The sequence below is a fragment of the Streptomyces sp. NPDC029296 genome, from assembly GCF_055569255.1.
Genome location: NZ_JBVHXT010000013.1, coordinates 23304 through 71584, shown reverse-complemented (window position 1 = coordinate 71584; position 48281 = coordinate 23304). Strand labels below are relative to the sequence as shown.

Genomic DNA, 48281 nt, shown 5'->3' with positions numbered 1-48281 from the left:
CACCGGGGGGGGGGGAGGGCCCCCCCCCCCCCCCCCCCCCCCCCCCCCCCCCCCCCCCCCCCCCCCCCGCCGGCCGGCCGGGCGCCGCCGAGGCGCCCGGTGCCGCCGGTGCGTCCGGTCCCTCCCGCGCCAACGCGTCCCGCCCGGGCGGCGCACCGGGCAGCCCGGGCGCCCCCGGCACGCGCCAGGCACCCCCCGCTCCCCCGTCCCCCGCCTCCGGCACCGCCCTCCCCCCCTCCCCCGACCCGGCCGCCGCCCTGCGCCGCATGTACGTCGACACCAGCCCGTTCAGCGCGGCGCACCTGAGTCTGAACGCGGAGGTGCTGGGCCCGGAGCGGATGCTGTTCGGCACCGACTCGCCGCCGATGGCCGCGCCGTTGGGGGACTTCGTCCGCATGATCGAGAAGCTGCCGCTCGACAAGGCGTCCCAGCAGCTCGTCCTCGGCGGAAACGCCCAAGCCGTCTTCGACCTCAGGAGCCGTCCGTGACCACCACGCAGGAGGCCGTCGCCGCGGCCGAGCGCTGCACCCCCGAGTTCCGCCGCGACCCGCACGCCGTCTACGCCCGGCTGCGCGCACAGGCACCGGTCTGCGCCGTAAGACCGCCGCACGGCAACGAGACGTACCTGATCACCCGCTACGAGGACGCGCGGGCCGCGCTGTCGGACCCGCGGCTGAGCAAGGACATGTACGGGGCGATGGACGCCTACCGGCGGATCTTCGGCGACTCGTCCATCGCGCTGGACGACAACATGCTCAACTCCGACGCGCCCAAGCACACCCGGCTGCGCAGGCTGGTCAACTCGGCTTTCACCCCGCGGCGGGTGCAGGCGCTGCGGCCGCGCATCGAGGAGATCGTCCGCGAACTGCTCGACGCGTGCCCGCCCCGGGAACCCGTCGACCTGCTGCCGGTGTTCGCGTTCCCGCTGCCGATCATCGTGATCTGCGATCTGCTCGGCGTGCCGGCCGAGGACCGGTCGAGGATGCAGCGGCTGTCCACCACGGTGGCGCAGACCGGATTCGGCGAGGACTTCAAGCGGGCCCAGCAGCGGGCGGAGGAGGACCTGCACGCGTACTTCACCGAGCTGATCGCCGCCAAGCGGGAACGCCCGGGTGACGACCTGCTGAGCGCGCTCATCGCGGTGCGGGACGGCGAGGACGGCTCGCTCACCCAGAACGAGCTGGTCTCCACGGCCTTCCTGCTGATGTTCGCCGGGCACAAGACGACGGCGTACCTGATCGGCAACGCCGTGCACCATCTGCTCGCGCACCCCGGGCAGCTGGCCGCCGTACGGGAGAACCCGGAGCTGATCCGCGCGGCGGTCGAGGAACTGGTGCGCTACGACGGCTCGGTGGAGACCGCGACGTTCCGCTACGCGACCGAGGACGTGGAGTACGGCGGGACCCTGATCCCCAAGGGGGCCCTGGTCCAGATCGCGCTCAGCTCGGCCAACCGCGACGCGGAGAAGTTCGACTCCCCCGACGAGCTGAACGTGACCCGGCCGGGCAACGCGCAGGACGCCCATCTGGGTTTCGGGCACGGCAGCCACTACTGCCTGGGCGCCCCGCTGGCCCGGCTGGAGACCCAGTCGGCCCTCACGCTGCTGTTCGACCGGTTCCCCCGGATGGCCCTGGCCGACCCGGCCGCCGGCCCGCGGTGGCTGGAGGTGCCGTTCCCCGCCTTCCGCGGCCTGGCGGAACTGCCGGTCGTCCTGGACCCCGCCGGGTAGGCGCGGCGGGTCCGGGCGGCGGACCGGAGGCGGCCGGCGTATGGCGGCCGGGGCGCGCGCTCCCTACTGTGTGCCGCGTCGCCTCGTCGGGGACCGCCCGTTCGGAAGGGGCCGCCCGTGCCATCCGTACGCCGTATCGCCCACGAGTTCCTGGAGCGTCAGGGACTCACCACGGTCTTCGGCACCGCCGGCCGCTCCGCCTGGACCGTGGTCCTGTGCTGGATCACCGTCCTGCTGGAGGGCTACGACCTCGTCGTCCTCGGCGCCGTCATCCCGACCCTGTTGAAGACCCGGCACCTCGGCATGACGGCGGGCGACGCGACCACGGTCGCCACGCTGTCGCTCGTCGGTGTCGCCGTCGGCGCGCTGCTGGTCGGCCCGCTGGCCGACCGGCTCGGCCGGCGGCTGCTGCTCATCGCCTCGGTGGTGGTGTTCTCGGTGTTCACCCTCCTGGTCCCGCTGGCCGGTTCCGTGGCGGTGTTCGCCGCGTTGCGGCTCGCGGCCGGGGTGGGGCTCGGCGCGTGCATGCCCGTGTCGCTGACGATGACGGCCGAGCGCCTGCCGGCCGGGTGGCGGGCGCGCGCCGGCACGCTGACCATGACCGGGTATCACACCGGTGCCGTGATCACCTCGCTGCTGGCGCTCCGGGTCGCCGGGAACTGGCAGGTGCTCTTCTACGTCCTCGGCGTCGCCGGACTGCTGGTCGCGGTGGTGCAGTGGTTCCGGCTGCCGGAGTCGGCGGCGTTCGTCCGTGCCCGGGAGGCGGCCGGGCCGTCGCGGGTGCCGTTCACCGAGCTGCTGAGGCCGGCGTATCTGCGTGCGGGCGTCGGGATCTGGGCCGCCTCGTTCATGGGGCTGCTGCTGGTCTACGGCCTGAACACCTGGCTGCCGAAGCTGATGAACGACGCCGGGTATCCCGTGCCGACGGCCGTGACGCAGCTGCTCGTGCTCAACGCGGGCGGGGTGGCCGGGCTGGTGCTGGGCGGTTTCGTGGCCGACCGGCGCGGCATCAAGCCGACCGCGCTGGGCTGGTTCGCCGTCTCGGCGGTCATGCTGGCCTGCCTCGGCGTCCGGATGCGCAGCGACCTGCTGCTCGGCACGGTCGTCTTCCTGACCGGGGTGTTCGTCTTCTCGGCGCAGGTGCTCGTCTACGCGTACGTCACGCACTACTACCCGGCCGCCGTCCGGGGCACCGCCCTCGGCTCCGCGTCCGGCATCGGCCGGGTCGGCTCCATCGTCGGCCCGTCGGTCACGGGCGCCCTGGTGACCGCCGGGGTCGGGCACCCCTGGGGCTTCTGGTTCTTCGCCGCCGTGGCCGTGTGCGCCGTCCTGGCCGTGCTCACCCTGCCGGGCCGGCCCCCAGGGGCCGCACATGGGCGATGAGGAGGGCGACGTCGTCGTGGTCGGCGGGGTCCCGCAGCAGGCGCAGCAGCCGGTCGCAGGTCTCCTCCGTGGAGCGGTCCGGCGGTTCCAGCAGGCGCAGCAGCGCCTCCAGGCGCTCGTCGATGGGGTCGTCGCGGGTCTCCACCAGCCCGTCGGTGTACAGCACGAGGCGGTCGCCGGGCCCGAGCCCGACGGTGGTGGTCTCGAAGGGCACCCCGCCGACCCCGAGCGGGGTGCCGGTGGGCAGGTCCAGCAGCCGCGGCCGCTCGCCGGCGCGCACGAGGGCCGGGGGCAGATGGCCGGCGGACGCCACGTGCAGCCGGGCGCGGTGGGGGTCGTAGACGGCGTACAGGCAGGTGGCGATGTAGGGGTCCAGCTCGCGGGTGATCTTGTCGAGGTGGGTGAGGATGCGGGCCGGTTCGAGGTCGAGGTCGGCGAGGGTGGCCATCGCGGTGCGCAGCCGGCCCATGGTGGTGGCGGCCGGGATGCCGCTGCCCATGACGTCGCCCACCGCTAGGGCGGTGCGGTCGCCGTCGAGCGGGATCACGTCGTACCAGTCGCCGCCGACCTCGTCGCGGGCCTGGGCGGGGCGGTAGCGGACGGCGACCTCCAGGCCGGGGCGGCGGGGCGGGGGCTGCGGCAGCAGGCTGCGCTGGAGGGTCTCGGCGGCGCTGCGGATGTGCTGGTGCAGGACGGCGTTGTCGATGCTCAGGGCGGCGGAGGAGGCCAGCTCGCAGGCGAGGGTGAGGTCGTCCTCGTCGAACGGGGCCGGGTTGCGGGCCCGGGCCAGGCCCATGACGCCGAGGATCTTCTCCCGGGCGATGAGCGGGACGGCCATGTCGGTGTGGACGCCGGCCCGGGCGAGCAGGGAGGCGGCCTCGGGGTCGGCGGCGATGCGGGAGTGGTCGCCGCCGCGCACATGGGTGATCAGCAGGGGGCGGCGGGTGCGCAGGCACTGCGACGCGGGGTGGTCGGCGTGGTAGGTGGTGAGCCGTCCGGGGGGCACCATGGCCCGGCCGGCGTCGGTGGGGTAGGCCGTCTTCACCGCCACGGCGCGGAACAGCGCGGGGCCGTCGCCGAGGTCGGTGCGGCCCGTCTGCAGGACCGAGTCGAGGAGGTCCACGGCGACCATGTCGGCGAGGCCGGGCACCAGGACGTCGGCCAGTTCCCGCGCGGTGCGCTCCACCTCCAGGGTGGTGCCGATCCGGGCCGAGCCGTCGGCGATCAGGCGCAGCCGCCGCTGGGCCTGGTCGGCCTTCTGCGCCGCGCGGTACCGGTCGGTGACGTCGACCACCACGTTGGCGATGCCGAGGGCCCGGCCGCGGTGGTCCTCCAGCCGGTAGACGGACACCGCCCAGGCGTGGTCCTCCTCGGGGTCGGCGGACGTACGGCCCACCACCTGCTGCTCCACCAGGGGGTTACCGGTCTCCAGGACGCCCCGCATCAGTGCCTCGGCGCCCTCGAAGGTCGGGTCGGACAGGATCTCGCGGAACCCGCGGCCGACGTGGTCGGCCTCGGAGACGCCGTGCATGGCGGCGAGGGCGGGGTTGACAGCCAGGTAGCGCAGCTCGGTGTCCAGGACGGCCAGCCCGATCGGCGCCTGGCTGACCAGCCGGTTGGACAGGGCCAGCTTGCGTTCCATCTGGCGCAGGGCGACGCGGTCGACGGCGAGCCCCAGGGCGTAGTGGTCGCCGAGGCTGTCCGTCAGCCGGACGTTGCGGAACTCGATCATCCGGACGGTGCCGTCCTTGTGCCGGACGGGGAAGGCGCCGGCCCAGCGCCGGCCGGTCTCCATGACCTGGGCGAAAAGGGTGAGCGCCGCGTCCTGGTGTTCGGGCTGGAGGAGCAGCGATGCCGCGTACCGCCCGACCGCCTCGCCGCGGGTGTAGCCGAAGAGTTCCTCGGCCTGGGGGCTCCACATGTCGATCTTGCCGTCGGCCTCCAGCAGCACCGCGGCGACGCCCAGCAGGTCCAGCAGTCCGCTGGGGTCGGCCGCGGCGCCCGCCAGATGGTCGGCCGGCTCCGGACGCCGTGTGTCTCGTCTCATCGCACCGCGCTCCTTCCCTCGGCCGGCGCCACCCCCGCAGATCAGCAGCCCTCTCCACGATGCGGCACGGGGCCGCGGACGGCCACGGCGGAGGGCCGGGGCGGGTGCCGCGGCCGGGTGCGGCACCCGCTCCCCCGCCGCCCCGGCCCGCGCCGCCGACGCTCCGGCCGGGTCGCCCCGTCCGGGCCGGTACAAGGCTCATCAAGCCGATCGTCACTGGTGGGGGTGGCGGGCATGCCCCGGGGACGACCCTGCACCGCATGCCCGACGACCCCGCCCGCGCGCGACGTGACGACCGGCCCGCGGAGTCCCGGCGGGCGCGGCTGGGCCGGACGTTCGACGAGGACGCGGAGCTGTACGACCGGGCCAGGCCCGGGTATCCGTCCCGGCTCTACGACGACCTCGCGGAACTGGCGGGCGTCCGCCGCGGCAGCCGGGTGCTGGAGGTGGGCTGCGGGACCGGGCAGGCGAGGGTGCCGCCGGCCGCGCGGGGCTGCCGGATCACGGCGCTGGTCGCGGGGCCGCGCAGGGCCGCCGTCGCCCGCCGCAAGCCGGACGCGTTCGCGGCGGTGGAGGTGGTGACGGCGGAGTCCGAGCGCCGGCCGCTGCCGGCGGAGCCGTCCGACGCGGTGGTCTCGGCGACGGCGTTCCACTGGATCGACCCGGCGGTGCGGATGGCCGGGGCCGCCGACGCGCTGCGCCCGGGCGGGGCACTCGCCGTGGTGCGCACCCAGCATGTGCGGGGCGGCACCGAGGAGTTCTTCGCCGAGGTCCAGCGCTGGTACGAACGCTTCGACCCGGACACCCGGCCCGGGCCGCTGCCTGTCGAGGCCGCCGCGATCGACGGCTCGGACCACGCGGCGGAGGTGGAGCGCAGCGGCCGGTTCGGGCCCACCGTCTTCCGCCGCCACGAGCGGGACATCACCTACACCACGGCGGAGTACCTGGACGTACTGCGCACCTACTCCGGTCACCGGGCGCTGCCGGAGACCGCCCGGAGGGGGCTGCTCGGCTGTGTCGCGGCTCTGGCCGACGGGCGGTACGGCGGCCGGGTGACCAAGCGGTACCTCACCGAACTTGCCGTGTCCTACCGGCGGTGACGGCGGGCCAGGGCCTCCGGGTTGGCGCAGTGGGCCGGTGGTTCGCCGCGCAGGAAGCGGGCGGCCTCGGCGGCGACGATCCGGGCCGCCTTGTGGGCGACCTCGCGGCTGGCGCCGGCGATGTGCGGGGTGAGGACGATCCCCGGGGTGGACAGCAGACGGGAGCCGGCCGGTACCGGCTCGGTGGGGAACACGTCGAACCCGGCGGCGGCGAGGTGTCCCGACTCGAGCGCGTCGCACACCGCGTCGTAGTCGGCCAGGGCGCCCCGGGCGCAGTTGACGAGGACCGCGCCGCGGGGCATGGCGCCGATGCGGTCCCGGTCGATCATGCCGCGGGTCTCGTCGGTCACGCGGGCGTGCAGGGAGACGATCCGGGAGCGGCTCAGCAGTTCGTCCAGGGGCACCAGCCGGGCGATGTCCCCCACCGCCTCCGGGCGCACGTAGGGGTCGTGGACGAGGACCGTGGCACCCATGGCGTGCAGGACCCGGGCGACGCGCGAGCCGATGGCGCCGAAGCCGACCAGGCCCACGACCGAGCCGTCGATCTCCACGCCGCAGCGCATGTAGTCGTAGTGGTCGCCGCGCCACACGCCCCGTTTGAGGTCGGTGTGCGCGTCGGCGATGCCCCGGGCGGCGGCCAGGATCAGCGCGAGGGCGTGCTCGGCGGTGGCGACGGCGTTGCGGCCGGGGGCGTAGCAGACGGCGACGCCGTGCCGGGTGGCGGCCTCCAGGTTGGCGTTGACCGGCCCGCCCCGGCTGACGCAGAACAGCTCCAGGTCGGGGCAGGCGGCCAGTACGCGGCCGGTGAGCGGGCCCATCTGGGTGACGCAGATCCGGGCGCCGCGCAGCGCCTCGATCATCTCCTCCTCGCTGCCGGAGGCCTCGTCGACCTCGGCGACCTTGCCGAACGGTGTGTGCGGCCACGGCAGCCGGTGCCGGCGGACGTCCAGTGCGGTGCCGGGCGGCGCGGCGGCGCGCAGTTCCTGTTCCAGCAGGCGGGGCAGGACGAAGTGGTCGCCCGCGGCGAGGACGGTGGTGGGCACGGAGGTTCTCCCGGAGGGGGTGAGGGTTCAGCGGACGGGGGCGTTGAGGCGGAGCAGCGCGGCCTGGCCGTCGCGCAGCCGCAGTTCGGTGAGCGCGCCGTTGCGCAGGACGGGGAAGACCCGGCGGTAGCGGGCGAGGGGGATGCCGAGGAGCGCGCACAGCACCAGGCGCAGCAGGGTGGAGTGGGCCACGACGAGGACACGGCCGTCGGGGAGTTTGTGCGCGGTCTCCTCCAGGCAGCCGATCGCGCGGCCGGCCGCGGCGGCGGGGTCCTCGCCGCCGGGCAGGTGGTGGGCGACCGGGTCGGTGAGGAAGGCGGCGAGTTCCTCGGGGAACGCGTCGGCCATCTCCGCGCGGGTGAGCCCGTCGCCGCGGCCGAAGTCCACCTCGTACAGGCGCTCGTCCACCCAGGGGGTGAGGCCGAGGGCGGTCGCGGCGGGTTCGGCGGTGAGCCGGGCCCGGGTGAGCGGTGAGCACAGTACGGCGTCCAGGTGCTGCCCGGCGGCCCAGGCGCCCAGTTCGGCGGCCTGCCGGCGGCCCAGTTCGGTGAGCGGGACGTCGGTGCGGCCGGCGTAGCGGTTGTCGGCGTGCCACACGGTCTCCCCGTGGCGCACGAGCAGGAAGTCGGTCACGGCCGGGCCTTTCCGCGCGCGTGGCCGGCCACGGCCGGCGGCAGCCAGCCGCGGCGGGCCAGCGCGTCCACGAAATCGAGGTAGACGGGGAGCAGACGGGCGGTGCGCGCGGGGTCGGGGCGGACCTCCGTGCCCGGCCGCACCATGCTGCCCGCGGCGTCCTGGAGCGTGGCGCCGGAGGCGGTGGCGGCGAGCACCGCCATGCCGAGAGCGCTCTCGGCGTGCTCGGGGAGGCGGACGGGGCGGCCGAGGACGTCGGCGCGCAGCCGGGTCCAGTAGCGGTTGCGGGTGCCGCCGCCGGTGAAGGTGAGCGGGCCGGTGACGGGGGCGCCGAGGTGGTCGAGGTAGTCGAGGCAGAGCCGTTCGACCAGGGCCACGCCGAGCAGGCAGGCGTGGAACTCCTCGGCGTCGCCGCGGGGCCGGCCGAGGGTGAAGGGGACGGCGTCGGGGGCGCGGAAGGGGAAGCGTTCGCCGCCCGGGCCGGCCAGCGGGTAGACGACGGCGGTGGAGCCGGTCGCGGCGGCCCGTGCGGTGAGCGCGTCGAGGTCGGAGGGGCGGGCGCCGGGAAAGCGCCGGGCGAGGACGCCGGCGCCGCTGCCGGAGGCTCCGCCGGGCAGCCAGGTGCCGTCGGGGCCGCGGTGGCAGTAGACGACGCCGCCGGGGTCGCGGACGAGGTGCGGGCTGGTCCCTTTGAGGACCAGGGTGGTGCCCAGTACGGAGTTCCAGGCGCCCGGGGCGAGCGTGCCGGCGCCGATCTGCGCGGCGCAGCCGTCGGTCATGCCCGCGGTGATCGGCGTGCCGGCGGGGATGCCGGTGGTCTCGGCCGCGGCGGCGCACACGGTGCCGATGACGGTGCCGGGCCGCACGACGTCGGGCAGCAGGCCGGCCGGGACGCCGAGGGCGTCGAGTTCGGCCTCGGGCCAGCGTTCGGCGATCAGGTCGTAGCCGGTCTTCAGGGCGTGGCTGGCGTCGCTCGGGACCTGGTGCCCGGCCAGCCGCCAGGTGACGAAGTCGGCCTGGTGCAGCAGCCGCGCGCCCGCCGGCCGGTCCGTGTCGTCCAGCAGCCACAGCAGCTTGGGCAGCGCCCAGGAGGGCTGCATGGCGCGGTAGCCGAGCCGGTCCCACACGGGTCCGCCGAGGGTGTTGACGCGGTCGGTGTACGCGTCGGCCCGGCGGTCGTCGTACATCAGCCCCGGGGTGAGCGGGACGCCCGCCGGGTCGGTCAGCAGCACGGTGCCGGAGGTGGCGTCCACGGCCAGGCCGCGTACCCGGCGCGGGTCGATCCCGGTGAGCGCCTCGCGGCAGGCGGCGGCGAGCGCGGACCACCACAGCCCGGGGTCCTGTTCGTGGCGTACGCCGGTGCGGCGGCCGGTCAGCGGGCGAAAGGCGGCGCCCAGCAGCCGGCCGGTGCCGTCCACGGCGACCGCGCGGGCGCTCTGGGTGCCGAGGTCGAGTCCGAGGTGGACGGCGTCGGGGGACAGTGCGTCAGACATGCGGCAGCTCCGGGGCGGGGACGGCGGCGGGCACCGGCGTGGTGGCGGGCGCGGGCGCGGGTGCGGACGTGGGGGCCCAGCCGAGGGAGCGGGCGGCGGCGCGCCAGGTGAGGCAGGTGTCGTGGAGGCCGTCGTAGAAGGCGGCGCGGGCCGGGTCGGGTGTCCAGCCGGCGCCCATGCGGACGTACTTGGCGGCGGCCTCGCGGACGCCGCGCTCCGCCCCGGTGCGGACGAGCCCGGTCAAAAACGCGCCCTTGGCGCCGAGTTCGGTGTCGGTGGAGCGGGCCGTCGGCACTCCGGTGACGTCCGCGATGAGCCGGCACCAGCCGTCGCTGGCGGCGCCGCCGCCGCACAGGCGCAGTTCGTGGACGTCGGTCCCGCAGGCGGCGAGGCAGTCGCGCACGACGAGGGACAGGCCCTCGAAGACGGCACGGGCGACGTGGGCGGGCGTGTGGTCGAGGGAGAGGCCGAAGAACACGCCGCGGGCCCGGGGGTCGAGGAAGGGCGCGCGTTCGCCGGCGGGCGAGAGGTACGGCAGGAACGCCAGCCCGCCCGCGCCGGGTTCGCCGCCGAAGGCGAGCCGGCCGAGGCGGGCGGGGTCGGGGACGGCCAGGGTGCGGCAGGCCCAGTCGAGGACCTCGGTGCCGGCGAGGGTGGGGAAGGCGCGCAGGATCCGTTCGCCGTCGTAGGCGATGGTGACGCCGCACGGTTCGCCGCCGGTTTCGGGTGCGCGGGTGACGATCTCGGTGCACAGGGTGGTGCCGAGGATGACGCACGCCTGGCCGGGTTCGACGGCCCCGGCGCCGCGCGCGGTGGCGGCGATGTCGTAGGGGGCCATGACGACGGGCAGGTCGGCGGGCAGTCCGAGTTCGTCGGCGGCGCGGCGGGTGATCCCGGCGACCCGCTCGTGTTCGCCGAGGACGCGGGGCAGCAGCGGCTCGGCCCAGGCCAGGCCGAACAGGTCGAGGAGCACCGGGTCGTAGGCCCCGGTGGTGTGGTCGAGGAAGGGCGCGGAGGCGTCGGAGGCGTCCACGGCGGTGACGCCGGTGAACTTCAGGAACAGCCAGCCGGCCGCCGTCAGCGCGGTGCGGGAGCGCCGCAGCCGCTCCGGGTCGTGCCGGGCGAGCCAGCCGAGCACCGCGTTGGGCATGCCGCTGCACGTGAGGGAGCCGTTGCGGCGGAAGGCGCGGTCCAGGACGCCGTCGGCCTGCCAGCGGGTGAGCAGGTCGCCGGCGCGTCCGTCGGACCACAGGATCGCCGGTCCGGTGGGGCGGCCCGCGCCGTCCACGAGCCAGCAGCCGTCGCCCTGGGCGGTGAAGCTCACCAGCCGCACCGGGCCCCGGCCGGGGGCGGGCCGGGACAGGGCGTCGCGCACCGTGCGCACCACCCCGTGCCACACGGCGTCCATGTCCTGCTCCGCCCAGCCGGGGCGGGGCCGCAGCACCTCGCTGACGGTGCGGGAGACCGCCAGCTCCCGGCCCTGGTCGTCGAACACGACGGATTTGATGACCGAGGTTCCGACGTCGATGGTGAGAACCGCCATGACCGCGAATACCCGCCCTTTCGCAAAAGGCCGCGCCCACGGACCAGGTCCGCCGGACCAGGGGGTCCGGCCGTGTGCGGCTCGCGGAAATCAGGTAAACGCGGCCTCGGAGCGGCCGTCAATCGGCCCCGGGGTTTATCCCGCGGCCGGACGCGGACACCGTGTGACATCCCCCGCCCGTCCGGGCGGGGGCCCGGCCGGTGCGCCGCTCGCGCGGACACCGGCCGGGTCACCGGCCGCCCGCACCGTGTTACGTTCGTGTGGGATTCTCATGAGCCACTTCGCGCCCACGCCGTCGGCGGGGGGCCCGGGCCCGGGAGAGGAGCGGCTGCCATGGCCGGTGTGGACGCCCGTACGGACGCCCGGGAGGAACGCCGCGGCCGGCTGCGCGCCCTCGTCACGGACCGCGGGTTCGTGCGGACCGCCGATCTCGCGGCCGAGTTCGGGGTGAGCGTGATGACCGTCCACCGCGACCTGGACGCCCTCCAGGCGCAGGGCTGGCTGCGCAAGGTGCGCGGCGGGGCGAGCTGTCTGCCCTCGACGCAGTTCCACGGCAGTACCGGGGAGCGCCTGACGACGATGGTGCGGGCGAAGCAGTCCCTGGCGCGGGCCGCCGCCGGGGAGCTGGCGCCCGGGCAGGTCGTGATGATCGACGACTCCACGACCTGTCTGCACCTGGTGCGGCACCTGCCGGAGCACACCCCCGTCACGGTGATCAGCAACTCGCTGCCGGTGGTCTCCGCGCTGGCCCACGAGCCCGGCGTGGCCCTGATCGCCCTGGGCGGCACCTACTTCCCGGCCTACGACGCGTTCATGGGCGCGCACACGGCGCAGAGCGTGCAGGCGTTCCGCGCGGATGTGCTGTTCATGTCCACCACGGCGGTCACCGGGGGCCGCTGCTATCACATGTCGCCCGAGACGGTGCAGGTCAAGCAGGCGATGATGGCGGTCGCCGCGCGCCGCGTCCTGATCATCGACCACACCAAGTTCGCCCACCAGGGGCTGTACGCGCTCGCGCCGCTCACCGACTTCGACCTGGTGCTCGTCGACGACGCGGCCCCGGCGGCGGAGATACGGCGGCTGCGGGACGACGGGGTGCAGGTCCGCACGGTCGGCCAGGCCCCCGAACCGCCCGGCCCGCACGACGCCGCGTGAACATCACACGGCCCTCACTCGGCGCGCTCCGGCGCACCCGACCGCGCACGCGCACGTGACCTGGGCCGACGGTCTCGTCACCGGGTCGCCCGCACCACGACCTCACACCGGCCGTCACATGGCCCGCGTGGTGTTCTCCCCGACGGATTGACCCCGTCTTCGAGCGGACCTTTCATCGGTGCCACGCCGTACGGCACTCCGCTCCCCCCTTTTCCGAGAGGTGGCGTCCGTGACCGTCCTCCCGAATCCCCCGGCCGTTCCCGGGGAAACCGCTCCCCGTGGAATCCTGGACCGTGTCGGCATTCCGAAGGCCCTTTCCTGGGGATTTCTCGGTGTCCTGATCTTCATGATCGGTGACGGAGTCGAATCGGGTTTCCTCTCGCCCTATCTGCTGGACGAGGGACTCTCCAAGGACCGCGTGGCGCTGCTGTTCACCGTCTACGGCGTCACGGCCAGCGTGTCGGCGTGGTTCTCCGGGGCCCTGTCCGACCTGTGGGGGCCGCGCCGGGTGATGCTGCTGGGCCTCGGGGTCTGGGCCGCGCTCCAGGTGGCCTTCCTGGGCCTCGCGGTCCCCACGCACCACTACGTCCTGCTGGTCGTCACCTACGGCCTGCGCGGCTTCGGCTATCCGCTGTTCGCCTACGGCTTCCTGGTGTGGGTGACGGCGGTGACGCCCCGGCACCGGCTGGGCTCGGCCGTGGGCTGGTTCTGGTTCGCCTTCACCGGCGGGCTGCCCACCCTCGGCTCGCTCGTCGCCAGCTTCACGGTGCCGTGGCTGGGCACCTACCGCACGCTGTGGTTCGCGCTGGTGCTGGTCGTCGCGGGCGGGCTGGTCGCGCTGCTCCTGGTGCGCGAGCCGACGGGCGGGCAGCGGCTGGCGCCGCCCGGCGAGCGTCCGGTGGCCACGCTGCTCGGCTCGCTCTCCATCGTCTGGCGCGAGCCGCGCATCGGTGCCGGCGCGGTGGTCCGCACCGTCAACACCGCCGCGCAGTTCGGTTTCCTGGTCTTCCTGCCGGTGTTCTTCACCGACACGCTGGGCTTCTCCCTGACCGAGTGGCTGCGGCTGCTCGCGGTCATGTTCGCCACCAACATCTTCTTCAACCTGCTCTTCGGCCTCGTCGGCGACCGCATCGGCTGGCAGCGCACCGTCGCCTGGTTCGGCGGGGTGGGCTGCGCGGTGACCACGCTCCTGCTCTACTACGGCACCGCGGCCGCCGGTGACGACTTCCCGCCGGCCATGGTGCTGGTGGGCCTCTTCGGCGCCACCCTCGCGGGCTATGTGCCGCTGTCCGCGCTCATGCCCTCGCTGGCGCCGGACCACAAGGGCCAGGCGATGTCCGCGCTCAACCTCGGCGCGGGCGCCAGCACGTTCGTCGGCCCGGCCGTGGTCGGGCTCTTCCTCGGGCCGCTCGGCGTCGAGGGCGTGATGTGGATCTTCGCCGGGCTGTATCTGGCGAGCGCCGGCCTGACCGCCTTCCTCACCCTGCCCGGCCGGACCACCGCGCCCGGCACCCGCGTCGTACCGGCCGCGCCCGGAGCGGGGAAGGCGTAGCCGCCCGGCACCCGGCGGGGACCCGCGCCGACCGCCCGGCGCCCGCCCGACCGCCCGGCGCACCCCAGCCCCCGGCGCTCGCCCGGCCCCCGCGACGGCCGCCGGTCACCGGCGCGGGCGCCGAGCCTTCGCGGTCCGGCACGCCGCTTCAGGGGCGCCCGCGCCGCCCCAAAGGCGGCACGACGTGTGCCGCGGGCCGGTTCCCGCCGCCACCCCGGGCACCGGGACCCCGCACCGTGACCCTTTGCCCCGGTTTGCCGACCGGCCCGGCGGGAACCCCGCAGCGGAGTACGCCCGGCCGACACGGGGAGGGGAGCCCATGGACTGGTATCCGCTGCGCCTGACGACGCCGGTCAAGCAGCACGTGTTCGGCGGGCACGTGCTCGCCGGACGGTGGGGACGCGCGGGGCTGCCCCCGGGCCCGGTCGCCGAGACCTGGGAGGTCAGCGACGTGGACGGCGAGGGGGCGGTGGTGACCGGGGGGCCGCTGGCCGGGGCCGGGCTGCGCGCTCTGGTACGGGAGCACCCCGAGGACCTGCTCGGACGCGGCCGGCGCGGCGACCGGTTCCCCGTGCTGACGAAGTTCATCGACGCCACCGGGCCGCTCCCGGTCCATCTGCACGCCGACGACGAGACCGCCCGCCGGGTCGAGGGCGCACCCAACGGCAAGACCGAGGCGTGGCACATCCTGGAAGCGGCCCCCGGGGCCACCGCCCTGGCCGGTGTCCGGCGCGGCGTCGACCGCGACCGGCTCCACCGGGCGCTGCTGGCGCAGGACTTCGACGCCGTCCTGCGCCGCCTGCCGGTGCGCGCCGGGCAGACCCTCTACGTGCCCGGCGGCACCCTGCACAGCTTCGGTCCCGGCACGCTGGTCTACGAGATCGAGCAGACCTCCGACATCCAGCAGCACGCCATGCGCCACCGGATGGAGGACGGCTCCCCCGTCCCGGACCGCGAGTGGCACGCCAACCTCGAACGGCTCCTCGAGGAGTGGCGGCCCGAGCCGCGCCCCGACTTCCGGTCCGGGCTGAGCGTGCCGGTGGACGACGGGGTGTAACGCACCGTGCTGTGCGCCGGACGCCACTTCGCGCTGGAGCGGTGGCGGGCCGGCACCGCGGCACCCCTGGTGCACGCGTTCTCCACCGCGATGGTCCTCAGCAACGCCGGGGCACCCGTCACCGTCACCACCCCCGGGGGCCGGGAGCGGCTGGGCCGGGCCGAGACCCTGCTGCTGCCCGCCGCGCTGGGCCGGCTGCGGATCGAGGGCCCGGCGGATGTCCTGCTCGGCTACCTCCCCGACCTCGACACCGACATCCGCGCACCCTTGCTGGCGGCCGGCCACGGCCCGGGCGCGATCGACGCGCTCGGCGCGTGACGGAACCGCCCGGCGGGGCGGAGGATGGGGACCGCGAGTCCCCCCGCCGCCGCGCCCGACCGCCGGAAGACGAGGAACCCCCGATGCCCCGGTCCCCCGACCGGGACCTGTACGTCGTGACGGGTGTCTCCGCCGGCGGCAAGCCGACCGTGTCCCGGCTGCTCGCCGACCGGCTCTCCCCCAGCGCGCTGGTCGAGGGGGACGTCCTGCGGGGGATGGTGCGAAACGGGCGCCGGGAGATGACGGCCGAGCGCACCGCGGGCGCGCTGGCCCAGCTGCGGCTGCGCCACCGGCACGCCGCCCTGCCGGCCGCGTCCTGTCTGCGGGAGGGCTTCCACACGGTGGTCGAGGACGTGATCCTCGGCGACCACCTCGAAGGGTTCCTGCCGTTTCCGCCGGAGCGGACGGTACGGCTCGTGGTCCCGGCCCCCGACGCGGAGGCCGTGCGCCGGCGCGAGTCCGCACGGGGCAAGGTCGCCTACGGCTCCCGCCGGACACCCGCCCAGCTCGACACCGTGCTGCGCGAGGAGACCCCGCGCATCGGTCTGTGGCGGGACAGCACCGGCCTGAGCGCGGACCGGACCGTGGACGAGATCCCGCGCCGCCGGGACGAGGCGGTGCTCCCCGCCCGGCGGCACACCGGAGCTTCCTGAGACGGCGGGCCGTCAGCTGCCGGCGGGGATCTCGCCGGCGAAGGCCGCGGCCAGGCGCAGCCAGGGCGCGGCCTCCTGGTGCCGGCCCTGGCGTTCCAGGGTGCGGCCCAGCATCAGGTGGGCGTAGTGCTCCACCGGGTCCCGGTCGACGACCAGCCGCAGCTGCTCCTCGGCCCGCCGCAGCTGTGCCGAGTGGTAGTAGGCGCGGGCCAGCAGCAGCCGGGGCGCGGTCTGCCCGGGGGCCTCCTCGACCACGGCGGGGAGCAGCCTGGCCGCCCCGATGTAGTCCTTGGCGTCGAACAGCAGCCGGGCCCGCTCCCAGCGCTCCGCCGTCGTCTTCTCGTGCGGGACGCCGGGTCCCCGGTCGAACAGGTGCAGGGCGCTCGCCCAGCGGTCCGGCGCGATCCCGCCCGTCGCCGGGTAGTCGTGGAAGGTGTCGCTCATGGGTCCTCCCTCGGGTGAGCGGGCGACGCGCTTTCTGTTGACGCATCAACCAGCAGCGCCAACCGTCACCCCTGCGCCGGTATTCCCGGGGTACGCCGCCCGGCTGGGTCCTCCTCGTCCGGCTTCCCGAGCACGCGCGCGACGGCCTCTGCCAGGGTCCGCGGCTCCGCCGGGGTGACATGGTCGGGGAACAGCGAGCACACCGCGCGGACGCGCGGCGGGGGCGGGACCAGGACCTCGTAGCCAGTGATCGACGCGTCACCGGTCCGGCCGGAAGGCGCGGGCCGTCCGCCGGGCGCACCGGCCGCGCCTCAGCCCCCGTACGGCTCGTAGTCGAACCAGTCGAAGTGGACCGTGCCCGTCGAGGCGTACAGGCCGAGCACGCGGCCGGTGAAGCCGCCGGCGACCTCGGTGGAGAGGTAGCGGCCGTCCAGCCGGGCGAGTTCGGTGAAGGCGCCGTCCGCCTCCCGCACGCCGAACGCGACGGTGTCGGGCCCCTCGCGCGGGTCGGTGACCTCCTCGGCGGGGATCGTCTCGACGCCGAGCACCACCGGGCCGCCGGCCGACGGGCGGGACGCCACGACCGAACGCAGGGGACCGATCCGGGCGACGACCCGTACCTCGGTCGCCGTGGCCTCGATCTCGTAGTGGTGCCGCTCGTCCAGGCGGACGGCGAGCCCGCCGCTGCCCTCCGCCGGGTCGACCAGGGTCCGTGCCCGGCAGGACAGGTGCTGCTGGCGGCGGCCGACGAAGGTGACGTCGGTGTCGTCCAGCGACTGCCCCCGGGCCCGCAGGCTCAGCCAGCCGGCGCGTTGCCCGGTGGTGCAGTCCTCCTCGTGCCGGAAGCGGGGCGAGATCCAGCCCGGGGCGAGGCCGCCGCCGTCGAAGTCGTCCCGGACCGGCGCGGCGGCGGGCGTATCGAGCGGCCAGGGTGGCGGGGCGAGGGCGGACGCCACCTCGCCGACGACCGGCCAGTCGTCGACCCAGGTCACCGGGGCCAGGAAGGTCTCCCGGCCGAGCACGTGCCAGCCGGGCGAGCCGCCGCGCGGCCTGACGCCGAGGAACACCAGCCACCAGGAGCCGTCGGGTCCCCGCACCAGGTCCCCGTGGCCGGTGTTCTGGACGGGGTGGCCGGTGCCGCGATGGGTCAGCACCGGGTTGGCCGGGCAGGGCTCGAACGGGCCGTCGGGGGTGCGGGACCGGGCGACCGAGACACCGTGGCAGCGCTCGGTGCCGCCCTCGGCGATGAGCAGGTACCAGTACGCGCCGACGCGGTACAGGTGCGGTGCCTCCGGGGCCTTGGCGCCGGGCGTCCCGGACCACAGCCGCCGCGGCTCGCCGAGGGTCTCTCCGGTGCGGGGGTCGATGCGGACCTGGCTGACGCCCGCGACGGTGCACCAGCAGGTGCCCTCCTCGTCCCAGGCCAGGTCCGGGTCGATGCCCCGCACCCCGGGCAGCCGGACCGGGTCGGACCAGGGGCCGGCCGGGTCGTTGGCGGTGAAGAGGAGGTTCCCGTCGCCGCTCACGTTCGTCACGATCAGCCAGAAGCGGCCGTCGTGGTACCGCAGCGTCGGGGCGTAGAGGCCGCCGGAGGAGGGCGCGCCGGGCGGCAGCCGCAACTGGCCGGGCCGGTCGAGGGCGTTGCCGATCCGGGTCCAGTGCACCAGGTCGCGACTGTGGAAGACCGGGATGCCGGGGTAGTACTCGAAGCTGGAGCAGACCAGGTAGTAGTCCTCGCCGGCCCGGCAGACGCTCGGATCGGGGTGGAAGCCCGGGATCACGGGAGTGCTGCCGCCGTCGGGCACGCTCGGCACATCGAGTCCTTTCCGGCAAGGCCCGCGCCTGCGGCGTGGAGCGAAAGTTTCGGTGATACGTTCGAAACGATGTCCGGGCGAGGCTATCGACAGCCGGTTCGGCGGTCAACGCCCGCTTCCCACGGGCCCGGTGCACCCGTCGAGGAGCCGGCGGGCGCACACGAGACGGTTCCCGGCATCCCGCCGCTAGGATGCCGCGCGTGGTCACAGCCCCGCACGCGGTCCTCGATCTCCTTGCCCGCCACCACCCGCGGGGTCCCGCCGAACGCGCGGACGTGGAGCGGGTGCGCGCCCTCGTCGCGGCGGGCGATCCGTGGCGGCGGTCGAACCCGCTGCACATCACCGGGTCCGCGCTGGTCGTGCACGAGGAGAGCGGCCGGGTCCTGCTGCGCTGGCACCAGCGGCACCGGTCCTGGCTGCTGGTCGGCGGGCACGCCGACCCGGACGAGTGCGACCCGCTCGCCATCGCCCTGCGGGAGGGACGCGAGGAGACGGGCCTTACCGACCTCGCGCCCTGGCCGGACGCCGGGGTGCGGCACCTGGTGATCGTTCCGGTGCCGGCGCATGGCCGGGAGGCGGCGCACGAACACGCCGACATCCGCTTCGTGCTGGCCACCCGTTCCCCCGGGGCGGCCCGCCCGGAGAACCCGCGGGCACCGCTGCGCTGGCTGACACCGCGGGAGGCACGCCGTGTGATCACCGAGGAGAACGTCCGGGAGACCCTGTCCCGCGTGGAACCACTGCTCACGGGCCGACCCGGCCGCGAGGGCCCGTAGGCACGCGGTCGTCCGAGGACCGATGACCCGGGGGTCCGTACCGCCGGACCGGCTCCGGCCGCGCTATCCGGTCCGTTCGGCCGCGGCGCGGATCCGGTCCGCGTCGTTCGTCCGGAGACTGGTGAAGCAGGCGCGCCTCAGAGCGTCGTACGACCGGATCTCGATGCCGGTGGCCTCCCGGACCAGGGACAGCGCGCCGCCCTGCTTCCGCGCGGGCGGCGCGTCGTCGCCGGTGCGGCGGATCCAGGTGTAGGCCACCGACAGCACGTCCTTGACGGGGTAGACCCCGGAGTCCACCAGGGCCTTGGCGAAGGCGGTGAAGTACCGCCGGTGCCGCGCCCCGTCCTCCGCGACGGCGTGGAGGACGTCGCGGAGGAGGGGATCCTCGCCGGTGCGGGCCGCGTCCTCGTACGCCCCGCGGGCGTCGGCCGCCGCGCAGGCCCGAAGGGCGCAGAACCGGGCGTAGTTGCGGGTGGGGAAGGTGCCGGGGGCCTCGCCGGCGCCGGGGTGACCGATGCCGGCCATCTCCCCCAGGCGGCCGAGGGCGGCCGCGTGCCGGGCCTCCTCCACTGGCCAGTGGCGGGCCGTCCAGGCGGCGGCGATGCGCAGCACGTCGGCGCCGAGCGGGTTGGTCCCGCCGATCTCGTCGGCGAGCCGCGCGCCGTCGACGGCCGGGCGGGGGCCGTACGGGCGGGCCGTGAACGCCGGGTGCCGGAGCAGGACGGTCCGCGTGCGCTCCCCCGGGCCGGACAGGCGGCGGCCGGCGAAGAGGGCGTCGGGCGACCAGCGGTGCCGTTCGTGGTCGCTCCGCTGGGCGCGCAGCACGTCGGCGACGGTGGCCCCGGAGCGGAGTTCCCGGACGATGTCGGTCGTGATCGGCATGTGCCTCGCCTTCCGCCTTCCGTTCGGGGAGCGTCCGCTGGAGGAACGCCGGTTCAGACCGAGTCGGCCGCCGCCGCGGACCAGTCGGGGGACCTGCCGAGCGACGTCAGGACGAGGTCGAGGGGGCCCGCGCCGGACGCGGTGGGCAGGGCGGGCCGGAACAACGGGTCGGGTCCGAGCCTGCGTTCGTCGTTCGGCACCCGCAGCGCGACGGCGAGGGCGGCCTCGACCACCTCCTCGTCCAGGTCCAGGGGCAGGCCGAGGGTGCGGGCCACGTCCCAGCCGTGGACGACGTAGTCCAGGAGGTGGAAGCCGATGGCGGTCGAGGCCGGGAAGTGCCTGCTGGTGCTGATCTCGGGGAGGGCGAACTCCCGGGTGAGCACGTCGGGCCGGGCGAATCCGTCGATGGCGGCCCAGGCCGCGTCCCGGTACGCCGCCGCCGGGTCGTCGCCGAGCGCGCCCGGCTGCCATGCGGCGAGGTCCGCACCGCCTCCCGAGGCCGCCGCGGCGAAGCCGCGGTGCTGGCCCGCCATGTGGGAGACGAGCTGATGGAGCGTCCAGCCGGCGCAGGGCGTGGGCAGAGCCCAGTCCTGCGGGTGGGCCTGCCGCACCAGGCGTACGGTCTCCAGCACAGCCGTCCGGTCGAGCTTCCGGATATCCATGCGGGCCCTTTCGCGAGGGGGTGTGCGGGCTGAGCCAGACATTAGCACGATCGTGCGTTTAGTTTTAGAGGGCGGAGCGGATCCGGGGCCCGGCGGGGTGTCCGGCCGGGCCCCGGATCCCCGCGGCCGATGGGCCGGTGGGCGCGTGCGCCCCGGACCCGCACCGCCGCCTCAGTCCCGCCCGGCCGCCTCGCGCGCCGCCGACTCGATGAACAGGGCCAGCCGGCGCACGCCCTCCACGATCTCCTCCGGTGTCAGGGAGCTGCAGGAGAGCCTGAGGCGGTGGTCGCCGCCGCCGTCCGCGTAGAAGTCGCTCATGGGCGTCCACAGGACCCCGAAGGCACGGGCGGAGTGTTCGAGGGCCTTGGTGTCGGCGACGAACGGGACGTCGACGACGAGGAAGAAGCCTCCCGTCGGCTCGTTCCAGCGCACGCCCAGCTCGCGGCGGCGCTCCTCGGGGAAGTGCCGCTCCAGTTCGCCGAGCAGGGTGGCCAGGTTGGCGCCGTAGGAGGCGATGGCCTCGGCGTTGGCCTCTCGGAGCCGGCAGTCGCACTCCACCAGCAGCCCGCCGATCACGGCCTGGCCGACGGCCGAGGTGTTGACCGTCGTCATGCTCTTGATCTTGGACAGCTCGTCGGCCAGCAGGGAACGCCGGCCGCCGGGGCCGATGACCTCCTGGTCGGCGACGACGTATCCGACGCGGGCGCCGGGCAGCGCCGTCTTGGCGAAGGATCCGAGGTGGAGCACCCTGCGGGCGCGGTCCATCGCCTTCAGGGTGGGGCGGGCGGATCCGGCCCGGACGAAGAACCCGTAGGGGTCGTCCTCCAGGATCAGCAGGTCCTCCTCCGCCGCGACCCGCAGCAGCCGTTCGCGCGCGGCCACGGTCATGCTGGTGCCCGACGGGTTGGCGAAGTCCGGCACCACGTACAGGGCGCGGGGCCGTCCGCCCGCCGCGCGCACCTGCCGGGCCGCGTCCCGGAAGGCGTCGGGGTCGGGGCCGTCGGCGCCCTCCGGGACGGGATGGGTCCGGATGTCCAGCAGCCGGGCGGCACCGGTGACGCCGACGTAGCAGGGCGAGCTGACCAGGAGTGTGTCCTCGGGCCCGGCGAACAGGGCCCGCAGGGTGAGCAGCATCGCCTCCTGGCAGCCGGTGGTCACGACGATCGCCTCCGGGGCGACGTGGATCCCCTCGTCGTTGGCCAGGGTGCGGGCGACGAGTTCGTGGATGAGGCCGTTGGTGCGCCCGTACTGGAAGAGGTGGGTGCGCACCCGGTCCTTCGGCCAGCCTCGGGTGTGTTCCAGGTGGTCGGTGTAGGAGCGCAGGTGGCGGGCGAGGTCGTCGGTCTCGAACGTGCCCTCGGCGGGCCTGCCGGGCGCGAACGAGAGGGCGTCGGGGAAGCGGGCGACGACCTCGTTGAGGAAGTTCATCGCGTCCAGCACGGGATCGGCGAGCGAGGCGTGCAGGTCCTGGAGCGCGAGCGCCGGAACGGCGACGGCGTCCGTCACGGTGGTGTCCGTCATGGTCGGCCCTTACTGGTGGCGGCGGTCGGGGCGGGCGGCGTGGCCGGTCCCTGCCGGAAGCGGCGGTCGTCTCCGGCCCTCGCCGGGGGCGGCGGGGGCGGTCACGGCCGGACCTTGTCGCCGGCGGCCGCGAAGGCGGTGCGCAGGTGGTGCGCGGCCTGCTCCACGGCGCGGCGGGCCGCGTCGAGGGTGCCGGACATGGTGAAGAAGCCGTGCGCCGTCCCCGGGTAGCGGGTGGTCTCGGCGGGCACCCCGCACTCCCGCAGCCGCCGCGCGTAGTCCTCGGCCTCGTCGCGCAGCGGGTCGTACTCGGCGGTGATCACCAGGGCCGGTGGCAGGCCCGCGTGGCCGGCGGCGCGCAGCGGGGACGCGAGGGGGTGCGTCCCGTCCTCGGGCGCGGCCAGGTAGTTGTCCCAGTACCAGTGCACGGACTTGTCGTTGAAGAGCAGCGGATCGGTGTTCTCCCGGCGGGACGGGGTGTCCGCCAGGTAGTCGGTGTTCGGGTAGACGAGCAGCTGGGTCAGCAGCCCGGGGCCGCCCGCGTCCCGGGCCATGAGCGTGACGGCCGCGGCGAGGTTCCCGCCGGCGCTGTCGCCGCCCACGGCCAGCCGGCTCGCGTCGCCGCCGAACCGCCCGGCGTGCTCGGCGGCCCACCGGAGCCCGGCGAAGCAGTCCTCGGGGGCGGCGGGGAACGTGTGCTCGGGGGCCAGCCGGTAGCCGACGGAGACGGTGAGACAGCCCGCGGAGTTGGCCAGGGTGCGGCAGAGCGCGTCACTGGTGTCCAGGGATCCGAGGGTCCAGCCGCCGCCGAAGAAGTAGACGAGCACCGGCAGCGGGCCCTCGCCCGCCGGCCGGTAGACGCGGACCGGCAGGGGCCCGCCGGGGCCGGGGACGGTGAGGTCGTGGACCTCGTGCACCGGTTCGGGCGTGCCGGCCGCCGCCCGGATGGCCGCGAGGTCGGCGGCTCGGGCCTCGTGGAGCGTCATCGTGTACAGCGGACGGGCGCCCTCGGCCGCGCGCCGGTCGTAGAGGGTCTGGAGCTGCGGGTCCAAGGGCATGGTGCCTCCGGGAGGTCCAGGGCCCGCGGGGCGTCGCCCGCGGGCGGTTCACAGGGTGTCGGGAATGAGCGCCGGGTCCGTGGCGGCGTCGCGCAGCCGGCTGACGATGCCGTCGGCGGCGCGGCCGTAGCTGGTGAAGTTGGCGTGCAGGACGGATTCGGCGTTGGCCATCTCCAGCAGGGCGACGAGCTCGAAGGCGAGCTGGGCGGTGTCGGCGTCCGCGCGGACCTCCCCCGCCTTCTTGGCCTCGTCGATCATCTGCTCGACGAGAGTGAACCAGTTGCCGTGCGCGCTCGCCACGGCATCGTGCACCTTGCCCCGGCGGGCGTCGTACTCGGCCGAGACCGAGTAGAAGAAACAGCCGCCCGGGAAGACGCGCCGCGCGGAGTAGGCGAGCCAGTTGCCGCACAGGCACCGCAGCCGGCCGAGACCGGCGGGCAGGGCGCGGGCCGGCTGCACGACGTGCTCGATGAAGACCTTGATGGCGGCCCGCACGGTGGCGAGCTGCAGTTCCTCCTTCGACCCGAACAAGGCGAACACCCCGCTCTTGCTGAGGTGCAGTTCGCCCGCGAGACGGCCGAGGGACAGGCCCTCCAGCCCCTCGACCGACGCGATCCTGACGGCTCGCTGGAGGATCGCCCGCCGGGTCTGGTTGCCACGCTCGATCCGCCCGTCCGTCGCTGTCCTTGCCAAGGCACACCTCCTCGCCGTCTCCCGCCAGGGGGACGTCCGCTCCGTGACCACATGACGACCACATTATGTGGACGACCGTGCGGACATGTGGAGGGAGTTAGGTTAGTGTACGACCGTGCGGTTAGTTCGGGACACGGTCGGCGGCGCGGGAACGCGCGAGGAAGCAGGGGTGGACGCGGTGGCGTTGGCGCTGCACGAGTACGAGTCCGCGGCGCGGGAACGGCTGTCCGGCCCGGTCTGGGACTTCCTGGCGGGCGGGAGCGGGACCGAGTCGATGCTGACCGCCGGCCGCGCGGCCCTCGACCGGATCCGGCTGCGGCCGCGCTGTCTCGTCGACGTCTCGGACTGCGACCCCCGCACCTCCCTGCTGGGGGCGGATCTCGCGGCACCGCTGGGCATCGCGCCCATGGCCTACCACCGGCTCGCCCATCCCGAGGGGGAGGTGGCGACGGCGCGGGCCGCCGGCGAGACCGGCACGCTCTTCACGGTCAGCATGTTCGCGAGCCGCACCCTGGAGGACATCGCGGCGGCGGCCACGGGCCCGCTGTGGCTCCAGCTCTACTGGCTCAGGCGCCGGGAAGCGATGCTCGCACTCGTCCGCAGGGCGGAGGACGCGGGCTACCGCGCGCTCGTGCTCACGGTCGACGCGCCGAGGGTCGCCCACCGCCCGCGGGACGCCCGCAACGGCTTCGCCGTCCCCGAGGACGTCCGCGCCGTCAACCTCGACCCCTCCGTCATGTCCGCCTCCCACACCGGCGCGCCCGGGGCGTCCGCCATCGCCCGGCATTCCCGTGAGCAGTTCGACGCCTCCCTCACCTGGGCCGACCTGGCCTGGCTGCGCGAGCGCACGCCGCTGCCCCTGGTATTGAAGGGACTGCTCACCGCGGAGGACGCCGAACTCGCCGTGAAACACGAGGTGGACGCCATCGTGGTGTCGAATCACGGAGGTCGGCAGCTCGATTTCGCCCAGCCCGCCGCGGAGGCGCTTCCGGAGGTCGCCGAAGCCGTGTCCGGGCGTTGTCCGGTGATCCTGGACGGCTCGGTCCGGCATGGTGCCGATATCGCGAAGGCGCTCTGTCTCGGCGCGGATTCCGTTTTTGTGGGACGTCCCGTCCTGTGGGGACTGGCGCATTCCGGAACCGCCGGTGCCGCCGCCGTCCTGCACACATTGACCGAGGAATTCGACGAGGTCATGGCCCTGATGGGGGCGCCTCGCGTCCACCTTTTCGGGCCCACGGGGGTTACTCGGCAGTGAATTGACCCCACCCTCGGGGTCGCCTCCCATTCATCTTTTTCCACCCCGGATGAAGGGGGCTTCGGCATGCGCGAAAAGCTGCTGTCTACATCTGTCGGATGTGCGGCAAACTCGCCAAAGTTTCTCTTGATTACTCGAAAGTAGTAGGCAACGATGAATCTGCGGCCCCGGGGGATACGAGGCGGCCGCAACGACAAAGCTTTGATTGGTGGGGATTTCCGTGGGGGAAGCGGTGCCGAAAAGGGCCGTTTGCAGTGAAGGCGCCTGGATAGACGACCTTTTACTCGCGGGGGACGGCCGTGCGACCGTTCTCCGGCTGTCCGGGCCGGTCAGCAGGGGGGAACTGCGCCGGCTCGTCGCGGAGGAACAGGAGCGTCTGCGGGCCGCCGGCCTGGCGGCCGGGGGCACGCTCGCGGTGCGGGTGCCACCCTCGCTCGCCTGTATCGTCGCCATGCTCGCCGGGTGGCGCACGGGAGCCCAAGTAGCCCTGCTGGACCACCGGCTGACTCCCCATGAGGTGGGCAAGGCGATCGCGCGGCTCACTCCGCAACTGGTCGTCGAGCCGGTCGGGGACGTCACCGGCCGGCTGCGCGGCCACTTCGACATCACCACCCGCGTCACCGCGCCGCACGGCGGCCGGCCGGCCGCCACACCGCACGCGCTGCTCCAGCTCAGCTCCGGCTCCACCGGCCCGTCCAAGGTCATCGGCCGCACGGTCGGCAGCCTCCTGACGGAACTCGACCGGTACGCCCGGCTGGACGGCTTCCCCCGCAGGGGCGAACGCACCGTCGTCCTGGCCTCGGTCGTCCACGTCCTCGGACTCGTCGGCGGGCTGCTGCACGGACTCGCCGCCGGCACGGAGATCGTGCTGCCCGGCACCCAGACGGTCGACGGCATCCTCAGGGCCGTCGCCGCGGGCGACGCGCCGACCACCCTTCTCGGCGTCCCCTCGCAGGCCGCTCTCCTCACCGCGGCCCGGACCCCGCCGCGCCTCCCCCAGCTGCGCCGGATGATCGTCGGCGGCGAACTGGTGCGCGCGGACGTCTGGGAGCGGTTCACCCGCACCTACCGCGCCGACCTGGGCGCCATGTACGGCATGACGGAGGCCGGGGTCATCGCCACCGACCTCACCGGAACCCACCGCCCCGGCCTCACCCCGGCACCCGGGATGAGCGTGCGCGTCGAGGACGGCCAGATCCTGCTGGGCCTGCCCGCCAGCCCGTACGTGGGACCGGCCGACCCGGCCCGGTTCGTCGACGGCTGGCTGCGCACCAAGGACGCGGGCAGCCTCGACGAGGACACCGGCCTGCTCACCGTCCACGGGCGGCTGGACTCGCAGGTCTCCGTCGGCGGGCTGAAGGTCGACCTCGCCGAGGTCGAGGAGGTGCTCGGCACCCTGCCGGGGGTCGCCGAGGCCGTGGTCGTGCAGGGCACCGGCATCGAGGCCTTCGTCACCGTGCGGGAACGGGAGGTCTTCGACGGCCTCGCCGCCGCGCTCGCCGCGCGGCTCGCGCCGTACAAGCGGCCCCGCACGCTGCACGCCCTGCCCGAGATCCCGCGCACCGTCACCGGCAAACCGGTGCGCAACGCCGAGGTGCTGCGCACCGCCGCGCGCGCCGCGGCCCCGGCGGCCGGGTCAGCCCGGGGCTCCGGAGGCGATCCGGCGCACCTGGACGTGGACACCGCCCTCGCCTGAACCACCCCCGATCCCCCCGGTGTCACCGCACAGCGCGACACCGAGGACATGACGGCCGTCGTCGACGAGGACGGCGGCGGACGCCAGCGCGTCGGCGCCGGGCAGCGGGCTCGGCACCGGCCGGCCGTCCCGGCCCGGAGGCCAGTTCCGCGGCAGCGGCATACGACGGCTCATGCCACCACCGCGCAGTCCCCGGCCGAGTGCCTTGCCGACGGCCTCCTTCTGCGTCCACAACCACAGGAAGGCCACCGAGCGTTCCGCCTCGGGCAGGGCGCCGATCCAGGCCGCCTCCGCGGGGTGGAGCCACGCCCGGGCCATCGGCTCGGCGCGCAGCGGCCGTACCCCTTCCACATCGACACCCACCGCGGCCCCGCGCGTCAGGGCGATGGCCACCGCCGTGCGCGTATGGGCCACGCTCACCCGCACGCCCTCGCCGGCCCCGCCGAGGAACGGCCGGCCGCCGGGTTCGTGCCCCACCCATACCCCGGACTCCGGGACGCCGAGCATCCCGGCCGCGCCCCGCAGCAGCAGGGCGCGTGCCGTACCGCGCTCGTCCCCGTCCGTGGTGCACCACAGCACCGTCACCGTGTCCGGGTCCAGTCCCGGGTGCCCGTCCATGAAGCAGGAGTCAATCAAATGTCCGCTGAGGTTGAGAAGTTCATCATCGAGGCGCTGCAGAACATGAACTACGACGTGTCCGAGGTCACCGGCGACACCCCGCTCGGCCCGGCCGGCCTGGACCTGGAGTCCCTCTCGGTCGCCGAGATAGCGATCCAGGTCGAGGACACGTACGGGGTGAAGTTCGAGGAGGACGAGATGGAGACCGTCGCGCTGCTGACGGTCTCGGGCCTCGTCAAGGAGATCGTCGACCGGGCCTCCGCCGCCGCCGCGGCCAAGTGACCTGACGGCCGGCCACGGCCCGGCCCGCACGCCCCCTCCCGTCCCGCCCGCCCCGGCGGCGGGCGGGAGGGGCGGCGGCCGGCCGCCCCGGACGGCCGTGCGCGTACGCGAAGACCGAGACAGACAAAGGCCCGACAGTAGGGACCGACGGGAAATGAACCCGAAGAACGAGCGCGCGGAGCTCGCGGCCGATCAGCGGCTGGGCGTGGGCAACGTGCTGACCACACTGATCGAGCGGGGCACCGGCCTCGACCGACCGACCCTGACCTTCGACACCGAGGTGGACGGCCACCCGGCCTGGCAGGCCCTCACCCTGGCGGAGCTCGGCGAGCGCGTCGCCGCCCGGGCCGCCGTCCTGCACACCCTGGGCGTCAGGCCCCGGGACCCGGTCGCCGTCTGGGTGAGCGACGGCGCCGACCAGGTGCTCGGCTATCTGGCGCTGGCCCGCCTGGGCGCGATCCCCGCGCTCGTCAACGGCAGGCTCCCCGCCGAGCAGGCGGCCGAGTACATCAGGCGGCTGGGCGCCGTCGGGGTCATCGCCGACCGCCCGCACCGGGACGCGCTGGCCTCGGCCGGCAGCACCACCCCGCTGCTCGCGGACCCCGCCGACCTGGGTACCGGCGACCCCGGGGCGGCCCCCGCGGCCTACCGGCACCACGGCGGGGAGCCCGTGGTCGTCACCCACTCCTCCGGCACGACCGGCCTGCCCAAGGCGGTCGTCCACTCCCACCACAGCCTGTTCGCGGCCATCCGGCACCGGCTGTCCCTGCCCAAGGGCCAGGGCCTGGACCGGATGCTGGGCGCGCTGCCCTCCGCGCACGCGGCCACCGTCATCGCCGTGAACCTCGCCCTGACCAACCGCGCCCAGCTGGCCGTCCTCTCCCGGCAGACCGGCACCCTGGTGCTCGACGCCATCGAGACCTGGCAGCCGGCCAGCGTCCTCGGCTTCGCCGCCACCTGGTCGGAGCTGGCGGGCGAGGACCTGTCCCGGCGCGACCTCGCCTCCGTGCGCACCTGGTGGAACACCGGGGACTGCGCGCACGAGGCGCACATCCGCAAGCTCATCGCGAACGGCACGCGCGAGTCGGTCACCGCCCAGGGGCGGGTGACGCGGCCCGGCTCGTTCTTCGTGGACGGCCTCGGCTCCTCGGAGATGGGGCACTCCCAGTTCCACATCACGCACACCCCCGACACCGGGCGCTACGGCCGCTGCATCGGCAGGCCGCACGCCTTCTCCGACATCGCGGTCGTCGACGACGACGGCGAGCGGCTGGGCACCGGCGAGGTGGGCCAGCTCGCCGTCAAGGCGCCGACGCTGTCGCTCGGTTACTGGAACGACTCGGTGACCACCTACCGCACCCGCCGGGACGGCTACTTCCTCACCGGCGACCTCGTCTACCGCGACGAGGAGGGCTACTACTACCACGTGGACCGCCTGGTGGACGCCGTCGACCTCGGCGACGGCCACCGCCTGTACACCATGCTGTGCGAGGAGCGGGTCCTCGCCGACTGCGCCGACGTGCTGGAGTGCACGGTCGTCGCCGTGCCCACGGACGGCCGGGTCGCGACCTCGGTGCTGCTCGTGCTGGACCCGGCGGCGGACCAGGACGCCGACCGCACCGACGAGGTGCTCGCCGCGCTGGAGCCGTGGGTGGCCCGCACCGTCGAGCGCGTGGTCGTGGTCGAATCCGACCGCATCCCGCTCGGCGCGACCGGCAAGGTCCGCAAGTTCCTGCTGCGCCGGCGCTTCCTGGACGGCGAGCTGCTGGGCCGGGAGACCTCCGCGAAGCAGGTGGCCGTATGACCGCCGCCCTCCCGGGTGCCGTGATCACCGGGCTCGGCACCTTCACCCCGCTCGGCCGGGGCGCCGCCGACACCTTCGACGCGCTGTGCCACGGCAAGTCCGGGCTGCGCAGGCCGCCGGAGGGACACCTGCTCGACGGCACCGTGGGCAGCGCCGGCATCGCCCCGGACATCGAGGCGCGCGAGGTGCTGCCGCCCAGTGAGGGCCGGCTCGTCGACCGCTACGCCCTGATGGCCCTGGCCGCCGCCGACGACGCCCTCGCCGACGCGGGGATCGTGGTGGGCCGGGACGTCGACCCCGAGCGCGTCGCGGTCGTCGTCTCCAGCGGCGCGGGCGGCCTGACCACGTACGAGGCGCAGGCCCACGAGCGGGTCCGGCGCGGCCCGACGGCGGTCAGCCCCTATCTGCTGCCCGGCATGCTGCCCAACATGGCGGCGGCCCGGATCGCGATCAAGCACGGCATCCGCGGCTGGAGTTCGGCCGTCGCCACCGCCTGCGCGGCCGGTGCCCACGCCGTGGCGGAGGCCGCCCGGCTGATCCGCTACGGCGAGGCCGACGTGGTGGTCTGCGGCGGCGCCGAGGCACCGCTCAACCCGACCTCCGCGCTGGCGTTCGCCCACGCCCGGGCCCTGGCGAGCGGCTGGGACGACGACCCGGAGGCGGCCAGCCGCCCCTTCGACCGCCGCCGCAACGGGTTCGTCCTGGCGGAGGGAGCCGGGGTGCTGGTCGTGGAGCGCGTCGAACACGCCGACGCCCGGGGCGCCGCGGGCTACGCCGACCTGCTCGGCTGGGGCGCCACCACCGACGCCTTCAAGCCCACCGCGCCGCGCCCCGACGGCGAGGGGGCCGCGCAGGCCATGCGCGGGGCGCTGCGCACCGGCGGCCTGACGCCCGACGACGTCGGCTACGTCAACGCGCACGGCACCGCCACCAAGCTGGGCGACATCGCCGAGGCGAGGGCCGTGCGGGCCGTGTTCGGGGACCGTTCGCCGGCCGTGAGCAGCACCAAGTCCATGACCGGGCACCTGCTCGGCGGCTCCGGCGCGGTGGAGGCCGCGATCTGCGCCCTCGCCGTCGCGCGCGGCACGCTGCCGCCCACGCACAACCTCGACGAGGTCGACCCGGACTGCGACCTCGACCACGTACGGGGCGAGGCCCGGCGCACCCCCGTCCGGGCCGCGCTGTCCAACTCGTTCGCCTTCGGCGGCCACAACGTCAGCCTGCTGTTCGGCACCGCCGGCACCCGCGCCCGGCGCCGCGAAGAGGGAGAGAGCACGTGAACATCGGAGCCGTGGACCACGTCGAGTTCTACGTCGGCGACGCCCGGCAGTCGGCGTTCTACCTGTGCACCGCGTTCGGCTTCCGGCTGCGCGGCCAGGCGGGTCCCGAGACGGGCCGCGCGGACAGCCGGTCCCTGCTGCTGAGCCAGGGCGGCATCGACCTCGTGCTCACCTCCGCGCTGACACCCGGCCATCCGGCGGCGCACTACGTCTCCCGGCACGGCGACGGCGTGGCCAACATCGCCTTCGAGGTCCCGGACGCCGCCAAGGCGTTCGCGACCGCGGTCGAGCGGGGGGCGACGCCGGTGGAGGAGCCCGTCACGCACGGCCGGGGCGGCACCGAGGTCGTCACGGCGTCCGTGCTCGGTTTCGGCGACGTGGCGCACCGCTTCACGCAGCGGACCGGGGACCGGGCCGACTTCCTGCCCGGCACGATGGACATCTTCGCCGACGACCCCGACGAGAGCGAGCGGCTGCTGCACACCGTCGACCACGCGGCGATCTGCCTGCCGGCGGGCGCGCTGCGGCCGACGGTCGCCTTCTACGAGGAGGTCTTCGGGTTCCGCCAGATCTTCGAGGAGTTCATCGAGGTCGGCGAGCAGGCCATGGACTCCAAGGTGGTGCAGAGCCCGTCCGGCGAGGTCACCTTCACGCTCATCGAGCCGGTGACGGACCGTCAGCCCGGGCAGATCGACACGTTCCTGGAGCGTCACGGCGGCGCCGGGGTGCAGCACCTCGCGCTGCTCACCGACGACATCGTCACCGCGGTGCCGGCCATGGAGGCGCGCGGCGTCGGCTTCCTGGACACCCCGGGCACCTACTACGACGAGCTGGCCGGGCGGCTGGGCGAGCCGGAGCTGCGCATCGAGGACCTGCGGCGCACCAACGTCCTGGTCGACCGGGACCACTGGGGCCAGGTCTTCCAGATCTTCACCCAGTCCATGCACGTACGGAAGACCTTCTTCTGGGAGGTCATCGACCGGCACGGGGCCCGCACGTTCGGCAGCGGCAACATCAAGGCGCTCTACGAGGCCGTGGCCCGCGAGAAGGCACCGGCCTGACGCCGGCCGACGCCCACCACCCCCTTCGAGGCACACGAGGAAGACCGTGACTGTTCAGGACTCCACCGCTTTCACCCTGACCGAGGAGGAGCGCGCGCTCCTGCCCACCGACGAGGACGTGGCCTTCTACGCCGAGCACGGCTGGTACCTGTCCAAGAAGATCTTCACCGACGAGGAGACCGCACGGCTGGAAGCCGCCAGCGAGCGCTTCTACGCCGGTCACCGCGACCGTACGCTGCCGGTCCGCCCGCCGAAGCTCGCGTACTGGGAGCCGGAGCACGGTTCCGTGCAGCGGCACAACGACTACATCCACTACGAGGACGACACGATCGGCGCCGTCCTGCGCAAGCCGCTGCTCGGCGCGGTGGCCGCGCGGCTCGCCGAGGCCGCGGAGATCCGGGTGTTCCAGTCCACCCTGATCTACAAGCCGCCGGTGGCCGGGGAGCCGTCGAACATCGTGCCCTGGCACTTCGACCGGCACTACTGGGCCACCTCCACCTCCGAGCGGATGCTGACCGCGTTCATCCCCTTCCACGACTGCGACGAGGAGCTGGGCACCATCACGATGGTGGACGGCAGCCACCACTGGAAGGAGACCGCCGCCAACGACGCGACGTCCCTGCACTTCGCCGAGCGCGACCGGGGCGAACTCGACCAGATGCTGGAGGAGAACGCCGCGTACAACAACACGGAGGTCCGCAAGGTCCCGATGGTGATCCCCAGGGGTCACGTCAGCTTCCACCACTGCCGCACCTACCACGGCAGCGGCCCCAACGTCGGCGACCGGCCCCGCCGCGCCATCTCCTTCCACCTCCAGGACGGCGAGAACCGCTACCGGCCCTTCCGCCGCTCCGACGGCACCCCGGTGGCGTACAACCACGACGTGCTGGTGCGCAGGACCGCCGAGGGGACCCCGGACTACGCGGACCCCGAGTTCCTGCCGGTGCTGTGGCGCACCCGCTGATGCGCACCGTCGCGGTCGTGGGCACGGGCCTGATCGGCACGTCGATCGCGCTGGCGCTGCGCGCCCGGGGCATCACCCCCTACCTCCTCGACGACGACCCCGAGGCCGCGCGCACCGCCGCCGGCCTCGGCGCGGGGGTGGTGGGAGCGCCGCGCACCCCGGCGGACCTGGCCGTCCTCGCCGTACCCCCGCAGCATGTCGCCACGTCGCTGCGCCTCCAGCAGACGCGGGGGCTGGCCCACGACTTCACCGACGTCTCCAGCGTGAAGGCGCGGCCGCAGCGGGAGGCCGCGGAGCTGGGCTGCGACCTGGCCCGCTTCGTGGGCGGGCACCCCATGGCGGGCCGGGAGCGGTCGGGGCCGCTCGCGGCGCTGCCCGACCTGTTCCACGGCCGGCCCTGGGTGCTGACCCCGGCGGGCCAGGCCGGCGAGCGGGCGGTCGGCCGGGCGACGGAGCTGGCCCGGCTGTGCGGGGCGCGCCCGGTGGTGATGGAGCCCGCCCAGCACGACCGGGCGGTGGCCCTCGTCTCGCACACCCCGCACCTGGTCGCGAGCCTGCTCGCGGGCCGGCTGCTGGACGGCGAGGAATCCCAGCTCCAGCTCGCCGGCCAGGGACTGCGCGACGCCACCCGGATCGCCGCGGGCGACGCCGGCCTGTGGACGGACATCCTCAGCTCCAACGCGGCGGCCGTCGTGGAGGTGCTGACGGAGCTGGCCGGGGAGCTGGAGACGGCCCTCGGCGCCCTGCGGGAGCTGGCCGAGGCCCCCGCGGCCCCGGGCGCCGACGGCCGGGCCCGGCTCACCGCGGCCCTGGCCCGCGGGGTGCGCGGGCGCGGCCTGATCCAGGGGCGGGCCCCCGGCGGCCTGCGGCTGAGCGGTGCCGCCGCCGGGACATGAGGCGCCGCCCCGCCCCGGGCGGGCGACCGGGCCCACGACGACCTTCGACCCAGTGGAGCAAGTGACTATGACCAGCCGACGGCTCGACGTCTGCGTGATCGGTGCCGGGCCCCGCGGCCTCTCGGTCCTCGAACGGCTGTGTGCGAACGCCGCGGCGGACCCGGAGCGCCCCGCGCTCACCGTGCACCTGGTCGACCCGTATCCGCCGGGCGCCGGACGGGTGTGGCGCACCGACCAGTCCGAGCACCTGCTGATGAACACGGTGGCCTCCCAGGTCACGATGTTCACCGACGACAGCGTGCGGATCGAGGGGGCGCTCGCCCCGGGCCCGAGCCTGTACGAGTGGGCGCGCTTCCTCACCCTGATCGGCCCCATGGACGGTGCGCGCCACGACGAGCGGGTGCTCGCCGAGGCCCGCGCGCTCGGCCCCGACTCGTATCCCACCCGCGCCTTCTACGGCCACTATCTGGAGTGGGTCTTCCAGCGGGTCACCCGGACCGCGCCGGGCGGCCTGACGACCGTGGTGCACCGGGCCCGCGCGGTCGGCCTGACCGACGAGCCGGACGGCACCCAGCGGGTGCGGCTCGACGACGGCCGGAGCCTGGCCGGCCTGGCCGCCGTGGTCCTCGCCCAGGGCCACCTGCCGGTACGGCGCTCCAGCCGCCAGCGGGAGCTGGCCGAGTTCGCCGCGGCGCACGGGCTCGGCTACGTCGCGCCCGCCAACCCGGCGGACGTGGACCTGTCGGGGGTGCGCCCCGGCGAGACGGTGGCCCTGATCGGGCTGGGGCTCAACTTCTTCGACCACACCGCCCTGTTGACGCTCGGCCGGGGCGGGCGGTTCGAGCGGCAAGACGGCCGGCTGGTGTATCTGCCGTCCGGGCGGGAGCCCCGGCTGGTGGCCGGCTCCCGCCGGGGCCTGCCCTTCCACGCCCGGGGCGAGAACCAGAAGGGCCCGCACGGGCGGCACGAACCGGCCGTGCTGACCCCGGAGGTCATCGAGGAGCTGCGGGAGCGGTCCCGGCGCCTTGGCGGCATCGACTTCCGCGAGACGGTGTGGCCGCTGGTCGCCAAGGAGGCCGAGACGGTCTACTACACCGCGCTGCTCACGGCCGCGGACCGGACGGCGGACGCGCGCCGGCTGCGCGCGGCCTATCTCGCGGCGCCGCCGGGCAGCCGCCGCGAGCGGGACCTCCTCGACGAGTTCGGCGTGGCGCCGGCCGACCGCTGGGACTGGGACCGGATCGCCCGCCCGTACGCGGGACGCGCCTTCGTCTCGCCGGCGGACTTCCGGGGCTGGCTGGTCGCCCACCTGCGCGCGGACCTGGCGGCGGCGCGGGCCGGCAATGTCGACGGGCCGCTGAAGGCGGCGCTCGACGTGCTGCGCGACCTGCGCAACGAGCTGCGGCTCGTGATCGACCACGGCGGCCTCACCGGCCGCTCGCACCGGCGGGACCTGGACGGCTGGTACACGCCGTTGAACGCGTTCCTGTCCATCGGGCCGCCCGCCGGGCGGATCGAGGAGGCGATCGCACTGATCGAGGCCGGGGTGCTGGACGTGCTCGGTCCCGACGCCCGCGCCGGGGCGGACCGGGCACGGGGGACGTTCACGATCGAGTCCCCGGCGGTGCCCGGCTCCCGGATCCCGGCCGGCACCCTCATCGAGGCGCGGCTGCCGGAGACCGACCTGCGCACGACCGCCGATCCGCTGCTGCGCCGGCTCCTCGCCGCCGGGCGGTGCCGCCCGCACCGGATCGGCGACCCGGAGGGGACGTCGTACGAGACGGGCGGCCTCGCCGTCACCGGGGCGCCGTTCCGCGTGATCGACGCCGAGGGCCGAGCGCATCCGCGCCGGTTCGCCTTCGGGGTGCCCACGGAGTCCGTGCACTGGGCGACGGCGGCCGGCATCCGTCCCGGGGTGAACTCGGTGACGCTCCAGGACTCGGACGCCGTCGCGCGTGCCGTCCTCGCGGCGGCGGACCGGCGGCCGGACGACGAGATGATCGGAGAACTGACGAGGTGAGCACCCTTGGCACGGACACTCCCGGCACGCACACCCCCGGCACGGACACCCCCGACCGGGGCACCCCCGGCCCGGGCGCGCCCCTCGTCGACGCCGGGCTGCTGAGCCCGGTGCGCGCCGGCAGCCCCGCCGAGGAGACCACCTCCGACCGGGCATGGCTCCAGGCGATGCTGGACGCGGAGGCGGCGCTGGTACGGGCCCAGGCGCACCTGGGCAACGTGCCGGTCCAGGCGGCGCGGACCATCACCGAGCTGGCCCGCGCCGACCGCCTGGACCTGCGTGCGCTGGCCGTGCTCGGCCGGGGCGCGGCCAATCCGGTGGTGGCCGTGGTGCGGGCGTTCACCGATCTGGTGGCGGCCGTGGACCCGGCCGCCGCGGACCAGGTGCACCGGGGCTCGACCAGCCAGGACATCCTGGACACCGCCGCGATGCTGGTGGCCGCCCGCACCCTGGACGTGCTGCTGGCCGATCTGGACGAGGCGGCCGGCTCGCTGCGCACGCTGGCCGGCGCGCACACGGGGACGCTGATGGCGGGCCGGACGCTCGCGCTGCACGCCGTGCCGACCACGTTCGGCCTCAAGGCAGCCGGCTGGCTGGTGGCCGTGACGGAGGCGGCGGACCGGCTGCGCCGGCTGCGCGCCGAGGGGCTGGTCGTCCAGCTCGGCGGCGCGGCGGGCACGCTGGCGGGCTACGTCGAGTACGAGCGGCTGCACCGAAAGGCGCGGGGCGAGCCCCCGGAACCGGAGTACGCGCGCCGGCTGACGGAGCGGTTCGCCGTGGAGACCGGCCTCGGCGCCCCGGTCCTGCCGTGGCACAGCCACCGGGCGCCCGTCGCGGCGCTGGCCGCCGAACTGGCCCTGGCCACCGGGGTGCTGGGCAAGATCGCGGTGGATGTGCAGTCGCTGGCACGCACCGAGACCGCCGAGGTGGCGGAGCCGGCGGCGGCCGGACGGGGGGTCTCCTCGGCGATGCCGCACAAGCGCAACCCGGCGCTGGCCACGCTGATCCGCTCGGCCGCCCTCCAGGTGCCCGCGTACGCGGGTGTGCTGGCGCAGGCGATGCTCTCGGAGGACGAGCGGTCGGCCGGTGCCTGGCACGCGGAGTGGCTGCCGCTGCGCGAGTGTCTGCGGCTGGCGGGCGGGGCGGCGCACACCGCGCGGGAGCTGGTGGCCGGGCTGGTGGTGGCGCCCGGGAGGATGCGCGCCAACCTGGAGCTGACCGGCGGTCTGATCGTCTCCGAGCGCCTCGCGGCGGTGCTGGCGTCCGCGCTCGGCAAGGCGACGGCCAAGGAGGTGGTGGGCCGGGCCGCCGCCGTGAGCGCCGCCACCGGCCGCCCCCTGCCCGAGGTCCTCGCGGCCGCCCCCGAGCTCGCCGGGCGCTTCGACGCCGCTGCCCTCGGCACCCTTCTGGACCCGGCCGCGTACACGGGGGCGGCCGGGGAGCTGACCGACCGGGCGCTCCGGGCGGCCGGGGGCACGGCCGCCCGGGACCGGGCGCCGAGGGCCGGACGGTGACCCGGGGTGCCGCGCTGGTCGGTACGGCGCTCAACGCGCTGGCCCGGCCGGCCCCGGGCCTGGCGGGGCGGGCCGCCTACGCGCTGTTCCGTCGTCCGCTGCGGCGGGGCAAGGTGCTGCCCGGGGAGCGTGCCGTCCACGAGCGGGCCGCGGTCGAGGAGCTGGCCCTCGGCGGCAGACGGGTGCGGGTCTACCGGTGGGGGGACGGCGCGCGGCCGGTGCTGATGCTGCACGGCTGGCAGTCCCGTGCCTCGCGGTACGCGGGTTTCGTGCCGCGGCTGGAGGCGCTGGGGCTGACCGGGATCGCGTTCGACGCGCCCGGGCACGGCGACTCGGAGGGCGACACCACCACGATCCTGGAGTACGGCGAGATCACCCGGCTCCTCCAGGAGCGGTACGGGGTGTTCCACACGGTGGCCGCCCACTCCCTCGGTGCCACCGCCGCCTTCCTGGCGCTGCGCCGCGGGCTGCGGGCCGAGCGTCTCGTCACGGTCGCCGCGGTGAAGGATTTCGGCCATTTTCCCGACGAGTTCGCCCGCATCCTGGGGCTCGGCCCCGGCCTGGGGCAGGACCTCCGCCTCCGGATCGAGCACCGGCTCTTCGCGCAGGTCCCGGACCCCTGGGGGGAGTTCGACGCCACCTCGCGCCCCGGGCAGATCGGGGTACGGATGCGGATCATCCACGACACGGACGACGACATGGTCCCGGTCGCGCACGCGCACGCGCTGAAGTCCGCGTACGGGGACCGGGCGGAGCTGGTGCTCACCCGCGGCCTGGGGCACCGCAAGGTGCTGGGCGCGGCGGCGGTGATCGACAGCGCGATGGGATTCATCGCGCCGGAATCGACGGCGAGCCGGGAAGTCTCTTTTAAATGAACGCACGGTCGTCTACTTTTACGCGAGTGGGCGCGGCCGCTGCGGACCGGGTGACGGCGGCGCATCGGACGAAGGGACCACCTCGCATGACGACCGCCTCACCCCACTCGCCGGACACCGGTCCGGCCCAGACAGCCCAGGACGACGCCGGTGGCGCACCGGGAACGTCCGCGACGGCGGCGGCCGCGGCCGCGGCCAAGCTCGCCCTGCTCGTCGCGTCCGGCGCCACGTTCCTCGCCGTACTCGACACCACGGTGGTGAACATCGCCTTCGCGGATCTGCGCACCGACTTCCGCGACGCCTCGCTCTCCCAGCTCACCTGGGTCGTGACGGCGTACACCGTCGTGTTCGCGGCGCTGCTGGCCGTCGCCGGCCGGGTCGCCGACACCATCGGGCGCAAGAAGCTGTTCGTGTGGTCCGCGGCCGTCTTCCTGGTCGCCTCGCTGCTGAGCGGGCTCGCCACCGGGGTGCCGATGCTCATCGCGGCCCGGGCCCTGCAAGGGGTGGGCGCGGCGGGGCTGATCCCCTCGGCGCTCGGCCTGGTCCTCCAGCACACTCCCCCGGCCCGCCGTCAGGTCGCCATCGGCGTCTGGGGAGCGGTGGGCAGCATGGCCGCCGCCGTCGGCCCGAGCCTCGGCGGACTCCTGGTGGACGCCTGGGGCTGGCGCAGCGTCTTCCTGATCAACCTGCCGATCGGGCTCGTCATCCTGGCCGGCGCGGTCCGGCTCACCGGCGACCGGCCGACCGGGCGCCGGCTGCCCGACCCGGCCGGCACCCTCGCCCTGGCGCTCGGTGTCGGCGGTGTCGTCTTCGGCGTCACCCAGGGCACGGAGTGGGGCTGGGGCAGCGGACGCGTGCTCGGCCTGCTCGTCGGCGGCGCTGTGCTGCTCGCGCTGGCCCTGCTGCTGTCCGGGCGGCACGCCGCGCCCGCCATCGAGCTGGACCTCTGGCGCAGCCGCGCCTTCGCGGCCACCAACGTCACCTCGCTGCTGTTCGGCGCGGCGATGTACTCCTACCTCCTCAGCTCCCTGCTGTTCCTGAACGCGGTGTGGGGCTACTCCGAGCTGAAGGCCGGACTGGCGGTCACACCGGGCGCCTTCGCCTCCGCGCTCGGCGCCATCGTCGTCGGGCGCCGGGTCGGGCCGGCCGGCCAGTGGGCCGCGGTCGCCGTCGGCTCGGCGCTCTTCGGCGCCTCGTGCGCGGGGATGTACCTGCTGCTGGGCACCGAGAGGAGTTACGCGGCGGTGTGGCTGCCCCTCGGCGTCCTCGCCGGCATCGGCATCGGCGCGGCGCTGACCGCGATCTCCAACGCGGCCACGGCCTCGCTGCCGCCGCAGCGCTTCGCCTCCGGCACCGGTCTGCTGATGACCACCCGCCAGATCGGCGGCGCCCTCGGCATCGCCGCCCTCGCGGCCATCCTGGAGCGCTACGACGTCCTCGACGACGAGGGCTATCTGCGGGTGTTCCTCGCCTGCGCCATCGGGGCCGCGGCCGCCGCCGCGGCGGCCTTCGCGATCCGGTCCCGGCCGGCCCAGAACCCGTAACCGTCAGGTCCCGGCGGGGGCCACCGGTTCCCGCGACGATGTGAAGAAGAGAGCGCATGCCACCCATCGACCGATCCGACCGCTCCGTCGCGCGAGCCGAGCACGCCCTGCTGGCGGACCTCCAGCCGGTGGTGGAGGAGAACCTCCACCGTCACCTGGACGTCGCCAAGGAGTGGTTCCCGCACGAGTACATCCCGTGGAGCGAGGGCCGTACGTTCGACGGCCCGCTCGGCGGACAGCCGTGGACCGACGCCGAGGCCACGCTGCCGGAGGTGGCCCGCACGTCCCTGGTGGTCAACCTGCTCACGGAGGACAACCTGCCCGGCTACCACTTCGCGGTGGCCGAGTTCGGCAAGGACGGCGCGTGGGGCACCTGGGTGGACCGCTGGACCGCGGAGGAGGCCCGGCACGGCACCGCGCTGCGCGACTACCTCCTGGTGACCCGGGCCGTCGACCCCCGGGCCCTGGAACGCGCCCGGATGACCCACATGTCGGGCGGCTACGACCGGCCCGACGGCTTCAGCGCGCTGCACGCGATCGCGTACGCCGCGTTCCAGGAGCTGGCCACGCGCATCTCGCACCGCAACACCGGCCAGGCGAGCACCGATCCCCGGTGCGAGGCGCTGCTCGCGCGGATCGCCGCGGACGAGAACCTGCACATGGTCTTCTACCGCAACCTGGTCGAGGCGGCGTTCGAGCTGGTGCCGGACACCGCGATGCGGGTCGTGCGGGACGTGGTCGTCGGCTTCGAGATGCCGGGCTCCACCATCAAGGACTTCGGCCGCAAGTCGGCGGAGATCGCCATCGCCGGCATCTACGACCTCCGCCTCCACCACGACAGCGTCGTCACGCCCGTCCTGCGCAGGCTCGGCGTCTTCGAACGCGCGGACCTCGGTCCGGACGGCGAGCGGGCGCGCGAGGAACTCGCCGCCTTCCTGGACCGGCTGGACAAGAAGGCGACGTCGTTCACGACCCGCCGCGAGGGCATCCGCGCGGCCCGCGCCAAGCGGGAGGCGGAAGCCGCCTGACCCGGCGGCGGTACGGGGAGGGGGGCGGCCCGGACACGGCCGCCCCCCCCTCCCCCTCGCCCGCCCGGCGGGCCCGGTCAGGGCCGCGCCGTGTGCACGGGGTCGCGCGTCCCGGCCGCCGGGGCGCTCCCGGCGGGCCGGTCGCCCAGGAGCTGGGCGTCGATCACCGAGTCCAGGTGGTCCTTGATCCACTGATTGGGGCCGGGCTCCGCGGCGCGGGGGTCGGGGTGCGGGATCGTCATGTCGTCCTCCAACGGGGAGTGCTGACGGCGGCCAGTATATTAGCACGACCGTCCGTTTACTTTCCTCGGATGCTGGTTCATGATGAATATGAGCGAACGATCGTGCTGATAAATGCGCCCGGAAACCCCTCGCGCATCGGCGAACAACTGGAGGGTGTGTCATGGATCTCGCGACGGCGGCCGCCGAACCGGCCCTGAGCGCGCAGGGGGAGGCCATGTTCGACCTGTTCCGCAGGCCGCAGGGGCGCAGCAGACCCCGGCCCGACGAGCGGGCGGTCATCGAGAGCGCGCGGACCGGCGAACTGACCGCCGGGAGCGGCGGGGTCGTCACCTACGCCTGGGGCGACGGCATGCGCCCGGTGCTGCTGGTGCACGGCTGGGAATCCCGTGCCTCGCGCTATGCCAAGCTCATCACCCGGCTCGTCGCGCTCGGCTACAGCCCGGTGTCCTTCGACGCTCCCGGGCACGGCGAGTCCGGGGGCGACACCACCACCCTGGCCGAGTACCGCGCCCTCATCGGCGGACTGCACCGCGCGCACGGGGACTTCGCGGCCGTGGTCGGCCACTCCTTCGGGGCGCTGGCGCTGTTCCTGTCGTTGTCCGAAGGGCTGCGCGCCGACCGGATCGTGGCCGTCAGCACGGTCCCCGACTTCTCCTACCTGGTCGACTCCTTCAGCGCCCACCGGGCCCTGGACCCGCGGACGGACGCGGAGCTGCGCCACCGTCTGGACCGGGACCTGTACCCGGGCGAGGACATGTGGACCCGTTTCTCCGTCCTCCATCACGCCTCGCGCGTACGCGTCCCGCTGCTCCTGATCCACGACGAGAACGACGAGGCGGTGGGCGCGGAGCAGGCGGAGCGGCTCGCCGGGGCCTTCGCGGACCGGGCCCGGCTGGTCCTCACCCGCCGGCTCGGGCACCGGCGGATCCTCGGCTCTCCCCTGGTCGTCGAGACGATCGCCGGGTTCCTCACCGGGCAGGACTCCCCCGCGGACCACGGCGGCAAGACGGAGGTGGCGGCACGGTGACCGGACTGCTCACGGGCAAGCGGATCCTGGTGACCGGGGTCCTGATGGAGTCCTCGATCGCCTTCCACACCGCCCGCCTCGCCCAGCAGCAGGGAGCCGAGGTCGTCCTCACGGGGTACGGCCGGCTCGCCCTGGTGGAGCGGATCGCCCGGCGGCTGCCCGAGCCCGCCGTCCTGCTCGAACTCGACGTCCAGGACAAGGGACACCTGGAGAGCCTGGCCGGCCGGATCCGGGAGCGGGTGGGGCGCGACGCGCGCCTGGACGGGGTCGTGCACTCCATCGCCTTCGCGCCGCAGGACGCGATGGGCGGCAACTTCCTCGCCACCGGCTGGGACTCGGTGGCGACCGCGGTCGAGGTGTCCGCCTACTCCCTCAAGGCGCTGGCCATGGCGTGCCTGCCGCTGCTGGAGGAACACGGCGGGTCGATCGTGGGCCTGGACTTCGACGCGGGCGTCGCCTGGCCCGCGTACGACTGGATGGGGGTGGCCAAGGCCGCCCTGGAGGCCACCTCCCGCTACGTCGCCCGGGATCTCGGGCCGCGCGGCATCCGCTGCAACCTGGTGGCGGCCGGGCCCGTGAAGACCATGGCGGCCCGGCACATCCCAGGGTTCGAGACCTTCCGCGAGGTGTGGGACACCCGCGCCCCGATCGGCTGGGACCTCTCCGACCCGGAGCCGGCCGCCCGCGCCGTCGTCGCCCTGCTGTCCGACTGGTTCCCCCGGACGACGGGGGAGATCGTGCATGTGGACGGCGGAGTGCACGCCATCGGGGCGTGAGCGCGAGCGCGGGGCACGGGGCGGCGGCCCGCCCGGGCGAGCGGGCCGCCGCCGGGGCGTCAGGGGGTGGCCGGCAGCAGCGAGGGGTCGGCGGCCTCGGAGCGCAGGCGCCTCAGGACGGCCTTGGCCGCCTTGTCGTAGCAGGTGAAGTCGTCGTGCAGGACGGACTCGGCGTTCGCCATCTCCAGGAACGCCACGAGTTCGAAGACCAGCTGGGGGATGTCGGCGTCCCGCGCGAGTTCCCCGGCGAGCTGTGCCTCGCGCGCGGTCTGCTCCAGGTAGGAGAACCAGTTGGCGCGGGCCGCGGCGAGCGTGTCGTGGACCTTGCCCTCGCGGGCGTCGTACTCGGCGGAGACCGAGTAGAAGAAGCAGCCGCCCGGGAAGACGCGCTCCCGGGAGTACGTGAGCCAGCCCGTGCACAGGCGCCACAGGCGGCCGATGCCCGCCGGCAGGTCCCGGGCGGGCTGGACCACGTGCTCCAGGTACACGGTGATGGCCGTGCGGATGGTCGCGAGCTGGAGGTCCTCCTTGGAGCCGAACAAGGCGAACACCCCGCTCTTGCTCAGCTTCAGCTCGCTCGCGAGCTGCCCCATGGACAGGGCCGCGAGCCCCTCCACGGAGGCGATCTCCACGGCTCTGCGGAGAATCAGCTGGCGGGTCTGGTTTCCGCGCGCGATCCGGCCGTCGGCCTGCGTTCCTGCCACACCCATGTGCACCCACTCTCCTGGACCGGACGTTCTCGGCGCCGTTGAGGTGTCCACAGTGTAACCAATGAGCGGACGTTCGTTCGGTTAATCTCCCCCGAAGCGGAAGCGCTCAGTCCATGGAGAGCGTACGCGGGCCCGTCTCGTCGGCGCCGTGCGCGCCGGGGCCGACGAAGTCGAGGACGGTGCGCAGGACGTCCGCGTCGCCGAGGATGCGCCGGTGTCCGAGGCCGCTGGTGACGACGAGCCGGGCCTGGTCGCCGAAGGCCGCGGCCAGTCGGCGGCCCTGGGCCACCCCGATCCTGGTGTCGTCCTCGTCGTGGACCACCAGCAGGGGCGAGCGCACGCTCCGGGGCATGTCGGTGAGCGAGAACGGCACCTCCCCGGCGGGCATGCCGGAGAAGAGCCGTCCGCGGATCTCGTCGCGCAGCCGCTCCTGAAGCCGGTCGCGCACCTTCAGTTCGGCGCAGAACTCCCGGATCAGGTAGTCGAAGTCGCAGACCCCGCTGATGGTGACGATCTTCCGGGCCTCCACCCCGTGCTTGAGCCCGAAGAAGGAGCCCAGCGCACCCATCGAGTGGGCTATCAGGCACTCGAAGGTGCCGTACTGGTCGTGCAGCACGGAGACGATGTCGCGGTAGTCCAGGATCGTGGTGCTGCGGCCGGCGGCGTCGCCGTGGCCCGGGGCGTCGAAGGCGACGACGCTGTAGCCGCGCTCCAGCAGTCCGGGGACGAAGCCGGAGAGCCGGGAGGCGCGCGACTGCCAGCCGTGCACCAGCAGCACGGGCCGGGCCCCGTCGCCCCAGCGGTACGACACCGCGTGCCTGCCGCCGCCGAGTTCGACGCGGCCGACGTGCGCCGTGCCGGACACCTCGCGCTCGGCGGACCGCGGGCGGCTGCGCACCAGCGGCATGTGGAACAGGGTGAAGGCGCCCTTGCCCGCCAGCCGCCCGGAGACGAGGGAGGCGGTGTTGAGGACGGTGCTCGCAACGGCCTCGGTGGGTTTCATGCTCGCCACTCCTCGGTCAGGCGTCAGGAGGCTGATACATTAGCACGCACGACCGTACAGTTTTATAGGGTTTCCGGCCGGACGTCCTCCCCGGGCCCTGTGCCCCCGAGGAGTGAGCCGACCATGCCGGTGCCCGTCTGGTTCGCCCCGTGGAAGCCCGGCCCGGCGGCCCCGGACGCGGAGGCGGGGGGCGCGGCCGTCGTGAGCGTCACCGGCTTCGCCGCGTACCGCCCCTGGACCTCGCTCGGCATCCACGTCACGGGCCTCGCCCTGCGCCGGACCTGGGACGCCACCGAGGGCGCGATCGGGCTGTGGCTGTGGAGCGTGCCGGGTCTGCTGCGCCCGCACTCCGGGTCGGTCTCCGTCTGGCGCGACGAGGACCGTCTGCGGGACTTCGTGGCCCGTCCCGACCACGTGCGCATCATGCGGACCTATCGCGGCCGGGGCGCCCTGCGCTCGGCGACCTGGCGGACCGCCGCCTTCGACCGGGGCGCGGCCCAGGAGGCGGCCCGGTCCCTGATCGAGGAGTGGCACACCCGGCCGATGCCCCGGGCGTGACACCGTCACCCCGCCGCCCGGGACCGCTCCCCGGTTCCGCGGGCGAGAGGGCCGGCGATCAACCGCAATCAAAAGGGGACGTTTGTACGAGCGCAGACGGTACACACGATGAGCAAGCCCCTATTCGACAGAACGACGAAACGGAGACCACCACCATGGGCATCATCGCGTGGATCATCCTCGGCCTGCTCGCCGGCGCCATCGCCAAGGCCCTCATGCCGGGCAAGGACCCCGGCGGCATCATCGTCACCATGCTCATCGGTGTGGCCGGTGGTCTGCTCGGCGGCTGGCTCGGCAAGGTGCTCTTCGGCGTCGACTCCGTCGACGGGTTCTTCGAGCTGTCCACGTGGATAGCCGCCATCGTCGGCTCGGTCATCCTGCTCGCCCTCTACCGCCTGGTCACCGGCAGCCGTCACTCCCACTCCCACCGTCACGCCTGACCGGACCGCGGACGCCGCGGGCAGCCGAGACCGCGATGAACCATCGGGACGAGCTTCAGCGGCTCGTCCCGATGGTTCATCGCGGTCTTCTCATTCCGCCGGCGGTGTGTGCGGCGACGCCCCGGCCGCCGTCGGCGCCCGCGCGGGAAGACCCAGCCGGTGGGCCACGGTGGTGAGGGCGCTGCCCAGAGGGAGCGCGACGCGGGTGACGGCGTGCCGGTCGCCGCGGGTCGGGTCGCGGTTGACGATCAGCACCGGCTTCCCGGCCTCGGCCGCCTGACGGACGAACCGGAGCCCGGACATCACCGTCAGGGAAGAGCCCAGGACGAGCAGCGAACTCGCCGCACGGACCAGCTCCCGGCAGCGCTCGACCCGCTCCGGCGGAACGGCTTCGCCGAAGAACACCACGTCCGGTTTGAGGATGCCGCCGCACAGCGCGCAGGGCAGCACGCGGAAGTCGCCGACCTGCTCGTCGGTGAGATCGGCGTCGCCGTCCGGGTTGAGGCCGGCCGCCACCGGCGCGAAGCCCGCGTTGGCCTCCTCCAGCCGCCGGGCGAGTTCCCGGCGCGCGCTGCGGGCACCGCAGGACAGACAGACGACCCGGTCCAGGCTCCCGTGGAGTTCCACGACGTCCTCGCTGCCGGCGGCCTGGTGCAGGCCGTCGACGTTCTGGGTGATCACCCCCGAGAGCAAACCGTGCCGTCCGAACGCGGCGACGGCCCGGTGCCCGGCGTTCGGCTCGGCCCGCCCGAAGGTGCGCCAGCCCAGGTGGCTGCGCGCCCAGTACCGGCGCCGGGCCCGCGCGTCGGCGGTGAACTCCTGGTAGGTCATCGGGGTGTGCCGGCTCAGGCTGCCGCCCACGCCCCGGTAGTCGGGAATGCCCGACTCCGTGGAGATGCCCGCCCCGCTGAGCACCAGCACCCCTCCCCTGCCCAGCGCCTCGACGACCGGCCCCGGATCCGCGGTACCGGGCGGCAGGTCCTCGGTGGGCGTCCAGCTCAGAGTGGGGCGCATACGCATACGGCCAGGGTACGGAACGGCCGCGCCGGCCCCGGCCGGCGTACCTCGCGAGGGCCCGGACCCGGCGGGGATCACGGCGCCTGCTGGGAGGCGGCGGCGTCGGGGCGCAGGTCCGCCAGGGTCAGCGGGTGCGCCGGGGGCTCCGGCAGGACCACCCGGCGGGTGGTGTGCGGGCCGGTTCCGGCGTGGAGCAGTTCGCCCGGCTCCATCAGGCGCCAGTCGGGGTGGTCGTCCATGCGTTCGCTGGCCACGATCACGGCCGGGTGCCCGGCCAGGGGCCCGGAGCGGACGCGCATGCGGCCGTGGCTGCCGCTGTGGTCGAGGTGACGGGTGCCGTGCCGGCCGCCCGCCGGGCGCTCCAGGACGTACAGCTCGTGGGTGTCGGGGTAGCGCAGGGCCCACAGCCCGCCGGGGGTGACGAGGACGAGGTTGAGGGCGTAGACGGGCAGGTGCCGGGCGATCCACCCGGCGGCGTGCCGGATGCCGGCGCCGAGGTCGCCGCCGTTCTCCCTCGCCTCCCGGGTGATCAGGGCGAAGAAGCGCTCGGAGTCCGTGTCGCCCCGGACCGCCGGCCGGTCCCCGCCCAGGTGGTCGTCGAGCCGGTCGAGGCCCTCGATGACGCCGTTGTGCGCGAACAGCCGCCCGTCCTGTTCGAAGGGGTGGGTGTTGCGGGCGTCCAGGCCGCCGGTGGAGGCGTAGCGCACATGGGCGACGAAGGTGGCCGACTCCACCCGGCGGGCCTCCTCGGCGAAGGCGCGGTCCTCGTACGCGGCCATCGGGGCCTTGTCCACACGGGGCGTGCCGTCCGCCGCGAAGTAGCCGAGGCCGGTGCCGTCGGGCTCCCGGTGGCTCTGTCTGCTGAGGCTGTCGGGGGCGTCCAGCAGCCAGAACGTCGCACGGGTGCGCCGCGGCGCACTGCTGAGACCGAACAGACGGCACATGATCCCTCTCCTTCGCCGTGCCCGTCACGTCACCGGTCCGCCCGGCCGAGGGGGCGGTGTCCGGAGTTCCCCGCCGCCGCGCCGGCGAATCGGCACCGCGCGAAGAGCCGGTGCGCGTGCGGAGCCCGTGGGTGCCGGTGCCGTGCACGGCGACCGGAACCGGGCCGGACGGCGCGACGTACGATCGGCTGGTTCCCGCCCGCGAGGAGTACCCGCCCGATGGCCGCCGTCGTTCCGCCGCCCCGCCCCGCCCCCGGTCTGCTGCGCGTACGGCGGCACTCCCGCGCGGAGGGGGACGAATGGCTGCACGGCCTGCTGTGGCAGGCCGGCGACGGCTGGCGGATGATCAGCAGCGCGGTGCTCGGCGGGGGGATCGGGGAGCGGTCCTGGGTCCTCAACGCGCAGGTGTCCCACGGCTATGCGCGCACCGACCCGGACCGGCACCTCGCCGAGCTGGCCCGGGACGCCGGCGCCCGGGGACCGGGGGTCGGGCTGATGACGGCCGCCGACGTCCGGGCGTACGGTCACGCGTCCGACAGCGGTGTGGAGGCGGTCGCCACCGCGGGGCTCGGGGTACGCGGCTGGGCGGCCTCCCCGGCGGAGGGCACGGCCGCGGCGGCGCGGCCGGGCACGGTCAACATCCTCGTCGCGCTGCCGGTGGCGCTGACCGACGCGGCCCTGGTCAACGCCGTGGCCACCGCCACCGAAGCGAAGGTGCAGGCCCTGCTCGACGCCGGGTACGACTGCTCGGGCACCCCCACGGACGCCGTGTGCGTGGCCGCCCGGTCCCCGCGCGCCGGCGACGAGGTCCACGCCTTCGCCGGTCCCCGCTCGCTGTGGGGCGCCCGCGTGGCCCGCGCCGTGCACCGGGCCGTGCACACCGCCGCCCGGGCCGGCCACGCGTGACGCGGACGCGGCGGCACCGGTGCCGCCGCGTCGTGCCGCCTCGGACCAGCCTGGCGTTCGCCCGCCCCCGCCTACGGCTCCTGGCTCCGGCGGCGCCCCGAACCGCCTGCGGGTCTCCTCGGTCCTTGCAGTGGTGCGGGCAGCCGGGATCCAGGTGTTCACCGGGCGTGGGGGGGGGGGGGGGGGGGGGGGGGGGGGGGGGGGGGGGGGGGGGGGGGGGGGGGGGGGGGGGGGGGGGGGGGGAGGGGGGGGGTGGGGGGGGCA

46 protein-coding genes are annotated in these 48281 nt (G+C 74.8%); 28 read left to right on the top strand and 18 right to left on the bottom strand.

All coding sequences use genetic code 11. The features are described 5' to 3' along the window. Positions 1 to 266 precede the first annotated feature (266 nt). From ACZ4W9_RS13815 to ACZ4W9_RS13805, 3 genes are all read left to right on the top strand, one after another. The gene (locus ACZ4W9_RS13815) at positions 267 to 488 is read left to right on the top strand and encodes an amidohydrolase family protein (RefSeq protein WP_467935413.1); all 222 of its coding nucleotides are present in this window, start codon (positions 267 to 269) and stop codon (positions 486 to 488) included. Continuing rightward, entirely contained in the window at positions 485 to 1729 is a 1245-nt protein-coding gene (locus tag ACZ4W9_RS13810; protein ID WP_467935411.1) for a cytochrome P450 family protein, read from the top strand. The genes ACZ4W9_RS13815 and ACZ4W9_RS13810 overlap by 4 nt, the downstream gene beginning before the upstream one ends. 150 nt (positions 1730 to 1879) lie before the next feature. Then, positions 1880 to 3112, top strand: a complete 1233-nt coding sequence (locus tag ACZ4W9_RS13805; protein ID WP_467935547.1) for an MFS transporter — start codon at positions 1880 to 1882, stop codon at positions 3110 to 3112. On the opposite strand, the gene ACZ4W9_RS13800 is transcribed toward ACZ4W9_RS13805, so the two are convergent. Then, positions 3069 to 5159, bottom strand: coding sequence for a SpoIIE family protein phosphatase (locus ACZ4W9_RS13800; RefSeq protein ID WP_467935410.1), 2091 nt, complete (start codon positions 5157 to 5159; stop codon positions 3069 to 3071). The two genes, ACZ4W9_RS13805 and ACZ4W9_RS13800, sit on opposite strands and share 44 nt — an antisense overlap. A gap of 260 nt (positions 5160 to 5419) precedes the next feature. Between ACZ4W9_RS13800 and ACZ4W9_RS13795 the strand changes: the two genes are divergently transcribed. Further along, complete coding sequence (locus tag ACZ4W9_RS13795; RefSeq protein WP_467935409.1) at positions 5420 to 6259, top strand: class I SAM-dependent methyltransferase; 840 nt, start codon at positions 5420 to 5422, stop codon at positions 6257 to 6259. On the opposite strand, the gene ACZ4W9_RS13790 is transcribed toward ACZ4W9_RS13795, so the two are convergent. From ACZ4W9_RS13790 to ACZ4W9_RS13775, 4 genes are read right to left on the bottom strand one after another with little or no spacing between them, the layout of a single operon-like run. Continuing rightward, on the bottom strand, positions 6247 to 7302 hold the full coding sequence (locus tag ACZ4W9_RS13790; RefSeq protein ID WP_467935407.1) for a 2-hydroxyacid dehydrogenase: 1056 nt from the start codon (positions 7300 to 7302) through the stop codon (positions 6247 to 6249). The two genes, ACZ4W9_RS13795 and ACZ4W9_RS13790, sit on opposite strands and share 13 nt — an antisense overlap. 27 nt (positions 7303 to 7329) lie before the next feature. Then, a complete protein-coding gene (locus ACZ4W9_RS13785; protein WP_467935406.1) occupies positions 7330 to 7935 on the bottom strand; it encodes a histidine phosphatase family protein in 606 nt (201 codons plus the stop codon). After that, positions 7932 to 9428 carry an FGGY-family carbohydrate kinase gene (locus ACZ4W9_RS13780; RefSeq protein ID WP_467935405.1) on the bottom strand — a complete coding sequence of 499 codons (1497 nt, stop codon included), beginning with the start codon at positions 9426 to 9428 and terminating at the stop codon, positions 7932 to 7934. The genes ACZ4W9_RS13785 and ACZ4W9_RS13780 overlap by 4 nt, the downstream gene beginning before the upstream one ends. Beyond that, positions 9421 to 10971: an FGGY family carbohydrate kinase gene (locus ACZ4W9_RS13775; RefSeq protein ID WP_467935403.1), complete on the bottom strand. Its 1551-nt coding sequence runs from the start codon at positions 10969 to 10971 to the stop codon at positions 9421 to 9423. Before ACZ4W9_RS13775 ends, ACZ4W9_RS13780 begins: the two co-directional genes overlap by 8 nt. Positions 10972 to 11304: 333 nt before the next feature. Here ACZ4W9_RS13775 and ACZ4W9_RS13770 point away from each other — a divergent pair, with 333 nt between their 5' ends. The 5 genes from ACZ4W9_RS13770 (at position 11305) to ACZ4W9_RS13750 (ending at position 15706) form a co-directional block, all read left to right on the top strand. Next, positions 11305 to 12126 carry a DeoR/GlpR family DNA-binding transcription regulator gene (locus ACZ4W9_RS13770; RefSeq protein ID WP_467935402.1) on the top strand — a complete coding sequence of 274 codons (822 nt, stop codon included), beginning with the start codon at positions 11305 to 11307 and terminating at the stop codon, positions 12124 to 12126. 346 nt (positions 12127 to 12472) lie between these two features. After that, on the top strand, positions 12473 to 13678 hold the full coding sequence (locus ACZ4W9_RS13765; RefSeq protein WP_467935401.1) for an MFS transporter: 1206 nt from the start codon (positions 12473 to 12475) through the stop codon (positions 13676 to 13678). Between the two features lie 319 nt (positions 13679 to 13997). Beyond that, a complete protein-coding gene (locus ACZ4W9_RS13760) occupies positions 13998 to 14735 on the top strand; it encodes a class I mannose-6-phosphate isomerase (protein ID WP_467935399.1) in 738 nt (245 codons plus the stop codon). A gap of 6 nt (positions 14736 to 14741) precedes the next feature. Next, entirely contained in the window at positions 14742 to 15053 is a 312-nt protein-coding gene (locus ACZ4W9_RS13755) for a hypothetical protein (protein WP_467935397.1), read from the top strand. Between the two features lie 83 nt (positions 15054 to 15136). Continuing rightward, a complete protein-coding gene (locus ACZ4W9_RS13750) occupies positions 15137 to 15706 on the top strand; it encodes a nucleoside/nucleotide kinase family protein (RefSeq protein WP_467935396.1) in 570 nt (189 codons plus the stop codon). A gap of 12 nt (positions 15707 to 15718) precedes the next feature. On the opposite strand, the gene ACZ4W9_RS13745 is transcribed toward ACZ4W9_RS13750, so the two are convergent. Next, complete coding sequence (locus ACZ4W9_RS13745; protein ID WP_467935395.1) at positions 15719 to 16150, bottom strand: tetratricopeptide repeat protein; 432 nt, start codon at positions 16148 to 16150, stop codon at positions 15719 to 15721. Between the two features lie 311 nt (positions 16151 to 16461). After that, positions 16462 to 17964, bottom strand: a complete 1503-nt coding sequence (locus ACZ4W9_RS13740) for a glycoside hydrolase family 43 protein (RefSeq protein WP_467935394.1) — start codon at positions 17962 to 17964, stop codon at positions 16462 to 16464. A 200-nt stretch (positions 17965 to 18164) separates the two neighbouring features. Here ACZ4W9_RS13740 and ACZ4W9_RS13735 point away from each other — a divergent pair, with 200 nt between their 5' ends. Beyond that, the gene (locus ACZ4W9_RS13735) at positions 18165 to 18740 is read left to right on the top strand and encodes an NUDIX hydrolase (RefSeq protein ID WP_467935392.1); all 576 of its coding nucleotides are present in this window, start codon (positions 18165 to 18167) and stop codon (positions 18738 to 18740) included. A 63-nt stretch (positions 18741 to 18803) separates the two neighbouring features. Here ACZ4W9_RS13735 and ACZ4W9_RS13730 read toward each other — a convergent pair whose 3' ends face one another. The 5 genes from ACZ4W9_RS13730 to ACZ4W9_RS13710 all read right to left on the bottom strand — a co-directional run bounded on the left by ACZ4W9_RS13730 (position 18804) and on the right by ACZ4W9_RS13710 (position 23556). After that, positions 18804 to 19622 (bottom strand): hypothetical protein, encoded by an 819-nt coding sequence (locus ACZ4W9_RS13730; RefSeq protein WP_467935391.1) that lies wholly within the window; start codon positions 19620 to 19622, stop codon positions 18804 to 18806. 53 nt (positions 19623 to 19675) lie between these two features. Further along, positions 19676 to 20284: a TIGR03086 family metal-binding protein gene (locus tag ACZ4W9_RS13725; protein ID WP_467935389.1), complete on the bottom strand. Its 609-nt coding sequence runs from the start codon at positions 20282 to 20284 to the stop codon at positions 19676 to 19678. A 171-nt stretch (positions 20285 to 20455) separates the two neighbouring features. Then, positions 20456 to 21805 (bottom strand): aminotransferase-like domain-containing protein, encoded by a 1350-nt coding sequence (locus ACZ4W9_RS13720; RefSeq protein ID WP_467935388.1) that lies wholly within the window; start codon positions 21803 to 21805, stop codon positions 20456 to 20458. A 101-nt stretch (positions 21806 to 21906) separates the two neighbouring features. Next, positions 21907 to 22863, bottom strand: a complete 957-nt coding sequence (locus ACZ4W9_RS13715; protein WP_467935387.1) for an alpha/beta hydrolase — start codon at positions 22861 to 22863, stop codon at positions 21907 to 21909. Positions 22864 to 22911: 48 nt separating this feature from the next. Next, positions 22912 to 23556: a TetR/AcrR family transcriptional regulator gene (locus ACZ4W9_RS13710; RefSeq protein ID WP_467935386.1), complete on the bottom strand. Its 645-nt coding sequence runs from the start codon at positions 23554 to 23556 to the stop codon at positions 22912 to 22914. Positions 23557 to 23671: 115 nt separating this feature from the next. Between ACZ4W9_RS13710 and ACZ4W9_RS13705 the strand changes: the two genes are divergently transcribed. Together ACZ4W9_RS13705 and ACZ4W9_RS13700 are read left to right on the top strand one after the other, a co-directional pair. Then, positions 23672 to 24811 carry an alpha-hydroxy acid oxidase gene (locus ACZ4W9_RS13705; RefSeq protein ID WP_467935384.1) on the top strand — a complete coding sequence of 380 codons (1140 nt, stop codon included), beginning with the start codon at positions 23672 to 23674 and terminating at the stop codon, positions 24809 to 24811. 208 nt (positions 24812 to 25019) lie between these two features. Further along, positions 25020 to 26507, top strand: a complete 1488-nt coding sequence (locus tag ACZ4W9_RS13700) for a class I adenylate-forming enzyme family protein (protein WP_467935383.1) — start codon at positions 25020 to 25022, stop codon at positions 26505 to 26507. On the opposite strand, the gene ACZ4W9_RS13695 is transcribed toward ACZ4W9_RS13700, so the two are convergent. Further along, positions 26448 to 27125, bottom strand: coding sequence for a 4'-phosphopantetheinyl transferase family protein (locus ACZ4W9_RS13695; RefSeq protein ID WP_467935382.1), 678 nt, complete (start codon positions 27123 to 27125; stop codon positions 26448 to 26450). The genes ACZ4W9_RS13700 and ACZ4W9_RS13695 overlap by 60 nt on opposite strands. Before the next feature lie 18 nt (positions 27126 to 27143). On the opposite strand from ACZ4W9_RS13695, the gene ACZ4W9_RS13690 reads away from it, so the two are divergent. The 11 genes from ACZ4W9_RS13690 (at position 27144) to ACZ4W9_RS13640 (ending at position 40393) form a co-directional block, all read left to right on the top strand. Beyond that, positions 27144 to 27407 carry a phosphopantetheine-binding protein gene (locus ACZ4W9_RS13690; RefSeq protein WP_318204976.1) on the top strand — a complete coding sequence of 88 codons (264 nt, stop codon included), beginning with the start codon at positions 27144 to 27146 and terminating at the stop codon, positions 27405 to 27407. Positions 27408 to 27561: 154 nt separating this feature from the next. After that, positions 27562 to 29211, top strand: a complete 1650-nt coding sequence (locus tag ACZ4W9_RS13685) for a class I adenylate-forming enzyme family protein (RefSeq protein WP_467935380.1) — start codon at positions 27562 to 27564, stop codon at positions 29209 to 29211. After that, a complete protein-coding gene (locus ACZ4W9_RS13680) occupies positions 29208 to 30491 on the top strand; it encodes a beta-ketoacyl-[acyl-carrier-protein] synthase family protein (protein WP_467935379.1) in 1284 nt (427 codons plus the stop codon). Before ACZ4W9_RS13685 ends, ACZ4W9_RS13680 begins: the two co-directional genes overlap by 4 nt. After that, positions 30488 to 31552 (top strand): 4-hydroxyphenylpyruvate dioxygenase, encoded by a 1065-nt coding sequence (gene hppD / locus ACZ4W9_RS13675; RefSeq protein ID WP_467935378.1) that lies wholly within the window; start codon positions 30488 to 30490, stop codon positions 31550 to 31552. Before ACZ4W9_RS13680 ends, hppD begins: the two co-directional genes overlap by 4 nt. Before the next feature lie 46 nt (positions 31553 to 31598). Beyond that, positions 31599 to 32516 carry a phytanoyl-CoA dioxygenase family protein gene (locus ACZ4W9_RS13670; protein WP_467935376.1) on the top strand — a complete coding sequence of 306 codons (918 nt, stop codon included), beginning with the start codon at positions 31599 to 31601 and terminating at the stop codon, positions 32514 to 32516. Next, complete coding sequence (locus ACZ4W9_RS13665; protein WP_467935375.1) at positions 32516 to 33412, top strand: prephenate dehydrogenase; 897 nt, start codon at positions 32516 to 32518, stop codon at positions 33410 to 33412. Before ACZ4W9_RS13670 ends, ACZ4W9_RS13665 begins: the two co-directional genes overlap by 1 nt. Positions 33413 to 33479: 67 nt before the next feature. Next, entirely contained in the window at positions 33480 to 35432 is a 1953-nt protein-coding gene (locus ACZ4W9_RS13660; RefSeq protein ID WP_467935374.1) for an FAD/NAD(P)-binding protein, read from the top strand. After that, the gene (locus ACZ4W9_RS13655) at positions 35429 to 36946 is read left to right on the top strand and encodes a nitrosuccinate lyase (RefSeq protein WP_467935372.1); all 1518 of its coding nucleotides are present in this window, start codon (positions 35429 to 35431) and stop codon (positions 36944 to 36946) included. Before ACZ4W9_RS13660 ends, ACZ4W9_RS13655 begins: the two co-directional genes overlap by 4 nt. Continuing rightward, positions 36943 to 37821: an alpha/beta hydrolase gene (locus ACZ4W9_RS13650; RefSeq protein WP_467935371.1), complete on the top strand. Its 879-nt coding sequence runs from the start codon at positions 36943 to 36945 to the stop codon at positions 37819 to 37821. Before ACZ4W9_RS13655 ends, ACZ4W9_RS13650 begins: the two co-directional genes overlap by 4 nt. Before the next feature lie 86 nt (positions 37822 to 37907). Beyond that, a complete protein-coding gene (locus ACZ4W9_RS13645) occupies positions 37908 to 39365 on the top strand; it encodes an MFS transporter (protein ID WP_467935370.1) in 1458 nt (485 codons plus the stop codon). 56 nt (positions 39366 to 39421) lie between these two features. Continuing rightward, positions 39422 to 40393, top strand: coding sequence for an acyl-ACP desaturase (locus ACZ4W9_RS13640; RefSeq protein WP_467935369.1), 972 nt, complete (start codon positions 39422 to 39424; stop codon positions 40391 to 40393). Positions 40394 to 40470: 77 nt separating this feature from the next. On the opposite strand, the gene ACZ4W9_RS13635 is transcribed toward ACZ4W9_RS13640, so the two are convergent. Beyond that, the gene (locus ACZ4W9_RS13635; RefSeq protein ID WP_467935367.1) at positions 40471 to 40635 is read right to left on the bottom strand and encodes a hypothetical protein; all 165 of its coding nucleotides are present in this window, start codon (positions 40633 to 40635) and stop codon (positions 40471 to 40473) included. Positions 40636 to 40796: 161 nt separating this feature from the next. Between ACZ4W9_RS13635 and ACZ4W9_RS13630 the strand changes: the two genes are divergently transcribed. Then, positions 40797 to 41663 carry an alpha/beta hydrolase gene (locus tag ACZ4W9_RS13630; RefSeq protein WP_467935366.1) on the top strand — a complete coding sequence of 289 codons (867 nt, stop codon included), beginning with the start codon at positions 40797 to 40799 and terminating at the stop codon, positions 41661 to 41663. Continuing rightward, positions 41660 to 42439: an enoyl-ACP reductase FabI gene (gene fabI / locus ACZ4W9_RS13625; RefSeq protein WP_467935365.1), complete on the top strand. Its 780-nt coding sequence runs from the start codon at positions 41660 to 41662 to the stop codon at positions 42437 to 42439. Before ACZ4W9_RS13630 ends, fabI begins: the two co-directional genes overlap by 4 nt. A gap of 59 nt (positions 42440 to 42498) precedes the next feature. Here fabI and ACZ4W9_RS13620 read toward each other — a convergent pair whose 3' ends face one another. Beyond that, positions 42499 to 43143, bottom strand: a complete 645-nt coding sequence (locus ACZ4W9_RS13620) for a TetR/AcrR family transcriptional regulator (protein WP_467935545.1) — start codon at positions 43141 to 43143, stop codon at positions 42499 to 42501. A 112-nt stretch (positions 43144 to 43255) separates the two neighbouring features. Further along, the gene (locus tag ACZ4W9_RS13615; protein WP_467935363.1) at positions 43256 to 44152 is read right to left on the bottom strand and encodes an alpha/beta hydrolase; all 897 of its coding nucleotides are present in this window, start codon (positions 44150 to 44152) and stop codon (positions 43256 to 43258) included. 123 nt (positions 44153 to 44275) lie between these two features. On the opposite strand from ACZ4W9_RS13615, the gene ACZ4W9_RS13610 reads away from it, so the two are divergent. Continuing rightward, positions 44276 to 44710: a hypothetical protein gene (locus tag ACZ4W9_RS13610; RefSeq protein ID WP_467935362.1), complete on the top strand. Its 435-nt coding sequence runs from the start codon at positions 44276 to 44278 to the stop codon at positions 44708 to 44710. A gap of 155 nt (positions 44711 to 44865) precedes the next feature. Then, positions 44866 to 45150: a GlsB/YeaQ/YmgE family stress response membrane protein gene (locus tag ACZ4W9_RS13605; RefSeq protein WP_467935361.1), complete on the top strand. Its 285-nt coding sequence runs from the start codon at positions 44866 to 44868 to the stop codon at positions 45148 to 45150. A gap of 90 nt (positions 45151 to 45240) precedes the next feature. Here ACZ4W9_RS13605 and ACZ4W9_RS13600 read toward each other — a convergent pair whose 3' ends face one another. Beyond that, positions 45241 to 46170 (bottom strand): NAD-dependent protein deacetylase, encoded by a 930-nt coding sequence (locus ACZ4W9_RS13600; protein ID WP_467935360.1) that lies wholly within the window; start codon positions 46168 to 46170, stop codon positions 45241 to 45243. Between the two features lie 71 nt (positions 46171 to 46241). Then, positions 46242 to 47111, bottom strand: a complete 870-nt coding sequence (locus ACZ4W9_RS13595) for a class II glutamine amidotransferase (protein ID WP_467935358.1) — start codon at positions 47109 to 47111, stop codon at positions 46242 to 46244. Between the two features lie 219 nt (positions 47112 to 47330). On the opposite strand from ACZ4W9_RS13595, the gene ACZ4W9_RS13590 reads away from it, so the two are divergent. After that, the gene (locus tag ACZ4W9_RS13590) at positions 47331 to 48017 is read left to right on the top strand and encodes an adenosylcobinamide amidohydrolase (protein ID WP_467935357.1); all 687 of its coding nucleotides are present in this window, start codon (positions 47331 to 47333) and stop codon (positions 48015 to 48017) included. The last annotated feature ends 264 nt before the right edge of the window (positions 48018 to 48281 follow it).

Bases quoted from the DNA above. Each gene is read 5' to 3' on its own strand.
- ACZ4W9_RS13815 (WP_467935413.1), top strand. From the start codon at position 267: ATGTACGTCGACACCAGCCCGTTCAGCGCGGCGCACCTGAGTCTGAAC.
- ACZ4W9_RS13660 (WP_467935374.1), top strand. From the start codon at position 33,480: ATGACCAGCCGACGGCTCGACGTCTGCGTGATCGGTGCCGGGCCCCGC.
- ACZ4W9_RS13640 (WP_467935369.1), top strand. From the start codon at position 39,422: ATGCCACCCATCGACCGATCCGACCGCTCCGTCGCGCGAGCCGAGCAC.
- ACZ4W9_RS13630 (WP_467935366.1), top strand. From the start codon at position 40,797: ATGGATCTCGCGACGGCGGCCGCCGAACCGGCCCTGAGCGCGCAGGGG.
- ACZ4W9_RS13680 (WP_467935379.1), top strand. From the start codon at position 29,208: ATGACCGCCGCCCTCCCGGGTGCCGTGATCACCGGGCTCGGCACCTTC.
- ACZ4W9_RS13600 (WP_467935360.1), bottom strand. From the start codon at position 46,170: ATGCGTATGCGCCCCACTCTGAGCTGGACGCCCACCGAGGACCTGCCG.
- ACZ4W9_RS13665 (WP_467935375.1), top strand. From the start codon at position 32,516: ATGCGCACCGTCGCGGTCGTGGGCACGGGCCTGATCGGCACGTCGATC.
- ACZ4W9_RS13645 (WP_467935370.1), top strand. From the start codon at position 37,908: ATGACGACCGCCTCACCCCACTCGCCGGACACCGGTCCGGCCCAGACA.
- ACZ4W9_RS13725 (WP_467935389.1), bottom strand. From the start codon at position 20,284: ATGGATATCCGGAAGCTCGACCGGACGGCTGTGCTGGAGACCGTACGC.
- ACZ4W9_RS13760 (WP_467935399.1), top strand. From the start codon at position 13,998: ATGGACTGGTATCCGCTGCGCCTGACGACGCCGGTCAAGCAGCACGTG.
- ACZ4W9_RS13745 (WP_467935395.1), bottom strand. From the start codon at position 16,150: ATGAGCGACACCTTCCACGACTACCCGGCGACGGGCGGGATCGCGCCG.
- ACZ4W9_RS13770 (WP_467935402.1), top strand. From the start codon at position 11,305: ATGGCCGGTGTGGACGCCCGTACGGACGCCCGGGAGGAACGCCGCGGC.
- ACZ4W9_RS13690 (WP_318204976.1), top strand. From the start codon at position 27,144: ATGTCCGCTGAGGTTGAGAAGTTCATCATCGAGGCGCTGCAGAACATG.
- ACZ4W9_RS13595 (WP_467935358.1), bottom strand. From the start codon at position 47,111: ATGTGCCGTCTGTTCGGTCTCAGCAGTGCGCCGCGGCGCACCCGTGCG.
- ACZ4W9_RS13720 (WP_467935388.1), bottom strand. From the start codon at position 21,805: ATGACGGACACCACCGTGACGGACGCCGTCGCCGTTCCGGCGCTCGCG.
- ACZ4W9_RS13730 (WP_467935391.1), bottom strand. From the start codon at position 19,622: ATGCCGATCACGACCGACATCGTCCGGGAACTCCGCTCCGGGGCCACC.
- ACZ4W9_RS13800 (WP_467935410.1), bottom strand. From the start codon at position 5,159: ATGAGACGAGACACACGGCGTCCGGAGCCGGCCGACCATCTGGCGGGC.
- ACZ4W9_RS13695 (WP_467935382.1), bottom strand. From the start codon at position 27,125: ATGGACGGGCACCCGGGACTGGACCCGGACACGGTGACGGTGCTGTGG.
- ACZ4W9_RS13685 (WP_467935380.1), top strand. From the start codon at position 27,562: ATGAACCCGAAGAACGAGCGCGCGGAGCTCGCGGCCGATCAGCGGCTG.
- ACZ4W9_RS13780 (WP_467935405.1), bottom strand. From the start codon at position 9,428: ATGTCTGACGCACTGTCCCCCGACGCCGTCCACCTCGGACTCGACCTC.
- ACZ4W9_RS13610 (WP_467935362.1), top strand. From the start codon at position 44,276: ATGCCGGTGCCCGTCTGGTTCGCCCCGTGGAAGCCCGGCCCGGCGGCC.
- ACZ4W9_RS13615 (WP_467935363.1), bottom strand. From the start codon at position 44,152: ATGAAACCCACCGAGGCCGTTGCGAGCACCGTCCTCAACACCGCCTCC.
- ACZ4W9_RS13715 (WP_467935387.1), bottom strand. From the start codon at position 22,863: ATGCCCTTGGACCCGCAGCTCCAGACCCTCTACGACCGGCGCGCGGCC.
- ACZ4W9_RS13605 (WP_467935361.1), top strand. From the start codon at position 44,866: ATGGGCATCATCGCGTGGATCATCCTCGGCCTGCTCGCCGGCGCCATC.
- ACZ4W9_RS13750 (WP_467935396.1), top strand. From the start codon at position 15,137: ATGCCCCGGTCCCCCGACCGGGACCTGTACGTCGTGACGGGTGTCTCC.
- ACZ4W9_RS13765 (WP_467935401.1), top strand. From the start codon at position 12,473: ATGATCGGTGACGGAGTCGAATCGGGTTTCCTCTCGCCCTATCTGCTG.
- ACZ4W9_RS13590 (WP_467935357.1), top strand. From the start codon at position 47,331: ATGGCCGCCGTCGTTCCGCCGCCCCGCCCCGCCCCCGGTCTGCTGCGC.
- ACZ4W9_RS13775 (WP_467935403.1), bottom strand. From the start codon at position 10,971: ATGGCGGTTCTCACCATCGACGTCGGAACCTCGGTCATCAAATCCGTC.
- ACZ4W9_RS13635 (WP_467935367.1), bottom strand. From the start codon at position 40,635: ATGACGATCCCGCACCCCGACCCCCGCGCCGCGGAGCCCGGCCCCAAT.
- ACZ4W9_RS13795 (WP_467935409.1), top strand. From the start codon at position 5,420: ATGCCCGACGACCCCGCCCGCGCGCGACGTGACGACCGGCCCGCGGAG.